Annotated in this window: 56 protein-coding genes and 1 pseudogene (2 of these 57 cut by a window edge); 31 read left to right on the plus strand and 26 right to left on the minus strand. The window is 64.1% G+C overall.

Annotation, left to right across the window (positions count from 1 at the left end):
• The 4 genes from mtaB to ACFQ2F_RS02485 form a co-directional block, all read left to right on the plus strand.
• Positions 1 to 791 carry the 3' portion of a tRNA (N(6)-L-threonylcarbamoyladenosine(37)-C(2))-methylthiotransferase MtaB gene (gene mtaB / locus ACFQ2F_RS02470; RefSeq protein WP_379085206.1) on the plus strand. The gene continues 466 nt to the left of window position 1, outside the view, so 791 of the gene's 1,257 nt are visible here — the last part of the coding sequence; its start codon lies beyond the left edge, outside the window; its stop codon occupies positions 789 to 791.
• On the plus strand, positions 788 to 2,590 hold the full coding sequence (gene ftsY / locus ACFQ2F_RS02475; protein ID WP_379085209.1) for a signal recognition particle-docking protein FtsY: 1,803 nt from the start codon (positions 788 to 790) through the stop codon (positions 2,588 to 2,590). Before mtaB ends, ftsY begins: the two co-directional genes overlap by 4 nt.
• Before the next feature lie 91 nt (positions 2,591 to 2,681).
• Positions 2,682 to 3,236 carry a septation protein A gene (locus ACFQ2F_RS02480; protein WP_379090564.1) on the plus strand — a complete coding sequence of 185 codons (555 nt, stop codon included), beginning with the start codon at positions 2,682 to 2,684 and terminating at the stop codon, positions 3,234 to 3,236.
• 275 nt (positions 3,237 to 3,511) lie between these two features.
• On the plus strand, positions 3,512 to 3,955 hold the full coding sequence (locus ACFQ2F_RS02485) for a MarR family winged helix-turn-helix transcriptional regulator (protein ID WP_379085212.1): 444 nt from the start codon (positions 3,512 to 3,514) through the stop codon (positions 3,953 to 3,955).
• An 8-nt stretch (positions 3,956 to 3,963) separates the two neighbouring features.
• Here the strand turns inward: ACFQ2F_RS02485 and ACFQ2F_RS02490 are convergent, their stop codons facing one another.
• The 5 genes from ACFQ2F_RS02490 to ccmA all read right to left on the minus strand — a co-directional run bounded on the left by ACFQ2F_RS02490 (position 3,964) and on the right by ccmA (position 7,139).
• Entirely contained in the window at positions 3,964 to 4,578 is a 615-nt protein-coding gene (locus tag ACFQ2F_RS02490; protein ID WP_379085215.1) for a DsbE family thiol:disulfide interchange protein, read from the minus strand.
• Positions 4,575 to 4,949 carry a heme exporter protein CcmD gene (gene ccmD, locus ACFQ2F_RS02495; RefSeq protein WP_379085217.1) on the minus strand — a complete coding sequence of 125 codons (375 nt, stop codon included), beginning with the start codon at positions 4,947 to 4,949 and terminating at the stop codon, positions 4,575 to 4,577. Before ccmD ends, ACFQ2F_RS02490 begins: the two co-directional genes overlap by 4 nt.
• Before the next feature lie 14 nt (positions 4,950 to 4,963).
• A complete protein-coding gene (locus ACFQ2F_RS02500; protein WP_379085220.1) occupies positions 4,964 to 5,722 on the minus strand; it encodes a heme ABC transporter permease in 759 nt (252 codons plus the stop codon).
• 116 nt (positions 5,723 to 5,838) lie between these two features.
• Complete coding sequence (ccmB, locus tag ACFQ2F_RS02505) at positions 5,839 to 6,507, minus strand: heme exporter protein CcmB (protein ID WP_379090566.1); 669 nt, start codon at positions 6,505 to 6,507, stop codon at positions 5,839 to 5,841.
• Positions 6,507 to 7,139 (minus strand): heme ABC exporter ATP-binding protein CcmA, encoded by a 633-nt coding sequence (gene ccmA, locus ACFQ2F_RS02510; RefSeq protein ID WP_379085223.1) that lies wholly within the window; start codon positions 7,137 to 7,139, stop codon positions 6,507 to 6,509. Before ccmA ends, ccmB begins: the two co-directional genes overlap by 1 nt.
• Before the next feature lie 197 nt (positions 7,140 to 7,336).
• Between ccmA and acnA the strand changes: the two genes are divergently transcribed.
• The 3 genes from acnA to ACFQ2F_RS02525 all read left to right on the plus strand — a co-directional run bounded on the left by acnA (position 7,337) and on the right by ACFQ2F_RS02525 (position 11,887).
• Complete coding sequence (gene acnA, locus ACFQ2F_RS02515) at positions 7,337 to 10,033, plus strand: aconitate hydratase AcnA (RefSeq protein WP_379085226.1); 2,697 nt, start codon at positions 7,337 to 7,339, stop codon at positions 10,031 to 10,033.
• 283 nt (positions 10,034 to 10,316) lie between these two features.
• Positions 10,317 to 11,069: a DUF1223 domain-containing protein gene (locus tag ACFQ2F_RS02520; protein ID WP_379085229.1), complete on the plus strand. Its 753-nt coding sequence runs from the start codon at positions 10,317 to 10,319 to the stop codon at positions 11,067 to 11,069.
• 467 nt (positions 11,070 to 11,536) lie between these two features.
• Positions 11,537 to 11,887 carry a DUF2794 domain-containing protein gene (locus tag ACFQ2F_RS02525; protein WP_379090568.1) on the plus strand — a complete coding sequence of 117 codons (351 nt, stop codon included), beginning with the start codon at positions 11,537 to 11,539 and terminating at the stop codon, positions 11,885 to 11,887.
• Between the two features lie 214 nt (positions 11,888 to 12,101).
• Here ACFQ2F_RS02525 and ACFQ2F_RS02530 read toward each other — a convergent pair whose 3' ends face one another.
• From ACFQ2F_RS02530 to ACFQ2F_RS02540, 3 genes are all read right to left on the minus strand, one after another.
• Positions 12,102 to 12,857 carry a Bax inhibitor-1/YccA family protein gene (locus tag ACFQ2F_RS02530; protein ID WP_379085232.1) on the minus strand — a complete coding sequence of 252 codons (756 nt, stop codon included), beginning with the start codon at positions 12,855 to 12,857 and terminating at the stop codon, positions 12,102 to 12,104.
• Positions 12,858 to 13,043: 186 nt separating this feature from the next.
• Positions 13,044 to 15,608, minus strand: coding sequence for an ABC transporter permease (locus ACFQ2F_RS02535; RefSeq protein ID WP_379085235.1), 2,565 nt, complete (start codon positions 15,606 to 15,608; stop codon positions 13,044 to 13,046).
• A complete protein-coding gene (locus ACFQ2F_RS02540) occupies positions 15,605 to 16,321 on the minus strand; it encodes an ABC transporter ATP-binding protein (RefSeq protein WP_379085238.1) in 717 nt (238 codons plus the stop codon). Before ACFQ2F_RS02540 ends, ACFQ2F_RS02535 begins: the two co-directional genes overlap by 4 nt.
• 65 nt (positions 16,322 to 16,386) lie before the next feature.
• Between ACFQ2F_RS02540 and ACFQ2F_RS02545 the strand changes: the two genes are divergently transcribed.
• From ACFQ2F_RS02545 to ACFQ2F_RS02560, 4 genes are read left to right on the plus strand one after another with little or no spacing between them, the layout of a single operon-like run.
• Positions 16,387 to 17,082, plus strand: a complete 696-nt coding sequence (locus ACFQ2F_RS02545; RefSeq protein ID WP_379085241.1) for an arylesterase — start codon at positions 16,387 to 16,389, stop codon at positions 17,080 to 17,082.
• 26 nt (positions 17,083 to 17,108) lie between these two features.
• Positions 17,109 to 17,723 (plus strand): CDP-alcohol phosphatidyltransferase family protein, encoded by a 615-nt coding sequence (locus ACFQ2F_RS02550; RefSeq protein ID WP_379085244.1) that lies wholly within the window; start codon positions 17,109 to 17,111, stop codon positions 17,721 to 17,723.
• Entirely contained in the window at positions 17,720 to 18,667 is a 948-nt protein-coding gene (locus ACFQ2F_RS02555; protein WP_379085247.1) for a phosphatidate cytidylyltransferase, read from the plus strand. The genes ACFQ2F_RS02550 and ACFQ2F_RS02555 overlap by 4 nt, the downstream gene beginning before the upstream one ends.
• 10 nt (positions 18,668 to 18,677) lie before the next feature.
• Complete coding sequence (locus ACFQ2F_RS02560; RefSeq protein WP_379085250.1) at positions 18,678 to 19,364, plus strand: lysophospholipid acyltransferase family protein; 687 nt, start codon at positions 18,678 to 18,680, stop codon at positions 19,362 to 19,364.
• A gap of 17 nt (positions 19,365 to 19,381) precedes the next feature.
• Here ACFQ2F_RS02560 and cydB read toward each other — a convergent pair whose 3' ends face one another.
• The 6 genes from cydB to ACFQ2F_RS02590 all read right to left on the minus strand — a co-directional run bounded on the left by cydB (position 19,382) and on the right by ACFQ2F_RS02590 (position 25,643).
• Entirely contained in the window at positions 19,382 to 20,392 is a 1,011-nt protein-coding gene (cydB, locus tag ACFQ2F_RS02565) for a cytochrome d ubiquinol oxidase subunit II (RefSeq protein WP_379085253.1), read from the minus strand.
• 10 nt (positions 20,393 to 20,402) lie between these two features.
• On the minus strand, positions 20,403 to 21,785 hold the full coding sequence (locus ACFQ2F_RS02570; RefSeq protein ID WP_379085256.1) for a cytochrome ubiquinol oxidase subunit I: 1,383 nt from the start codon (positions 21,783 to 21,785) through the stop codon (positions 20,403 to 20,405).
• A gap of 114 nt (positions 21,786 to 21,899) precedes the next feature.
• Positions 21,900 to 23,327 (minus strand): cryptochrome/photolyase family protein, encoded by a 1,428-nt coding sequence (locus tag ACFQ2F_RS02575; RefSeq protein WP_379085259.1) that lies wholly within the window; start codon positions 23,325 to 23,327, stop codon positions 21,900 to 21,902.
• 11 nt (positions 23,328 to 23,338) lie between these two features.
• The gene (locus ACFQ2F_RS02580; protein ID WP_379085262.1) at positions 23,339 to 23,860 is read right to left on the minus strand and encodes an O-acetyl-ADP-ribose deacetylase; all 522 of its coding nucleotides are present in this window, start codon (positions 23,858 to 23,860) and stop codon (positions 23,339 to 23,341) included.
• Positions 23,861 to 23,910: 50 nt separating this feature from the next.
• On the minus strand, positions 23,911 to 24,981 hold the full coding sequence (locus tag ACFQ2F_RS02585) for a nickel/cobalt transporter (RefSeq protein WP_379085265.1): 1,071 nt from the start codon (positions 24,979 to 24,981) through the stop codon (positions 23,911 to 23,913).
• A complete protein-coding gene (locus ACFQ2F_RS02590) occupies positions 24,969 to 25,643 on the minus strand; it encodes a DUF1007 family protein (RefSeq protein ID WP_379085268.1) in 675 nt (224 codons plus the stop codon). Before ACFQ2F_RS02590 ends, ACFQ2F_RS02585 begins: the two co-directional genes overlap by 13 nt.
• Before the next feature lie 136 nt (positions 25,644 to 25,779).
• Between ACFQ2F_RS02590 and ACFQ2F_RS02595 the strand changes: the two genes are divergently transcribed.
• From ACFQ2F_RS02595 to ACFQ2F_RS02620, 6 genes are all read left to right on the plus strand, one after another.
• Positions 25,780 to 26,196 carry a Fur family transcriptional regulator gene (locus ACFQ2F_RS02595; RefSeq protein ID WP_379085271.1) on the plus strand — a complete coding sequence of 139 codons (417 nt, stop codon included), beginning with the start codon at positions 25,780 to 25,782 and terminating at the stop codon, positions 26,194 to 26,196.
• A gap of 74 nt (positions 26,197 to 26,270) precedes the next feature.
• Positions 26,271 to 26,399, plus strand: coding sequence for a hypothetical protein (locus tag ACFQ2F_RS02600; RefSeq protein ID WP_379085274.1), 129 nt, complete (start codon positions 26,271 to 26,273; stop codon positions 26,397 to 26,399).
• A complete protein-coding gene (locus ACFQ2F_RS02605) occupies positions 26,396 to 27,190 on the plus strand; it encodes a metal ABC transporter ATP-binding protein (protein ID WP_379085277.1) in 795 nt (264 codons plus the stop codon). The genes ACFQ2F_RS02600 and ACFQ2F_RS02605 overlap by 4 nt, the downstream gene beginning before the upstream one ends.
• On the plus strand, positions 27,187 to 28,077 hold the full coding sequence (locus ACFQ2F_RS02610; protein WP_379085280.1) for a metal ABC transporter permease: 891 nt from the start codon (positions 27,187 to 27,189) through the stop codon (positions 28,075 to 28,077). Before ACFQ2F_RS02605 ends, ACFQ2F_RS02610 begins: the two co-directional genes overlap by 4 nt.
• A gap of 114 nt (positions 28,078 to 28,191) precedes the next feature.
• The gene (ispG, locus tag ACFQ2F_RS02615; RefSeq protein WP_379085283.1) at positions 28,192 to 29,481 is read left to right on the plus strand and encodes a flavodoxin-dependent (E)-4-hydroxy-3-methylbut-2-enyl-diphosphate synthase; all 1,290 of its coding nucleotides are present in this window, start codon (positions 28,192 to 28,194) and stop codon (positions 29,479 to 29,481) included.
• A gap of 400 nt (positions 29,482 to 29,881) precedes the next feature.
• On the plus strand, positions 29,882 to 32,671 hold the full coding sequence (locus ACFQ2F_RS02620) for an autotransporter outer membrane beta-barrel domain-containing protein (RefSeq protein WP_379085286.1): 2,790 nt from the start codon (positions 29,882 to 29,884) through the stop codon (positions 32,669 to 32,671).
• Positions 32,672 to 32,694: 23 nt separating this feature from the next.
• Here the strand turns inward: ACFQ2F_RS02620 and ACFQ2F_RS02625 are convergent, their stop codons facing one another.
• Positions 32,695 to 33,600, minus strand: a complete 906-nt coding sequence (locus ACFQ2F_RS02625) for a polyprenyl synthetase family protein (RefSeq protein ID WP_379085289.1) — start codon at positions 33,598 to 33,600, stop codon at positions 32,695 to 32,697.
• 111 nt (positions 33,601 to 33,711) lie between these two features.
• Here ACFQ2F_RS02625 and mtgA point away from each other — a divergent pair, with 111 nt between their 5' ends.
• From mtgA to ACFQ2F_RS02645, 4 genes are all read left to right on the plus strand, one after another.
• A complete protein-coding gene (gene mtgA, locus ACFQ2F_RS02630; protein WP_379085292.1) occupies positions 33,712 to 34,449 on the plus strand; it encodes a monofunctional biosynthetic peptidoglycan transglycosylase in 738 nt (245 codons plus the stop codon).
• A gap of 124 nt (positions 34,450 to 34,573) precedes the next feature.
• Positions 34,574 to 34,762 (plus strand): 50S ribosomal protein L32, encoded by a 189-nt coding sequence (gene rpmF, locus ACFQ2F_RS02635; protein ID WP_379085295.1) that lies wholly within the window; start codon positions 34,574 to 34,576, stop codon positions 34,760 to 34,762.
• A 93-nt stretch (positions 34,763 to 34,855) separates the two neighbouring features.
• Entirely contained in the window at positions 34,856 to 35,251 is a 396-nt protein-coding gene (locus ACFQ2F_RS02640) for a hypothetical protein (protein ID WP_379085298.1), read from the plus strand.
• A gap of 336 nt (positions 35,252 to 35,587) precedes the next feature.
• On the plus strand, positions 35,588 to 37,390 hold the full coding sequence (locus tag ACFQ2F_RS02645; RefSeq protein ID WP_379085301.1) for an EAL domain-containing protein: 1,803 nt from the start codon (positions 35,588 to 35,590) through the stop codon (positions 37,388 to 37,390).
• Positions 37,391 to 37,425: 35 nt separating this feature from the next.
• Here ACFQ2F_RS02645 and phaR read toward each other — a convergent pair whose 3' ends face one another.
• Positions 37,426 to 38,049, minus strand: a complete 624-nt coding sequence (gene phaR, locus ACFQ2F_RS02650) for a polyhydroxyalkanoate synthesis repressor PhaR (RefSeq protein ID WP_379085304.1) — start codon at positions 38,047 to 38,049, stop codon at positions 37,426 to 37,428.
• 342 nt (positions 38,050 to 38,391) lie between these two features.
• Here phaR and ACFQ2F_RS02655 point away from each other — a divergent pair, with 342 nt between their 5' ends.
• The 3 genes from ACFQ2F_RS02655 to ACFQ2F_RS02665 all read left to right on the plus strand — a co-directional run bounded on the left by ACFQ2F_RS02655 (position 38,392) and on the right by ACFQ2F_RS02665 (position 41,801).
• Positions 38,392 to 39,573: an acetyl-CoA C-acetyltransferase gene (locus tag ACFQ2F_RS02655; RefSeq protein ID WP_379085307.1), complete on the plus strand. Its 1,182-nt coding sequence runs from the start codon at positions 38,392 to 38,394 to the stop codon at positions 39,571 to 39,573.
• A gap of 127 nt (positions 39,574 to 39,700) precedes the next feature.
• Entirely contained in the window at positions 39,701 to 40,426 is a 726-nt protein-coding gene (gene phbB / locus ACFQ2F_RS02660) for an acetoacetyl-CoA reductase (RefSeq protein WP_379085310.1), read from the plus strand.
• A 121-nt stretch (positions 40,427 to 40,547) separates the two neighbouring features.
• Positions 40,548 to 41,801, plus strand: coding sequence for an adenylate/guanylate cyclase domain-containing protein (locus ACFQ2F_RS02665; RefSeq protein WP_379085313.1), 1,254 nt, complete (start codon positions 40,548 to 40,550; stop codon positions 41,799 to 41,801).
• 79 nt (positions 41,802 to 41,880) lie between these two features.
• On the opposite strand, the gene ACFQ2F_RS02670 is transcribed toward ACFQ2F_RS02665, so the two are convergent.
• Together ACFQ2F_RS02670 and ACFQ2F_RS02675 are read right to left on the minus strand one after the other, a co-directional pair.
• Positions 41,881 to 42,300 carry a cupin domain-containing protein gene (locus ACFQ2F_RS02670; RefSeq protein ID WP_379085316.1) on the minus strand — a complete coding sequence of 140 codons (420 nt, stop codon included), beginning with the start codon at positions 42,298 to 42,300 and terminating at the stop codon, positions 41,881 to 41,883.
• Positions 42,301 to 42,398: 98 nt separating this feature from the next.
• Positions 42,399 to 42,995, minus strand: coding sequence for an FMN-dependent NADH-azoreductase (locus ACFQ2F_RS02675; RefSeq protein ID WP_379085319.1), 597 nt, complete (start codon positions 42,993 to 42,995; stop codon positions 42,399 to 42,401).
• 111 nt (positions 42,996 to 43,106) lie between these two features.
• On the opposite strand from ACFQ2F_RS02675, the gene ACFQ2F_RS02680 reads away from it, so the two are divergent.
• Positions 43,107 to 43,493: a winged helix-turn-helix transcriptional regulator gene (locus ACFQ2F_RS02680; protein WP_379085322.1), complete on the plus strand. Its 387-nt coding sequence runs from the start codon at positions 43,107 to 43,109 to the stop codon at positions 43,491 to 43,493.
• A gap of 23 nt (positions 43,494 to 43,516) precedes the next feature.
• Here the strand turns inward: ACFQ2F_RS02680 and gloB are convergent, their stop codons facing one another.
• The gene (gloB, locus tag ACFQ2F_RS02685; protein WP_379085325.1) at positions 43,517 to 44,278 is read right to left on the minus strand and encodes a hydroxyacylglutathione hydrolase; all 762 of its coding nucleotides are present in this window, start codon (positions 44,276 to 44,278) and stop codon (positions 43,517 to 43,519) included.
• Positions 44,279 to 44,474: 196 nt separating this feature from the next.
• Between gloB and ACFQ2F_RS02690 the strand changes: the two genes are divergently transcribed.
• Positions 44,475 to 45,233, plus strand: coding sequence for a methyltransferase domain-containing protein (locus ACFQ2F_RS02690; RefSeq protein WP_379085328.1), 759 nt, complete (start codon positions 44,475 to 44,477; stop codon positions 45,231 to 45,233).
• Here ACFQ2F_RS02690 and metW read toward each other — a convergent pair.
• Both metW and metX read right to left on the minus strand, forming a co-directional pair.
• Complete coding sequence (gene metW, locus ACFQ2F_RS02695) at positions 45,230 to 45,889, minus strand: methionine biosynthesis protein MetW (RefSeq protein WP_379090570.1); 660 nt, start codon at positions 45,887 to 45,889, stop codon at positions 45,230 to 45,232. The two genes, ACFQ2F_RS02690 and metW, sit on opposite strands and share 4 nt — an antisense overlap.
• Positions 45,890 to 45,891: 2 nt before the next feature.
• Positions 45,892 to 47,097, minus strand: a complete 1,206-nt coding sequence (gene metX / locus ACFQ2F_RS02700; protein WP_379085331.1) for a homoserine O-acetyltransferase MetX — start codon at positions 47,095 to 47,097, stop codon at positions 45,892 to 45,894.
• Between the two features lie 185 nt (positions 47,098 to 47,282).
• Here metX and hisC point away from each other — a divergent pair, with 185 nt between their 5' ends.
• From hisC to ACFQ2F_RS02715, 3 genes are all read left to right on the plus strand, one after another.
• Positions 47,283 to 48,422, plus strand: coding sequence for a histidinol-phosphate transaminase (hisC, locus tag ACFQ2F_RS02705; RefSeq protein WP_379090572.1), 1,140 nt, complete (start codon positions 47,283 to 47,285; stop codon positions 48,420 to 48,422).
• Complete coding sequence (locus ACFQ2F_RS02710) at positions 48,419 to 49,369, plus strand: prephenate/arogenate dehydrogenase family protein (protein WP_379085334.1); 951 nt, start codon at positions 48,419 to 48,421, stop codon at positions 49,367 to 49,369. Before hisC ends, ACFQ2F_RS02710 begins: the two co-directional genes overlap by 4 nt.
• Before the next feature lie 63 nt (positions 49,370 to 49,432).
• Complete coding sequence (locus ACFQ2F_RS02715; RefSeq protein ID WP_379085337.1) at positions 49,433 to 49,972, plus strand: gamma-glutamylcyclotransferase; 540 nt, start codon at positions 49,433 to 49,435, stop codon at positions 49,970 to 49,972.
• Positions 49,973 to 50,013: 41 nt separating this feature from the next.
• Here the strand turns inward: ACFQ2F_RS02715 and ACFQ2F_RS02720 are convergent, their stop codons facing one another.
• The 5 genes from ACFQ2F_RS02720 to ftsE all read right to left on the minus strand — a co-directional run bounded on the left by ACFQ2F_RS02720 (position 50,014) and on the right by ftsE (position 53,821).
• Complete coding sequence (locus ACFQ2F_RS02720; RefSeq protein ID WP_379085340.1) at positions 50,014 to 50,427, minus strand: hypothetical protein; 414 nt, start codon at positions 50,425 to 50,427, stop codon at positions 50,014 to 50,016.
• A 185-nt stretch (positions 50,428 to 50,612) separates the two neighbouring features.
• Entirely contained in the window at positions 50,613 to 51,353 is a 741-nt protein-coding gene (locus ACFQ2F_RS02725) for a lysophospholipid acyltransferase family protein (RefSeq protein ID WP_379090574.1), read from the minus strand.
• Positions 51,353 to 52,036, minus strand: a complete 684-nt coding sequence (locus tag ACFQ2F_RS02730) for a YdcF family protein (protein WP_379085343.1) — start codon at positions 52,034 to 52,036, stop codon at positions 51,353 to 51,355. Before ACFQ2F_RS02730 ends, ACFQ2F_RS02725 begins: the two co-directional genes overlap by 1 nt.
• Before the next feature lie 94 nt (positions 52,037 to 52,130).
• On the minus strand, positions 52,131 to 53,138 hold the full coding sequence (locus ACFQ2F_RS02735; protein WP_379085346.1) for a cell division protein FtsX: 1,008 nt from the start codon (positions 53,136 to 53,138) through the stop codon (positions 52,131 to 52,133).
• A 26-nt stretch (positions 53,139 to 53,164) separates the two neighbouring features.
• Positions 53,165 to 53,821 (minus strand): cell division ATP-binding protein FtsE, encoded by a 657-nt coding sequence (ftsE, locus tag ACFQ2F_RS02740; RefSeq protein WP_379085348.1) that lies wholly within the window; start codon positions 53,819 to 53,821, stop codon positions 53,165 to 53,167.
• Between the two features lie 156 nt (positions 53,822 to 53,977).
• Here ftsE and ACFQ2F_RS02745 point away from each other — a divergent pair.
• Positions 53,978 to 54,079, plus strand: a pseudogene (locus ACFQ2F_RS02745) (zinc-ribbon domain-containing protein); the annotation flags it as partial.
• Positions 54,080 to 54,712: 633 nt separating this feature from the next.
• A protein-coding gene (locus tag ACFQ2F_RS02750; RefSeq protein WP_379090576.1) for an FxLYD domain-containing protein crosses the window boundary here: on the plus strand, positions 54,713 to 55,216 show its 5' portion. Its footprint extends 18 nt past the window's final position; only the first 504 of its 522 coding nucleotides appear in the window; its start codon is at positions 54,713 to 54,715; its stop codon lies off the right edge, out of view.

A 55,216-nucleotide genomic window follows, 5' to 3' on the forward strand; every position in this document is an offset into this window, starting at 1 on the left:
GCCGCGGCCCGTCGCGCTCGGTGCCGGCGGGCGAGGTGGTGCGCCAGATCCGCGTGCTGGCCGAGCAGGGCTATTCGGAAGTGGTGCTGACCGGCGTCGACATTACCTCATACGGCGCAGACCTGCCGGGCGGGATGCGCCTCGGTAGGCTTGTGCGTTCCATCCTGCGTCAGGTTCCTGAACTGCCGCGGCTGCGCCTCTCCTCCATCGATTCCATCGAGGTGGACGAGGATCTGATGCGGGCGATCGCCGAGGAAGAGCGGCTGATGCCCCATCTGCATCTCTCCTTGCAGGCGGGGGACGACCTCACCCTGAAGCGCATGAAGCGGCGGCACGGCCGCGCCCAGTCGGTGCAGTTCTGCGAAGAGGCGCGCCGGCTGCGGCCGGATATCGTCTTCGGGGCGGATCTGATCGCGGGTTTCCCGACCGAAACCGACGCGATGTTCGAAAATTCAATGTCCCTGGTCGACGACTGCGGGTTGACCTTCCTGCATGTCTTTCCGTTCAGCGCGCGGCCCGGAACGCCGGCTGCGCGCATGCCCGCGGTCGACAAGCAGATCGTGAGCGCCCGGGCGAAGGCTTTGCGCGAAAAGGGCGTCGTGGCCCTGCGGCGTCATCTCGATCAGGCAAGCGGCCGTCGCATCCAGGTGCTGATGGAACGTGAAACTCTGGGCCGTGCGTCCGACTTTACCCTAGTCAAGCTGGAAGGCGATCACGGGGCGGAACGACTGGTCGAGGCTGAAGTGCACGGCCATGACGGCAACGCCCTTTTGGCGAAGGTGACGGGATGAGCGAGACCAAGAAGCCGGGATTCTTCAAACGGTTGTTCGGGTTCGGCGGCGCCGAAGAGGCGGCCAAACCGCCTGAGCCCGAGAAGCCGAAAGCGGCAGAAAAGCCGGCTGCGAAAGCGCCTGCGGAGAAGAAGCCTGCTCAGAAGCCGCCTGCCGCCAAGAAGCCCGCGGCGAAAAAACCGGCAGCCAAGAAAGCTGCAGAGAAGAAGCCGGCTGCGAAGAGCGCGACCGCCACATCGACGGCCGAGAAGGCGCCCGCCGCTAAGACGCCTGCGGCGAAGAAACCTGCTGCCAAGAAGTCCGCTGCGAAGCCGGCCGAGTCCGGCGCTGCGAAAACGTCTGCCAAAACGACGAGCACCGACAAGAAAACGACCGTCGCGAAAGAACCGGCAGCCAAGAAGCCCGCTGCCAAAAAAACCGCTGCCAAGAGCGCGGGCAAGCCTGCGACCGCGGCTTCGAAATCCTCCAAGACGCCCCATGAGGCCGAAGGCACCTCGAAGACCTTCGAGCCGAGCGCCCCGATGAGCGCGGATGAAAAGCGGCGCCAGGACAAGAAGGCGGCTGACATGCAGCCGGAGACGCCGCCGCCCGATTCCGCGCCTGTGACCGCGCCGGGCAAGGAGCGTCCGGAAGAGAAGCAGCCTTCACGCCGCAAAGAAGAGGCGCCTGAGGCCGACGACGAGGCGGGGCCGGCGAGCCCACGTCCGCCGGAGCCCGATGCCGAGCCGGGTAAGGACGACGACAAAGAGAAGCCGGAGAAGACCGTGCCGCCTGCGGGCCCCGGGCCTGCCGATACGGATGAGGAAGAGGCGGGGCCCACCGCGCCGGAGCCGAAGCAGCTCAAGACCCAGGGCTCTGGAAAGAAGAAGAGCTGGTTCGCCCAGCTTCGGGAAGGGCTGTCGCGCACGTCCAATGCGCTGTCGGACAATATCGCGTCCGTTCTCACCAAGGAGCGCCTCGACGAGGACACCCTCGACGATCTTGAGGACGTGCTGATACGGGCGGATCTCGGGGTCGAGATGGCCGAGCGGGTCCGCAATATCGTCGCCAAGAATCGCTACGATCGCGGAGCGACGGCTGAAGCCGTCCGCGAGGTGCTGGGCGACGAAGTCAGCAAGGTTCTCGATCCCGTGGCGAAGCCGTTTCCTCCCATGGACGAGAAGCCTTTCGTTTGGCTCGTCGTTGGCGTGAACGGCACGGGCAAGACCACCACCATCGGCAAGCTGGCCCATCGCTTCCAGGCTCAGGGAAAGAGCGTGATGCTGGCGGCGGCCGATACGTTCCGGGCGGCGGCGATCGACCAGCTCAAGATCTGGGGCGACCGGGTGGATGCCCAGGTGATCTGCCATGACGTGGGATCCGATCCGGCGGGCGTGGCGTATGACGGGCTGAAGCGGGCCCAGGAAACGAATACCGACGTGCTGCTGATCGACACGGCCGGCCGTTTGCAGAACAAGAACGATTTGATGGACGAGCTGGCGAAGATCGTTCGGGTCGTGAAGAAGCTCGAAGAAGACGCCCCGCACGGCGTGCTTCTGGTGCTCGATGCGACCACGGGCCAGAACGCGCTGAACCAGGTGGAGCTGTTCCAGCAGGTCGCCGGCGTGACGGGGCTTGCGGTCACCAAGCTCGACGGCACGGCACGGGGCGGGATTTTGGTAGCCATCGCGGAGCGCTTCGGCCTGCCGGTGCATGCTATCGGCGTGGGCGAGGGGATCGACGATCTGGAATCCTTCGATGCGGAGGATTTCGCACGGGCCATCGCCGGTTTCGGACGGGAAAATGCAAAAGCAGCCTGATCACAAGAATTCCGACCTGAAGAAGTCCGAGCTGGAGAAATCCGCGCACCACGCGACGCCCGAGGAGGCGGAGCGCGAGGTCGAGCAGTCTATGCCGACCAAGATGGCGATCGAGCTCGGTCCGCTGCTGATCTTCTTCGCCGTCAACGCGGCGCGGGATATCTACGCGGCTACCGCGGCGTTCATGGTCGCGACCGTCGCCGCGCTCGCCTTCGCCTTCTTCCGCTATCGGAAAATCCCCATCATGCCGCTGGTGAGCGGCGTGATCGTCATGGGCTTCGGCGGGCTCACGCTTTATCTGCAGGACGACACGTTCATCAAGCTGAAGCCCACCATCGTCTACGTAACCTTCGCCGCGGTGCTGTTCGGCGGCTTGTTGATGAAAAAGCCGCTGCTGCAGTTCCTGTTCGGTCCCGCCTTTTCGCTGACCGAGGAAGGCTGGCGGAAGCTGACCTATCGCTGGATCGGCTTCTTCATCGTCATGGCGGTGGTGAACGAGATCGTCTGGCGGAACTTCTCTACCGATGCGTGGGTGAGCTTCAAGGTGTTCGGCTTCTTGCCGCTGACGCTGATCTTCGCGGTGCTGCAGATGCCGCTTCTGCAGCGCTACGGACAGGGTGGCGACGAAGAAGAACGCGCCCATTAAACATATCGCTCGGTTCCCGAGCGAGGCCTGTCGAAATCCGGGAAAATATCCCTAAATCTTTAGGGACAGCTCTGTTTGGGCCGCGCTGCCCGAGTGAAGTGCACTGATCGGAGCCTGTCCCTTCGGGAAACTCACGCGCGAGTTGGGAAGAGGGCTCAAAACGCAACCTATAGTTTGCGACTATGGATTGCGGGTTGTAGTAAGGAAGACCAGTGCCGATGCGATTCGTTAAGCTTGGGGGGCGTCGCCGAGGACTGTGGAGAAGTTGAATCGAGATGGGACAGCGAGACACCGGTAACGGTCTTGAGCACTCCGCCATGCATTTGCTGCACCGCGCGGGACAGTTTGCGAACGATATTTTCCTGCTTGAAGCCAGTGCGTGCCATCTGACTCCCCGCCAATTCACCGTGCTTGCAACGGTCGGCGAGTCCGAAGGTCTCACCCAAACCGATCTTGTGGAGAAAACGGGCATCGACCGTTCGACGCTCGCCGATATCGTCGCCAGGCTGCTGTCGCGCGGCCTGATCAAGCGGAAGCGCGCCAAGCAGGATGGCCGGGCCTACGAAATCCGGCTGACGCGGGTCGGCGTGAAGACGCTTTCCGAGGCCCAGCCGCGGGCCATGGCGGCCGATACGCGGCTTTTGTCGAAGCTCCCGCCGTCGAAGCGCGAGGAGTTTCTGGAATCCCTCAACCTCATCGTCGAAGGCGGCAAAGACTAGGAAAAGGACTAGGAGCCGCCGGCGGTGTCTTCGCCTGAAGCGCCGCCTGAACCCGAGGTCTTCATGCCCTTCTCTGCGATGAGCGGGAGGAGCTCCTCCTTCACCGACTTTTCGGTGAGCGGCCCGACATGGCGGTAGGCCATGTTCCCTTCAGCATCGATCACATAGGTCTCCGGCACGCCGTAGACGCCCCAGTCGATGGCCGTGCGCCCCGACCGGTCGGCGCCAACGCGCTCAAACGGGTTTCCCAGCTTGGCGAGGAAGGCGCGGGCGCTTTCCGGATCGTCCTTGTAATTGATGCCGAACAGGCGGACGCCGGGTTCTTTGGCGAGCTCCATAAGGACTGGGTGTTCCTGGCGGCATGGCCCGCACCAGGATGCCCAGACATTGACGATGGTCGGGCCGTCTTCGGCCAGATCTTCGTTATCGAAGCCCTCGCCTCCTTCGATGAGCGGCGGGAGGTCGAAGACCGGGACCGGCTTGCCGAGGAGCACTGAAGGCAAGCGATGCGGATCGCCGGCGCCAAGCGCGAACCAGAAGAGCGCAGCGAGCCCCAGAAACACGATCAGCGGCAGGGACCAGATAAGCGCGCGGCGGCGCGGTGATCCGTCTTGCTCGGTCATTTGCTTCCCCGGCTGGCGGTCCGCTTGGCGGCCTGGGTTTTCCTTGCAGGCGCCTTGCGGCTATTCGGCCCGCGTTTTGCTTGGGTCTGGGGTTTTGTCTGAGACTTGGGCGTCGGCTTGGATGTCGTCTTAGATTGCGGTTTCGCCCCCGTTTTGGAGGCTTTTGATGCCGATTCCGCAGATTTGGACACTGACTTGGTGGCGGAGCGCCTTGTAATCCCTCGGGCTTCGAGGTCGGCAAGCAGGCGGCGCTGGCGCCGGTCGGCGCCGACCACACCGATGGTGAGGCCGATCACGCACACCGCAGTCACCGCATAGGCGCTCCAGATGAACGTGGCGTGGGGGCCGAGATTAAGGGCGTTTTCGAGCATGGTCTGTCGGTCTTTTAGGCAGTCGCGGCCCGTTGGACGGCGATCTGCTGAAGGGCGTGGACGCGGCGGCTGAGGATTTCAGCGCGCATGGCCAGAAGATGCAGCAGGGTGAACAGGGCGAAGAAGCCTGCGCCCATGACGAAGAGCGGGGTCAGCAGGGAGGGATCGATGGTCGGCCCACCCATGCGAAAGACGCTCGCCGGCTGATGCAGGGTATTCCACCAATCGACGGAGAATTTGATGATGGGCAGGTTCACCGCGCCCACGAGCGCCAGAATGGCGGTGGCGCGGGCGGCCCGGCCCGGATCCTCGATAGCCTGACGGAGCGCGATCAGCCCCAGATAGAGCAGGAACAGGATCAGCATGGAGGTCAGCCGCGCATCCCACACCCAATAGGTGCCCCACATGGGCTTGCCCCACAGGGAGCCGGTGACGAGCACGATGAAGGTGAAGGTCGCGCCGATGGGGGCGGCAGCCTTGGCGGAGACGTCGGCCAGGGGGTGGCGCCAGATCAGCACGCCGAGGGCGGACAGGGCGATCAGCGCGTAGGCGAACATGGAAATCCAGGCCGACGGCACGTGGATGAACATGATCTTCACGGTCTGGCCCTGCTGATAGTCGGGCGGGGCCTGGAAGAAGGTGAGATAGAGGCCGTAGCCGATCAGCAGCACCGTGAGTCCGGCGAGCCACGGGGTGAGGGCGCTCACCAGGCTCAAGAACCGCGTCGGGTTCGCCAGGCCGCTCAGGCCGCCGGGCGGTTTGCGATCACTCATAAGGGCTGCTCGCGATAGCTTCGGAACGGGTCGGCATCCGTGCCTTTCGGATGCCTGTTTGAAGTCGATCTAAGGTGTTTGGGGCGTGGACGCAATCGGCGGCGCCTATTGGCCGCTCATCGAAGGGCCGCCCGCAAGGCCGCGGCGGCGGCAATGGGCGAGAGTACGATGCTGATCAGGCTGATGGCGCAGAGGATCAGAAACGCGCTCCAGGGGGATCCCGGACCGGTGGTGGCCGCGCTCACGGTGGAGACACCGAAGATCAGCACTGGCACGTAGAGCGGCAGGACGAGGAGCGCGATGAGAACGCCGCTGCGGCGAAGCCCCAAGGTCAGCGCGGCGCCGATGGCGGCCAGGAAGCTGACAGCGGGCGTGCCGGCCAAGAGGGAGAGCATCAGCACCCCATAGGCCTGGATGGGCAGGTTCAGGAGCAGGCCGAGGACCGGCGCCAGGAGGGCCAGGGGAATGCCCGTGGCGATCCAGTGGGCGAGGCTCTTGATTCCGGCGGCGACCTCCAGCGGAACTGGCCCGAGCATGAGGAGGTCGAGGCTCCCGTCCTCGTAGTCGTTGTGAAAGATGCGGTCGGCGGAGAGCAGGCCCGCGAGCAGCAGCGCGACCCAGAGCATGCCGGCGGCAATGCGCGACAGCAGATTGAGATCGGGGCCGAGGCCCAGAGGCGTGAGCACGATGACCGTGAAATAGAAGCCGAGCGCGGTGCCGATGGCGCCGCCTTCCCGCCAGGACAGGGCGAGGTCGCGGCGCAGCAGTGCAAGACAAGCGCGGATCATGCCATCTCTCGCGCGCGGAGATCGAGGCGGTGTGCGAAGCGAAGCGAAAGGGGCGTGTGGCTGGCGACGATGGCCATGCCGCCCGCCTTCAGATGCTCCTTGATGATGGCCGCCAGGATCTTGGTCGACGCCGCATCGAGAGAGACCGAGGGCTCGTCCAGCAGCCAGACGGGGCGGGGTGCTGCAAGCAGGCGGCATAAAGCGAGCTTCCGCTTCTGGCCGGCGGAGAGCATCCCGGCGGGGAGACTCGCGATCTCCGCGAGGCCGAAGCGGGCGAGATGGGCCTTGAGATCGTCGTCTGAGAGGTCCGGAGCGCCGTAATATTCGACCCAGAAGCGCAGATTCTCCGCGACGCTGAGGCTTGCCTTCACCCCGTTCGCGTGGCCGATATAGTGGACATGCTCGCCGAACGGCGTCTCGTCGTCTTCCGGCAAGAGCCGGACATCGCCCGTCTCGGCCGGCAGGAACCCCGCCATGAGGCGCAGCAGGCTCGTCTTGCCGGCACCGTTGGGGCCGGTGAGCAGCAAGGCCTCGCCGGCGGAAAGCGCGAAGCTCAGCCCCTCGAAAACGAGGCGCAGGCCGCGGCGGCAGGCAAGGTCTTGTGCTTCGAGGCGCTGGGGGTCGTCCATTGCACCCTAATTGGTCAGTGTCTGGCGCGTTCGTGGGCGAAAAGGCACGTGCTGTCTTCGCGCATTGTCACCCTTTCGCATGGGGCTTTATATAGAAGTTCTGGGAAAGCCAAGGGTGCGGCTCTCGGTGCCGCCTTTGCGGGGCCGATTGGCCCCATTCTTGATTGTCATTTTCATGCACGGTTTTGGGGACGCAATTGACCACTTCATCTCAAACGTCGCTCGATAGTTTCAAATCCCGCTCGACGTTGAAGCTGAAGGATCGCAGCTACCAATATTTCGATCTGAAGAAGGCCGAGGCCAACGGGCTGGACGGCATCGGCAGCCTGCCCTTTTCGCTCAAGGTGCTTCTGGAGAACCTGTTGCGTCACGAGGACGGGCGCTCGGTCACCGAAGACGATATCCGCGCCATGGCGGGCTGGGTCACCGACCGGCGGAGCGACCGGGAGATCGCGTTCCGCCCCGCCCGCGTCCTGATGCAGGATTTTACCGGCGTGCCGGCGGTGGTCGATCTGGCCGCCATGCGCGACGCCATGGCAGCACTGGGCCGTGACCCCGAACAGATCAATCCCCTGGCGCCGGTCGATTTGGTGATCGATCACTCGGTCATGGTGGATGTGTTCGGCTCGGCCAATGCGTTCTTGGAGAATGTGGAGCGGGAATACGAGCGGAACGGCGAACGCTATGCCTTCCTGCGCTGGGGCGCGGAGGCGTTCGACAATTTCCGAGTGGTGCCGCCGGGCACCGGCATCTGTCATCAGGTCAATCTGGAATATCTCGCCCAGACGGTCTGGACGAAGGAGAATGGCGAGCTCACCGCCTTCCCCGATTCTCTGGTCGGCACCGACAGCCACACCACCATGGTGAACGGGCTTTCCGTTCTGGGCTGGGGCGTTGGCGGTATCGAGGCGGAGGCCGCCATGCTCGGCCAGCCGATCTCCATGCTGATCCCTGAAGTGATCGGCTTCCGTCTGACAGGCAAGCTGCAGGAAGGCGTGACGGCCACGGATCTGGTGCTCACGGTCACCGAGATGCTGCGCCGCAAGGGCGTGGTCGGCAAGTTCGTGGAATTCTACGGCAAGGGGCTCGATCACCTGCCGCTCGAGGACCGGGCGACCATCGCCAACATGGCGCCGGAATACGGCGCGACCTGCGGTTTCTTCCCTGTCGACAAGGAGACGCTGGAGTATCTCGAAGCCACGGGCCGCAAGCGGTCCCGCATCAAGCTCGTCGAGGAATATGCCAAGACCCAAGGTCTCTATCGCGAGACAGATACGCCGGACCCTGTATTCACCGATACGCTGGAGCTCGACCTGGCGGACGTCGAGCCGTCGCTCGCCGGGCCGAAGCGGCCTCAGGACCGGGTGCCTCTGACACGCGCAGCCGAGGCTTTCGCACACGTGCTGGACGAGGAGTACGGCAAGGCGGCAGAGGCCGACAAGCGCGTGCCCGTCGAAGGCAAGAATTTCGATCTCGGCCACGGCGACGTGGTGATCGGGGCGATCACGTCCTGCACCAACACCTCGAACCCCTCGGTAATGATCGCCGCCGGGCTTTTGGCGCGCAACGCCGTGAAGAAGGGCCTGCAGACCAAGCCCTGGGTGAAGACCTCGCTGGCGCCGGGCTCTCAAGTGGTGAGCGATTATCTGAAGAAGGCCGACCTGCAGGACGATCTGGATAAGCTTGGCTTCAATCTGGTGGGCTATGGCTGCACGACCTGCATCGGCAATTCCGGGCCGCTGCCGGAGGAGATTTCCAAGACTATTCACGAGAACGGGCTGGCGGTCGCCTCTGTGCTTTCTGGCAACCGCAACTTCGAAGGCCGTGTGAACCAGGACGTGCGGGCGAACTATCTCGCCTCGCCGCCGCTGGTCGTGGCTTACGCGCTGGCCGGCAGCATCAATGTCGATCTGCTCAACGATCCGCTCGGCACCGACAAGGACGGCAAGCCGGTCTATCTGAAGGATCTGTGGCCGAGCTCCAAGGAGATCGCCAAGACCGTGCGCAAGGCCGTGAAGCGCGAGATGTTCAAGGATCGCTACGCCGACGTGTTCCGCGGCGACAAGGAATGGCGTGACATCGATTTCACGGGTGGCCGGACCTACGATTGGGACAGCAAGTCCACCTATGTGCAGAACCCGCCCTATTTCGTGGACATGGACCCGGAGCCGAAGCCGGTCACGGATATCGAGAATGCGCGCATCCTCGGCCTGTTCGGCGATTCCATCACCACGGACCACATCTCGCCGGCGGGCGCCATCAAGCAGGACAGTCCGGCCGGGCGCTATCTGCAGGAGCACGGCGTCCAGCCGATCGACTTCAACTCCTACGGCTCGCGGCGCGGCAATCACGAGGTGATGATGCGCGGCACCTTCGCCAATATCCGCATCAAGAACCAGATGGTGCCGGGTGTCGAAGGTGGCGTGACGGTGCATCATCCGTCCGGCGAGCAGATGGCGATCTACGATGCGGCCATGCGCTACGCCGATGAGAACGTGCCGCTGGTGGTGTTTGCCGGCAAGGAATACGGCACGGGCTCATCCCGCGACTGGGCGGCCAAGGGCACCCTGCTGCTCGGCGTGCGCGCGGTCATCACCGAGAGCTTCGAGCGCATCCACCGGTCGAACCTGATCGGCATGGGGGTGCTGCCTTTGATGTTCGAGCACGGCACGGACTGGAAGTCTCTGGGGCTCACGGGCGAGGAGATGGTCTCCATCGACGGGCTCGCCGATATCAGCCCGAAGCAGACCATCAACGCCAAGATCACCTATCCGAGCGGCGAGGAGCGGACCATTCCGCTGCTGGTGCGCATCGATACGGCGGACGAGCTCGACTACTACCGCAACGGCGGCATCCTGCACTTCGTGCTGCGGCAGCTCGCCAAGGCGGCCTAGGGCTTCCCATATCGCGGCGGCATCCTGATGTGCGTCGCACCTCACCTCTCCCCGGCGGGGAGAGGTCGAGCACGCAGTGCTCGGGTGAGGGGGATAAAGAACCGAGAGGGGTTGTCCCCTCACCCCAACCCTCTCCCTACAGGGGAGAGGGAGTCGCTCAGCGGCGGTGGCAAACGCTGCGCCACTAAGAGGAGCGCTTTCGTCCTGTCACTCACCCAAATGTGAATTCCGGCGCGCGGGTTGTGAGCCCACGCGCTGCATCGTTTGGGGCAGATTGCGGCTCATGAGAGCCTATCTGTCCAATCTGCTCGTGCCCCTGCTGCTGGGCCTGGCCCTGTTGTTGTCAGGGTTCTATATCGCGGCCGTTTCAGCGGCGCCGGTGAAGACCCCCGCAGTGCTGGAGCTGTTCACCAGCCAGGGCTGCTCGTCCTGCCCGCCGGCGGACCGTCTGCTCGGTCAGCTGGCCAAGCGGGACGACGTGATCGCGCTCTCCTATTCCGTCGACTACTGGGATTATCTCGGCTGGAAGGACACGCTGGGCTCGCCTGAGAACAGCGAGCGGCAGCGACGCTATGCGAGCGTGCGGGGCGACGGGCGGGTCTATACCCCGCAGATCGTCGTGAACGGTGTCGTCCATGCGGTGGGGAGCAATCCTCAGGCCGTGAGCGAGGCGATCCAATCGGCTGAGACTGAGATCGCCGACCGTAAGGTGCCGATCTCTCTAACCCGCGACGGTGACACCCTGGTCGCGTCGCTCGGCGACGGTGGCGCTGGGCGGTCTGCGACGCTTTGGGCCGGCACGGCGAAATCATCCCAGTCGGTCAAGATCGCACGGGGCGAAAATCGCGGGCGGACGGTCACCTATCATAACAATGTCCGCCAACTCGTGCCCATGGGGACATGGTCGGGCGCGGCGGGCCGTATGACAATTCCGCTCTCCAAGCTCAAGGGGAGCGACGGCGACCGCATCTTCGTGCTGCTGCAGCGTGGCGCGGGCGGGCCGATCCTCGGCGCGGCGGAGCTCTCGACGCTCTAAGCGCTATTCCTTTCAGAGAGTCCCCAACACCTCATGGCGAGGGCGTCGCATCTGCGGCGCGTCTCCAACCATGAGGCTTGTCGCCTCTCCATCATTTCCCGGAACAGTGCTCCAGAATCGAAAAACGGGCCGGCGTGAAAGCCGACCCGTTCTCCGTACTCATTCGCTGGGAGGAGCGAACTTTAGAAATGAAGTGGCCCGGTCCTAGTTGAAGACCCCGGGGGGGCTGGGGGGCTGAGATACCGAAGCCTCACTTGGACCGGGCCGAGAGGCAACAGTAGTCATCCTAGCGATTTTTGGGGCATGCCAACGGCTGAACTGGGGCAATACTGTGATTTATATTACAAATTGTTACACTTGTTTCTGTGGCCCGATCCGCTTGTGTTCGCCCGCGTTGAGCGCCATCATGACAGCTCTGTTGCAAAGGGTGAGACGGTTTGAGCGATCCCACATTCACCGTCGTGCCGTTGACCGGCGCGGGTAGGCCTCAGCCGGTTTCGAACGGCACCTCCAAGCCCAGCGAAGTTGCTTTCAACCGCTGGGAGCTTTCTCAAATCCTCAATGTCTATGGCCGGAAGGTGGCGAGCGGCGAATGGCGCGACTACGCCATCGACTTCGCCCGGGACAAGGCCGTGTTCTCGATCTTCCGGCGCACCAGCGAGGTGCCGCTCTACCGGATCGAGAAGGATCCTAAGCTGGCCCGTCGTCAGGGCGCCTATAGCGTGGTGGCCGCGACCGGTCAGATCCTGAAGCGCGGCCACGACCTGTCGCGGGTCCTGCGCGTGCTCGACAAGGGTCTGCGGCTCGTCGAGGGGTAGCTCTCAAAAAACTCGACACGTCATCCTGAGGCGCTCGGCGCGGAACGCGGCGAGCCTCGAAGGATGGGCAGGTTTATCGGGGCCACGTCTCCTTCGAGGCATGGCCGTCGGCCATGCACCTCAGGATGACGTGCTGTTGCGCCTTGTCAGCAAGCAACAAAAAAGCCCCGGAGGAGGTCCCCCGGGGCTTTGTCTTTGAGACGTCCAGTCTGGACTAGCGGCGGTCGCCGAAGAGCGACAGCAGCATCATGAACAGGTTGATGAAGTCCAGATACAGCCGCAGGGCGCCCATGATGGATTTGCGTCCGGCCACGGCGGTCGAGTCACCCTCGTAGTACATCTCCTTGATCTGCTGAGTGTCGTAGGCGGTGAGGCCTGCGAAGATCAGCACGCCGATCACGGAGATGGCGAATTGCATGGCGGACGACTGCATGAACAGGTTCACCAGCGACGCGAGGATGATGCCGATAAGGCCCATAAAGAGGAAGGAGCCCCAGCCGGAAATATCCCGCTTGGTGGTGTAGCCCCAGAGGCTCAAGCCACCGAAAGCGGCGGCCGTGATGAAGAACACCTGGGTAATGCTCTGGCCCGTATAGACCAGGAAGATCGACGCAAGCGATGCGCCCATGAGCGCGGCAAAGCCCCAGAAGGCGGCCTGCGCGGCGCCGAGGCTCATGCGCTGTATGCCCATGGAAAGCACGAACACCATGGCAAGCGGGGCAAGAATGACCACCCACTTGAAGGCGCTGTTGAACATGATGTTGCCGAACTCGGTGAGCTGGAGGCCGGCACCGGTCTGCACCACGGAGAACGAGTAGATCGCGTAGGCGACAACGCCGGTGAGCGCGACGCCGCTCGCCATGTAGTTGTAGACGCTGAGCATATAGCTGCGCAGACCCTGGTCGATCGTACCTGGTTCGGCACGGCCGGCGGTGCGCGGCTGGGCGTAGCGTCCTTCGTATTCAGCCATCGATGACTTTCCTTTCAGCCTGAGTGCCCGGGGATCGGGCGGTTCAGTGAGAAACTCTTGTGTTGCGGCAAATATGGGCGTGTTCCCATATCTGCGCAAGATGCAGTTGCGGCAAAGGTATCCGCTCTCTTTAACGAGAAAATGGCTGCTTCAGCCGCAACTGCAGGATGAATGGCGGAAAGCGGCTCATTCCGCCCGCAAATAGGGGGCCGCCTTGGCCGAAAGCACCCGCCAAATGGCGACCAGCCCGAGCCCCAGGACCAGTCCCAACGAGAGGAGGACGGTCTCCCCCGCGGCAAGTGCGGAGAAGCGGAACGGGATGTTGAACACGAAGACGCAGAGCACGAAGGCGGTGAGCGTCGCGATGGCGACGGCCGCGACCGCCACGCTGAGCGCGAGAAAGGCGAACTCAACCAGCTCGGCGGTGACGATGCGGCGGCGGGTTGCGCCGAGGGTCTTGTAGAGCACGGCGAGATATTGCCGTCGCTGCTGGCCGGAGGCGATGGCACCGGCAAGCACCACGGCGCCTATAAGAAGCGTGATGCCCGCGGTGACCTGGATGGCGGTCATAACCTGACCGATCAGCTTCTGAGCCGCATCGACCACGTCGCCCACCTTGATGGCGGTCACGAGGGGGAAGGCCTCCGAAAGGGTCTGGATCAGCTTGCCTTCCTGCTCCGGCGTGGTGCCGTCGGGGAATTCCAGGGTTGCCAGGGCCCGGTGGGGCACGCCTTTCAGGGTGCTGGGCGGGAACACCATGATGAAGTTGATGGCCAGGGACTCCCAGTCGATCTCCCGGAAGTTGGAGACGGAGGCCTCGATATTGCGGCCCAGGATGTTCACGGTGACCAGATCGCCCAGATGGAGGCCTAAGCCTTCCGCTGCCTTGTCGTCGAAGGAAACCAGCGGCGGGCCGTCATAGTCCTTCGGCCACCATTCGCCGGCGACGACTTTGGAGCCTGTCGGGACTTCGCCCGTGTAGGTGAGGCCGCGGTCGCCGTTGATCACCCATTGATACTCGGGCGAGGCCTCGATCTCTTCCACGGAGATCCCGTTCAGCCGGACGATCCGGCCGCGCAGCATAGGGGCGTCGTTCAGCTGCACGTCGGGCAGGACGGATTTGGCCGTTTCACGGAAGCGGCCGATATCGCCCGCGTCTATGTCGAGAAAATAATAGGAGGGCGCGTCGGCGGCGAGATCCCCCTGGAGCTCGGCGACGAGTGCCCGGTCGATGAGAGCGACGGCGACCAGAAGGCCGAGACCCAGCCCCAGCGAAAGCGCGACGTTGCGGGCCAGGGACCCGGGGCCGCCGATGCTGGCGAATGCGAGCGCGATGGTGGGCGGCATCTTTGGGCGAAGCTTGGCGGCTAGCACCTGCAAGCCCCAGCCGATGGCGTAAAGCAGGGCGAAGGCCGCCACGATACCTAGGCAGATCAAGCCGGTGACGATGGGCTCGCTGGAGGTTGCGACGGCGAGCGCGAACAGTGCGAAGCCGGCGAGCCCCGAGCCCACCGCGAACGGCCAGGCGGTGGTGAAGCGGTCTTCTTCCGCCAGGTGGGAGCGCATGAGCACGGCGGGCGGCACGGCGCTGGCGCGGCCCAGAGGCCAGAGCACGAACAGCGCCATGGTGAGGAGGCCGGCCCCCGCCGCCATCAGGAGCGGGATGGGATGGATTGACGTCACCAGGGTAATGGGCAAGCGGTCGGCGTAGAGCGCCGACAGGATTGCAGGGGTCGCCGCGCCGATCATCAGACCGGCAAGGATGCCGACGACGGTCAGCAGCAGCGCCTGGATCAGATAGATGCGGAGCACGAGCTTGGACGTGGCGCCCAGGCTCTTGAAGATGGCGATGACTTCGCGCTTGCGGTTCATATAGGCGTGGATTGCGTTGCCCACGCCGATGCCGCCGAGAAGCAACGCGGTGAGCCCGACGAGGCCGATGAACTGTGTGAAGCGGTCGGCGTTGCGGCGCAGGCGCGGAGCGGGATCGGTCCAGTCGTTGACCGCGAAGCCGCTCTCCGGAAAGCGCTCCTGGATCTTACCCTTGGTGGCCGCCAGCACCTCGCGGTCGGCGCCGAGCTCGCCTGGCAGGCGCAGACGGTAGGTCCAGCGGATCAGGCTGCCGGGCTGGATGAGCCCCGTCTCCTTCAACGTGTCGAGAGAGATGAGGACGCGCGGACCGTAGGCAAGGCGGTCGGCCAGGCGGTCCGGCTGGTCGCCCAGGGTGCCGGCGATGGTGACGTTGCCTTCGCCGATCACCAGCTTGTCGCCGACCTTCAGACCGAGGCGGTCAAGCAGGGTGCTCTCGACGATGGCGTTGCCGGTCGTGCGCCAAAGCGCCTTGGCGTCCTTCGGCTCCAGGATCTCGACATCGCCGAAGAGCGGAAAGGCGTCGTCGACCGCTTTGATCTCGACCAGGGCGCTCTTGTCCTTGTCGGCATGGGCCATGGCCCGGAGGCTGGCCGACTCGCTGACCTCGCCCAGCTCATTGAGGGCTTTGGCCTCTTCTTCCGTCGCCTGGCGGTGGACCAGCTCGAAGGAAAGGTCGCCGCCCACAAGCGTGCGGCCGCTATTGACCAGCGCACCGTCGAAGGCGGCGGCGAGCGAGCCGATGGCGGCGATGGAGGCGACGCCCAGGGCAATGCAGATGACAAAGACAGCAAGACCGCCGGCGCCGGAGCGGAGCTCGCGCAGGGCGATCTTGAAAGGAAGCCAGATGGAGGGATCGGCGGCTTTGACGGGTTCGCTCACGAGGCGGTGGCCTGCTCTTCGTCTTCTGCCGCGATCTGGCCGTCGGCCAGCGTCACCATGCGGCCGCAGCGCTCGGCGAGCGACCGGTCATGGGTGATGAGCAGCAAGGTCGCGCCGGTGCGCTCCTTCAGAGCGAAGAGGAGATCCATCACCTGCTGGCCGGTCTTGAGATCCAGATTGCCGGTCGGTTCGTCGGCCAGGATGAGGGACGGTCCGGGGCTCAGAGCCCGGGCAATGGCAACGCGCTGCTTCTCGCCGCCGGAAAGCTGGGCGGGAAAATGGCTCTCGCGACGGGACAGCCCTACTTCCTTCAGGGCTTCCCTCGCCACGGAAAAGGCGTCGTCCCGGTCGAGAAACTCAAGCGGGAGGGCGACATTCTCCAGGGCCGTCATGGTGGGGACGAGGTGGAAAGCCTGGAAGACAATGCCGATATGGGTGGCGCGCAGCCGCGCCAGTCCGTCTTCGTTGAGCGGCGACAGGTCGGTGCCTGCGATGCTCACCTTGCCCTTGGTCACGCGTTCCAGCCCCGCCATGACCATGAGCAGGGTGGACTTGCCGGCGCCGCTCGGACCAACGATGGCGACGGTCTCGCCGTCCGCGACGCTGAAATCGATGCCGCGCAGGATGTCGACAGGGCCGGCGCGGGAGGGCAGCGTCACGTGGACGTCCTCGAGAGCGATGGCCGGTGTGGGAGATTTGTAAGTATTTTCCATGAGCGGGCTATGAGGTGAGGATTCGCATGGGTGTCGTCAATAGAGAAGCCCAAAGAGGTGAAAACATGAAAGCTGCTTCGGCCCGTCTGGTCCTATTTGCCGCAATGCTGCTGATGGCCGCCTTGGCGCTGCCCGGCTTGGCTGTTCGGGCCGATACGACGCCTCCGGTTATCGTCGCTTTCGGTGACAGCCTGACGGCGGGGTATCAGCTGCCTCAGTCCGAAGCCTTCCCCTCCCAGCTTCAGGAAGCGCTGGAAGCGCGGGGGCAGAAGGCGGAGGTAGTGAATGCGGGCGTCTCCGGCGATACGGCGGCGGGCGGTCTGGCGCGCTTCGATTGGGCCGTGCCGGAGGGGGCCGATGCGATCATCCTGGAGCTTGGCGCCAACGATGCGCTGCGCGGTTTGAGCCCAGCTGAGACCAAGGCCTCGCTGGAGAAGATCATCAAGCAGGCCAAGGCGCGGGGGCTGCCCGTGCTGCTTGCCGGCATGGAGGCGCCGCGCAACATGGGCAAGGACTACGTGGAGGAATTCCACGCTATCTATCCGGACCTGGCGGAAGAGTACGATTTGATTTTCTACCCGTTCTTTCTCGACGGCGTCGCCATGGAGGATCAGCTGACCCTTGGCGATGGGATGCACCCGAACGGAGAGGGCGTGGCAAAGATCGTCGATGGGATCATGCCCAAGGTTGAGGAGCTCCTGGCCGAGGTGAAGGCGCGGCGCGAGGCTTCCGCGTCCGGCTCGCCCTCGCCGAAGCTCTAGGGGCGTCGCCACTCCAGGGGGAAGATTTGGCCAGCATCTACGATCTGAAGCCCAAGTTTCAGGCGCTGCTCCGGCCGCTCTGCGATTGGCTGGTGGCGAGAGGCGCGACGGCCAACGGGGTGACCCTGGCGGCGCTTGCGCTGAGCTTTGCTCATGGCGTTTGGCTCGCGGCCGCGCCCGGTGCTGTGCTGCCTCTGGTGCTCCTGCCGGTCACGCTTTTCCTGCGCATGGCGCTGAACGCCATCGACGGGATGATGGCGCGGGAGCACGGCCAGAAAAGCAAGCTGGGCGCGCTCCTCAACGAGATCTCCGACGTGGCGGCCGATGCCGCGCTCTATCTTCCTTTTGCGCTGATTCCCGGTGTCTACGGTCTGCTCGTAGTGCTGGTCGTGGTGGTCGGTATCATAAGCGAGATGACCGGCGCGCTGGGTCCCATGGTGGGGGCGGCGCGTCACTACGAGGGGCCGTTTGGCAAGAGCGATCGGGCCTTCGCCTTCGGTCTGCTGGCGGTGCTCATTGCCATCGGTCTGACCCCGGGTCTTTGGTCTACGGCCTATCTCGCGGTGCTGCTGGGGCTCGGCGTTTCCACGGTCCTGAACAGCATGCGGGCGATCCTCGCCGATGACGGAGGCTCGGCATGACCGGCCCGCTCGGGATTCCCTGGCCGGTGCTCTACGGGCTCGCCGGCATCTATGGGCTGCTGATCGTCGCAAGCATCATCGTGTTCGCGATGCGGCGGGGTGAGGTGGCCGGGCGTTATCAGGAACTGGCCGACCGGACCAAGTCCTGGTGGTGGATGATCGGCGCCTTCACCCTTTGCGTGGTGCTGAACCAGACGGTGGCGATTATCTTCCTCGGCCTGATCAGCTATCTGGCGCTCAAGGAGTATCTCTCGCTGATCCCGACGCGGCGCATCGACCGCTCAGTGCTGCTCTACGCCTATCTCGCGATCCCCATTCAGTATTACTGGGCGGCCATCGACTGGTACGGGATGTTCATCGTCTTCGTGCCGGTCTGGATGTTTCTCTTCTTCCCCATCGTCATGGCGCTGCGCGGCGAGACGGAAGGCTTTTTGCGCGCCGTCGGCACATTGAGCTGGGGGCTGATGATGACCGTCTTCACCCTCAGCCACATGGCGATGCTGCTGGTGGCCGGGGACACTGAGAACCCGGTCGCCGGCGGGCTCGGGCTCTTGCTCTTCCTGGTGGTGCTCACCCAGCTTAACGACGTGGCCCAGTATGTGTGGGGCCGCATGCTCGGCCGCCACAAGGTCACGCCGACGTTGAGCCCCAACAAGACATGGGAGGGGCTGCTCGGCGGGGTCGCCACGACCATGGTGATCGCAAGCTTTCTCGGGCCGTTCCTGACGCCCATGGACGTCACCTGGTCCGTTGCGGCGGGTGCGGTGATCGGCGTGGCCGGCTTCTTCGGCGATATCACCATCTCGGCCATGAAGCGGGATCTTGGCGTGAAGGATACGGGCGGGCTGATCCCCGGCCATGGCGGCATTCTCGACCGGGTCGACAGCCTGACCATCGCGGCGCCCGCCTTCTTCCACTTCTTCCGTTATTTCTTCTTCGCCTGAGAGGTCGCGAATGGCCCAGGAAGATTCGGGTGCTGAAAATCTCGAGAATGCGAACGTCTTCGTCCGTGGATTGCGCTGGCTGTTCTATGGGGTGCTGGTCCGGGCCCTGGTGCTGCTGGCGTTGGGCGTGACCGTGCGCAACCGTCAGCGGCTGCCAGAGAGCGGCCCGGCCATCATCGCGGCGAACCACAACTCCCATCTCGACACCATGGTGCTGATGTCGTTGTTTCCGTTGCGGCTACTGCCGAAGCTCCGTCCCGTGGCGGCGGCGGATTATTTCTGCAAGACGAAGCGGCGCGCCTGGTTCTCCCAGAACATTCTCGGGATTATCCCGGTGCCGCGGCGGACGTCAGGGGGCGCCAACCCATTGGCAGGTTGTGAGCGCGCGCTTGCACGGGGCGAGATCCTGATCCTGTTTCCGGAGGGCTCGCGGGGCGAGCCTGAGGCGCTCACGGCGTTCAAGCGGGGGATCGGACATCTCGCGAAGCTTACGCCGGACGTTCCGGTGATCCCGGTCTTCATGCATGGGCTGGGGAAGGCGCTGCCCAAGGGCTCCGCCGTGCTGGTGCCGTTCAACTGCACCGTGAGCATCGGCGAGCCCCTCTATGGCCGGGGCTCGGACGATGGCTTCGTGGAGACGCTCGAGGCGGAGATGAAATCCCTTGCCGCAGGCGAGAAGCTCCCGGTCTGGAGCTGACGCCCGAGCCTGGCGCCCTAGTGGTAGCCGTGATCCTTCACGTGCCACATCGAATAGTACGAGTAGGCCGTGTAACCGAGGATAATGGGGATCAGCGGGATCGCCCCATACAGCATGAAGAGCTGCGACTTGGGCGCGGCGGCGGCATCCCAGATCGTGACATCCGGCGGGATGACGTAGGGGAAGAGGCTGACCGCAAGGCCCGTGTAGCAGAGCAGGAAGACCACGATGGACAGCAGGAACGGAACATAGGTCCACCGCTTATCCAGCGCGTACCAGACACCGGCCACCGAGAGAGCCGTCAGGATCGGAACGGGGCTCAACATCACCATGTTGCCGGGTGAGAACCAGCGCTCTGCGATGTCCTCGTGCATCAGGGGCGTCCAGATGCTGAAGATCAGGATAAAGGCGCCCACCGCGATGATGGCCTTCTTGCCGATGCCGTAGGCCCAGTCGCGCAGTTCGTCGTCGCCCTTCATGATCAGCCAGCCGCAGGCGAGCAGAACATAGCCGGCGATAAGCGCGATTCCGGTGACCACGACGAACGGGGTCAGCCAGTCGAAGGGACCGCCCGCATAGGCGTTGTCCTTGACCTCGAAACCCTGGATGAAGCAGCCGATGGCAGCGCCCTGAACGAAGGTTGCGAGCGTGGAGCCGCCGGCGAAGGCCCAGTCCCACATCCAGCGGGAGGTGTCGGCCTTATAGCGGAATTCGAAGGCGACGCCGCGCAGGATCAGACCGCACAGCATGAGGATCAGCGGCAGATAGAGCGCCGGCAGCAGTAGCGAATAGGCCAATGGGAAGGCGGCAAGCAAACCGCCGCCGCCCAGCACGAGCCAGGTCTCGTTGCCGTCCCAGTAGGGCGCGACTGAATTCATCATGGCGTCGCGAGCGCGATGGTTCGGCGCGAAGGGGAAGAGAACACCAAGGCCGAGATCGAACCCGTCGAGCAGGACGTAGATGAACACGCCGACGGCGAGAATAGCGGCCCAGACGAGAGGCAGGATGACAGGGAGAAATTCGGTCATATCAGCTCGCTTATGGGTTTCCCGAGGCGGCGAGCGGCCGGCGGGATAGGTCGACATCCTCCTCATCCGGCTCCGGCGGCGTCTCGTCGGGGCCCCGGCGTACCAGCTTGGCCATGTAGTACATGCCGGCGCCGAAGATGAAACAATAGACGACGATGAACAGGATGAGCGTGGTCAGGATGCTGCCGCCCGGCACCGGTGAGACCGCGTCGACGGTGCGCAGGATGTTGTAGACGACCCAGGGCTGCCGGCCGACCTCGGTAACGAACCAGCCGGCGAGAACCGCGACGAAGCCAATGGGCCAGCAAATGACCATGGCGCGCAGGTACCAGCGGGTGGTGAACAGCGTTCCGCGCCACCACAGGAAGGCGCCGATAAAGCCGAGCGCGATCATAATCAGGCCGCAGCCGACCATGAGGCGGAAGGCAAAGAATGGGATGGTCGGGTCGGGCCGGTCTTCGGGCGCCCAGGATTTGAGGCCCTTGACCTCGCCGTCCCACTCATGGGTGAGGATCAGGCTGCCGAGCCCCGGCACGGCGACCTCGTAGTGGTTCTCTTCCGCCTCGGCATCCGGGATGGCGAAGAGGATCAGCGGAATGCCGCGGCCGGTCTCCCAGTGGGCTTCCAACGCCGCCACCTTGGCGGGCTGATGCTCCAGGGTGTTCAGGCCGTGCAGGTCGCCGATGACGAGCTGCATGGGTGCCATCCAGACGATCAGGCTGAGCGCCATGCCCAGCATGATCTTGCCGTGGGCGACGCTGCGGTTGCGCAGCAGATACCAGGCGCCGATGCCGCCGACGGCGAAAGCCGTGGTGAGATAGGCGGCTGTCACCATGTGGGCGAAGCGGTAGGGGAAGGACGGATTGAAGATGAGCTCCATCCAATCCCCGGCGTGCAGCACGCCGTCGATCACCTCGTAGCCCGCAGGGGTCTGCATCCAGCTATTGGCGGAGAGAATCCAGAAGGCGGAAAGAAGCGTTCCGAAGGCGACAGCAGCCGTGGCGATGAAATGCACGCCCTTGGGGACATGGTTCCAGCCGAACAGCATGATGCCGAGGAAGCCCGCTTCCAGGAAGAAGGCGGTGAGCACCTCGTAGGCGAGGAGCGGACCGAGGATGTTGCCGCCCGCATGGGACAGAACGCTCCAGTTGGTCCCGAACTCGTAGGACATCACGATGCCGGAGACGACACCCATGCCGAAAGAGACGGCAAAGATCTTCGACCAGTGCTTCGCGGTATCGAGATAGATCGCCTTGCCGGTCTTCAGCCACAGACCTTCAAGGACGAGCAGCCACATCGAGAGACCGATGGTGAAAGCTGGGAAGAGAATGTGGAAGGAAACAGTGAAGGCGAATTGGATCCGCGCCAACATGACTGGATCGAGATCGAACATTTCGTCAGCCCACCCGCTTCAACGTGCGTAAAAGTCGCCGTTTCATACGACTCAAGAATATTGTTGCACTCTACGCGTTATTGCTGCCTTCGAAAAGCGCAGGACTGACGCATGTCAGCCATTCTTCACTTTTTCATACGCGTCCAAAGACCGCTGACGGCCTTTGCTGTGCTCGATAATCGGCTTCGGATAGGTGCTGCCCAAATCAATACCAGCCTCGCTCAAAGATGAGGCGGAGGCCTCGAACGGGGCGTGGATGTCCTTGTTTTTCAGCTTCTTGAGCTCTGGCACCCAGCGGCGGATGTAGTCCCCGTCCGGATCGAATTTCTCCGACTGCAGGATCGGATTGAAGATGCGGAAATAGGGTGCGGCATCAGCGCCCGAGCCGGCCACCCATTGCCAGTTGGAGGCATTGTTGGCGAGGTCCGCGTCCACAAGCGTGTCCCAGAACCAGTCCGCGCCATCCTGCCAGGGGATCAGCAGATGCTTGGTCAGGAACGACGCGACGACCATGCGCGCACGGTTGGGCATCCAGCCGGTCTCCCAGAGCTGACGCATGGCGGCATCCACGATTGGATAGCCGGTCTCTCCGTTTTGCCAGGCTTTCAGATCCGCCTTGGATTGACGCCAGGGGAAGTCCTTGAACTGGTCTTTCAGAGGCTCGGTCGCCGTATGGGGGAAGTGGAAGAGGAGCTGGGCGCAGAACTCCCGCCAGCCGAGCTCGCTCAGGAAGCTCTCGGCTCCCTTGCCGGACGCGCCTTCGTCGGCGTGGCGAACGGCGCTGTAAACCTGCAGCGGGCTCAGCTCGCCGAAATGAAGGTGGGGCGAGAGGCGGGAGCTCGGATCGCAGTCGAGGCGGCCCCGGTCCTTCTCGTAGTCGAGCAGCTTATTGTCGATGAAACCGGCAAGCGCTTTCTTGGCGGCCTCTTCGCCGGGCGTCCAGGTCTCCCGCAAGCCGCCGGCCCAGTCGGGCTTGGTGGGGCGAAGCTTCCAATCGCCGAGATCGTCGGACCTTGCCTTGGCGAAGTCGTTCAGGCTCGGCGCACGGAGAACATCGCGGAAATGCTTCCGCTTGGCGGCTTTCCAGTACGGCGTGAAGACCTGATAGGGATCGCCGTCATTTGTAGAGACGGCGTCGGGCGAGTTGAGCAGGCGGCCTTCGTGGCGGGTGAACTCGACGCCTCGATCCTTGCAAAGCTTTTCGACAGCCTCTTCGAGAGCCCGCTCATAGGGTTCGTAGGCCGCCGCCGTGTGAATGGCGCAGGCGTCGGTTTCGTCGAGCAGCTTATTCAAGATCTCGGCCGTCTTGCCACGGCGCAGGATCAGACTTCCGTCGAGACTCTTGTCCAGGGATTCGAGACTGCCGTGAAGCCACCAGCGCGACGCCCCGCCGAGACTGAAATGGCCGGGCGCGTCGTCGTCCAGGATGAAGACGGGAAGCAGCGGACCGTCTGTCTTGGCGGCGGCGGAGAGCGCCGGATTGTCGGACAGGCGCAGGTCTCGCCTGAACCACATGATGACCGGCCGCTTCTCATCCGCCATGACGCGCTACCTCACTGTCGCTTTCTCCAGGCGGTGAGGGCCTCCTCGTGCCGCTTGGCGGATACGTCGTCGAAACAACAGAAGATCACCGTCTCGACCTTCGGGTGCTCGGCGAGGGCCTCGCCCGCAGCCTGCACTGCGATGGCCGCAGCGCGGTCGGGCGGGAAGCCGTAGATGCCGGTGGAGATGGCCGGGAAGGCGATGGAGGTGAGCCCGTGCTCATCGGCAAGCGCAATGGAATTGCGGTAGCAGGCGGCAAGAGCTTCGTCCTCGCCGCTGTCGCCGCCATGCCAGACGGGACCGACGGCGTGGATGACGTGGCGCGCCTTCAGGTCGAAACCCGGGGTGATGCGGGCCTCGCCGGTCGGGCAGCTGCCGATCTCGGCGCAGGCTTCCGCCAGCTCCGGTCCCGCTGCACGATGAATGGCGCCGCAGACCCCGCCGCCCGGCGCAAGCTGTGCGTTGGCAGCGTTCACGATGGCGTCCACATCGAGGCGGGTGATGTCGCCCTGGACGATCTCCATGTTCTTCATGACTCGATTGCACGCCGGATCGTTCCGGCGATCAAGCCGCTATCGGGAGCCTAAAAGGGCCGGGCGGGGCCGAGGGAAGCCATGAAGAGGATGGCGCCGAATAGGATGATGACGACGGACCCGCCCAGGCCGCAGACTGTCCAGACCGCCTCGCCCCAGCGGCCGCCTTCGCCGCCGAGCTTCAGGGCCAGCTCGCGGGAGAAGAGGGCGAGGATGGCGATGGCGGCGACGGTCAGCGCGGTGCCGAAGGCCATGGCGAAGGTCGCGGCGATGCCGGCCCAAAGCAGGCCCTGAGCCAGGGCGAAGACGAGCACCACGATGGCGCCGGTGCAGGGGCGGATACCGACGGAGAAGACGACGGCGGCGAGCTGCTTGAGGTTCAGGGGCTGAGCGAGCTTTTCCAGATCCGGCATATGGTGGCAGGCGTCGCAATGCTCATGGTCGTGATGGTGGTGATCATGGGAATGGCCGTGATCATGAGCGTCATCGGCAGGAGCGCTTGCGAACAGGGTTCTCAGCTGACGCACCAGGAGCCAGATTCCGACCAGGGCGATCAGGCCGTAGCTTGCCGTCTCCAGCCGCGCGGACCAGGCTTTCAACTCGAAGCCCGTCGCATTGAGCGCGACGGCGAGAAGGAGCACCAGGACGATGGCCGTGACCGCCTGTACGGCGGCGGCCAGGAACGAGACGAGGATGCCGCGCCGGGCCGTCTCCTCATTGGCGACCACGTAAGAGGTGATGATCGTCTTGCCGTGTCCGGGCCCGGCGGCGTGGAGCACGCCATAGCCGAAGCTCAAACCGGCCAGCACAAGAGCGGCATAGAATGGATTGCCGTCCCGCAAATCCTTGATCGCCGTGGCGAGCTCGCGTTGCAGCTTCTGCTGCTGCTCGGTGATCCAGCCGATGAAGCCGCCGAAACGGGATTGATACTCCGGGACAGCCGCATTCGGCTTTGGCGCGGCGCGCTCGCCGAAGGCGGAGGGCGGAGAGGCGCTGCGCTCTTGGGACGAGCCGAAGGCCGAAGGCGGGGATTGCTGAGCGAGGGCGCCGTTTGCGCCAAGGCTCAGGACGGCCAGCAGCGCGATCGCGCATGCCCGCCACCAAGCAATCAGCTTTTGCATGAAAGAACGGCGGTCTGGGCGAATTGCGAGCCGTAGGTGCTGTCGGGGCCGAGCTGGCTGAAGAAGGCTTCGGTCAGGGCGTCGGACTCGGGATCGGTCAGGGGCGCCTTGAGATTGGCCTGGCAGCCCGCCGGCGCGCCCGCCATTTTGAGCGGGTCCTTTTCGGCAAACGAGAAGGCCACGAAGAAGGTCGGGTCGTAGACCTCGACCTTCACCTCATCGGAATCAGCCGCCACCGGCTGCTTCAGGGGCAGCGTGAAATTCAGAACGACGATGCCGTCCTTATACTCGACCGAATAGTCGATGGGATCGCTCAAGGTCACGCTGTCGCCCTTGGCGGAGACGAAGGTGAAGTAGTCGAACTCGTTCAGAGAGTTCACGTTGACCTCAGCCAGGGGCTTCAGCTCTTCGGCCGTGTATTCTCCGTCGCCATCCGTATCGAGGCCCTGGACGGCCATGGCGCTGTAGAACTCGTCGAAGGTCCAGCGGTGGCGGATCGCCTGAAGCTTGCCGTCATCGCCGATGACCAGCTCCGACTGAACGCTCGTCCAGACATGGGGGTGAGCCTCTGCGCCCGCCGGCAGCAGGAGCGCGCAGGGCGCCATTGCGGCGCAAGCGATGCGTGCGCGATATGCAAGCAGGTTGGCGATGTGGGACGTCATGGCGAAATCGTCTTCCCCGAAAGAGTCGCCCTAAGATCACCGACGATTGTGGAGAAACTGCGTTGCCCGCGCAGCTCAAACCATCGATTGACGACGCTCGAATTGATACATTATATCATTTTTCAGGAGGCGCGCCATGGCTACGAAACATCAGCACGATCACGCGGAAGACGAGCTCTCGGCCAATGAGGCCCGGGTGCTGAAGACCTTGCGCGAGTCCAAGGAGCCCATGAGCGCCTATGCGATCCTCGATCAGGTGCGGCCTTCTGGGATCTCCCATCCGCCGACGGTCTATCGGGCGCTTGCCGGGCTGGAATCCCTGGGCATGGTGCACCGGCTGAAATCCTTGAGCGCCTTCGTGGCCTGCGGCCGTGGGCGCTGCGGCGGACATTTTGCGTTCGCCTTCTGCCGGAATTGCCAGCGGGTGGAGGAGATCTCCTTGGACGACGCCCATTACGACGATCTTCTGAAGCTGGTGCCGAAAGACATTCATGTAGAGCAGGCGACGCTGGAATTCGCCGGGCTTTGCAGTGCCTGCCAGGCCGCTGCGTAACCTTTCGCGGCCCGTGACGATTTCAGCTTGAGGTAAGGACCCCCATGGCGAGGAGAGAGAGCGGCAGCGCACAGATGCGTTCGGTTCCGGCCAGCCCCGGCATCGGGTTTTCGATGCTGCGGAGCTCGCTGCTGCAGCGGCTGACGATCGCGGTCTCCGCGCTGCTCGTGGTTTGGGGCGCCGTGCTGTGGGTGGTGACATGAGCGCTACCAAAACCTCGAATACTAAGACGCCTGAGACGCTGGTCGCCTTCGACGATGTGAGCGCAGGCTATGACGGAATACCGGTGCTGCGCGGGCTCGACGGCGCGGTGAAGCGCGGCGATCTCCTGGCTCTCCTGGGAGCGAACGGCGCGGGCAAATCCACGCTCTTCAAATGCATCACCGGCGAGGTGAGGCCGTTCTCTGGCACCGTCCGGCTGCACGATCTGCCGCGCGCCAAGATCGCTTATCTCCCTCAGCGCAGCGATATCGACCCGGGCTTTCCCATCTCCACCTTCGACGCCGTGGCCATGGGGCTGTGGCGGAAGATCGGCGCGTTCCAGGGTCTGAAGCGCGACGCGGAAGCGGAGGTCTGGGCCGCACTCGAGACGGTCGGGGTCGCCGGCCAGGCGGAGCGGCGGCTGGGTGTTCTATCCGGCGGTCAGTTCCAGCGGGCGATGTTCGCCCAGCTCATGCTTCAGGATGCCGATCTGATCCTGCTCGACGAGCCGTTCCAGGCGGTGGATCTGGAGACGGCGGATACGCTCATCTCGCTCATCGCCAAGTGGCACGACGAGGGGCGGACGGTCATCGCGGCGCTGCACGATGCGGCGCTGGTGCGAGACCGGTTTCCCAAGACATTGATCCTGGCGCGGGAGACCATCGCCTGGGGACCGACGTCCGAAGTGTTGACCTCGGCCAATCTTGCGAAGTCGGGCGAGGTGACCGCCGCATGGCAGGACGCGGAGCTCGGTCTCTCCGGTGAGCGCGCGCGGGAGCGGGTGAGCGTATGAGCCTCGGCGATCTCAACCCCTATCTGCTCGCGGAGCCCTTCATCACGGATGAGGCGATGCGGCGGGCGTTGGCTGCGTGTCTGGCGCTCTCCATCTCCGCGCCACCCATCGGCGTGTTTCTGCTCTTGCGGCGCATGAGCCTGGTGGGCGATGCGCTCTCCCATGCGATCCTGCCCGGTGTGGCCATCGGTTTTCTGATCGCGGGTGGCTCCTTCGTGGCCATGAGCCTCGGCGGCTTCATCACCGGGCTGGTGGTGGCGTTCCTGTCGGGCGCTCTGGCGCGGGCAAAGCTTCTGACGGAGGATGCGAGCCTCGCCTCGTTCTATCTTCTGTCGCTCGCGCTGGGCGTCTTGATCGTCTCGCTGAAAGGCGCCGACGACGAGCTGCTGCATCTGCTGTTCGGGTCGGTGCTCGATCTCGACATTCCCGCCATGCTCCTCATGGCGGTGATCGCCACGGTCTCGGTCCTGGCGCTGGCGATCGTCTACCGGCCCTTGGTGGTGGAATGCTTCGACCGCGCCCTGCTGCATCAGGTGAGCGGCTGGGGCGCGCCTGCCCATTTCGTCTTTCTCGGCCTGCTGGTGATCAATCTTGTCGGCGCGTTCCAGGTGCTGGGCACGCTGTTGGCGGTGGGCATCATGCTGCTGCCTGCCATTACATCGCGGTTCTGGGCTGCCGGCGTCTCCGGCATGATCGGGGTGGCCGTCATGATCGCGACGGTCTCCTGCATCATCGGGCTGCTGATTTCCTATTACGGAGAGCTCGAGGCCGGCCCCGCCATCATCCTGACGGCGGGCGTCTTCTACGGGCTGTCGATCCTGTTCGGCACAGAGGACGGGATTTTGCTGCAGACCGTGCGCCGCCGGCGCGCCGCCAGCCTGACCTAGCTGACTTGCGGATCGGCGGGAGGGGTTCGTCCCAACCGCACCGGCGACCAAGCTTGCATGAGGCGACAGCTTGCGGACTGGTCTGCGGACCCCAAATCTGGTTTATCTGCCGCCATGTCTGAAGAAACCGCCAGAAGCCCCGAAGAGCGAGCCGCGTCCAGCCGCGACGGGCGCCGCTTCTCCGCGCCCGTCAATATCGGCGGCGTGATGCTCGGCGGCGATGCGCCCGTTGTGGTCCAGTCCATGACCAACACGGATACGGCGGATGTCGATGCGACGGTCGAGCAGGTGGCGGCACTGGCGCGGGCCGGTTCGGAGCTGGTGCGGATCACGGTGGACCGGGCTGAGTCCGCAGCCGCCGTGCCGAAGATCCGCGAGAAGCTTCTGGCGCTGGGCGCCGACGTGCCGCTGGTGGGCGACTTTCACTACAACGGTCACATCCTTCTGTCCGACTATCCGGACTGCGCCGCGGCGCTCGCCAAGTACCGGATCAATCCGGGCAATGTCGGCTTCAAGGACAAGAAGGACAAACACTTCGCCCAGATCATCGAGATCGCGAACACCCACGACAAGCCGGTGCGCATCGGCGTCAATTGGGGCAGCCTCGATCAAGATCTGCTGACCCGCTTGATGGACGAGAATGCGCGCTCGGAGACGCCGAAAGATGCCCGCGCGGTGATGCACGAGTCCCTCGTCCAGTCGGCGCTGCTCTCGGCGGCGCGCGCCGAGGAGCTCGGCATGGGGCCGGCGAAGATCGTGCTGTCGGCCAAGGTGAGCGCGGTGCAGGATCTCATCGCCGTCTATCGCATGCTTGGCGCTCGCTCGCCCTACGCGCTGCATCTGGGGCTCACCGAGGCGGGCATGGGGTCGAAGGGCATCGTGGCATCATCCGCGGCGCTCGCCGTGCTGCTGCAGGAAGGGATCGGCGACACGATCCGCATCTCGCTGACGCCGGAGCCGGGCGGCGACCGCTCGCTGGAAGTGAAGGTCGCTCAGGAGCTGTTGCAGAGCATGGGGCTTCGGGCCTTCGTGCCGCTGGTGGCGGCGTGCCCGGGCTGTGGGCGCACGACCTCGACGCGCTTCCAGGAGCTCGCTCAGGATATTCAGGGCTTCATCCAGACCTCGATGCCCGAATGGCGGACGCGCTATCCCGGGGTGGAAGATCTGAAGGTCGCGGTGATGGGCTGCATCGTGAATGGGCCGGGGGAATCGAAACATGCCGATATCGGCATTTCGCTGCCAGGCACGGGCGAGATGCCGGCGGCGCCGGTCTTCATCGACGGTGCCAAGGCGACCACCTTGCGCGGACCGACGCTGGCGGACGATTTCAAGGCGCTTGTGCTCGATTACATCGAGCAGCGTTACGGCCAGGGCCGGAGCTCCGGTCAGACAGCGGCCGAATAAACCTTCCCCGACAATCGCTTAGTTTTGCGTGTGCTGGAGGGCCCGCTTGCCCAGGCCGGACGGCCTTCGGGAGCGCCTGATATCATGCGCTACCAGAGGCGCGTGTCGCCAATGCCACAGGCCTGTGGCTAATTTCTCCAATGTCGCTCTTGTCACTGGACCGCTTGAGCCCACGCCGCCTAAGACAACCGTTGCGGCGAATGAATGATGTGATTTTCGAAGGGTGAGCATGCGTCGTTGCCGCAACAGGGACAGATCGCAGGACGCGCGATCGACATGCGCAGGGCTGGCAAGTCCTGAGGCCGCTGGCGCACCCAAATCAGCCTCTGCCAAATCGAATTCTCCGAAACCACGGAAGGTTCGACGCTCGGCGCTGCTTGGAACGGTCGCAGCCGGCGTCATGATGTTCGGCTATGGCCGGCCGGTGCGCGCGCAAGTGGTGCCTCCGGCGCCCCCCTGCAACATGGTCTCCGGCGGAACGGTGACCTGCACGGGCAATGTCTCCTCGGGCATCGATATCGATCAGTACGGGCCCGCGCCCGACACCTTCGACACGCTGATCGTCCGTGACGTGACCGCCGATATCACGCCGGCGTCCGGCGTGGACGGGATCTATTTCGGCAGCGAAGGCAGCGTCACGATCAATTCGGACACGACCGACGGTCCGGGCGGTCCGTTTGCCATCATCGCCACGGGATACAATACCCATGGCGTTCATGGCTTCTCCTATACCGGCACGACCATCATCACCCATCGGGGGGACGTGATCACCCGCGGCGATTACGCGGCCGGCATCTACGCGGAGAGCCTGAGCGGCACGACCGTCACCCATCGGGGCGACATCACCACCGAAGGTTATTCGTCTCCGGGCCTCGATGGGTTTTCCTATTCCGGCTCCGTTTCGATAACCCAAAGAGGCGAGATCACCACCCGGGGCGATTACGGCTACGGCATCTATGCGCTTGCCCCGGATGGCGGGGTCTCCATCAATCAGACCGGCACGATCCGGACCCGCGGCTATTCCGCCGACGGCATCTATGTGCAGGGCTACCGGTCTGCGGCCGTGAACCAGACCGGCGATATCTATACGCAAGGGGATTACGCGGCGGGCATCAACGCGGTGAGCTATTTCGGCGGGACGCGTATCACCCAGACCGGCAACATCACCACGACTGGTTATAGCGCCCCTGGTATCGCGGCTCTGGGCATCCGCGGTCCGGTCACTGTCGACCATACGGGCGACATCACCACGACCGGAGAGGAGTCATTCGGCATCCTCGCACAGTCCTACAGCGCGTCGCTCACGATCCGGAACGAGGGCCGGATCACCACGCGAGGTCCCTTCGCCGACGGCATTTCCGTCAATCACATCGGGCCGGGCACGGTCTCCATCACCCAGACCGGCGATATCGAGGTCTTGGGGAACGGTTCGGACGCGATCGACGTGAACCAGATCCCCGGCGTCGGGGCGAGCGTCGTCACGATCCGGGCGGGCAGCACGATCACAGGCGGTCCGGCGGGCGACGGTATCGACTTCGATGGCGGCGCGACCAACCGAGTGATCAACTACGGCACCATCACGACACGTGGCGAGAACGCCATCGAGGCTGACGGCTCCAGTGCTGAGACCGTCGACAACTACGGGACGGTGACCGGCAATATCGATCTCGGCCCCGGTTCCGACCGGTTCAACAACCGGGCGGGCGGTCTCTTCAATACCGGCGCCCGCGTCTTTCTCGGCACTGGCGAGCTGTTGCGGAATGCCGGCACGATGTCACCGGGCGGCACGGGACGGGTCCGCACCACGGCGCTGACAGGCAATGTGCTGCAGACGGGGAGCGGCATCTTTGCGGTCGATCTCAATCTCGGCAATGCCGCGGCGGACCGGCTGAACGTCTCCGGCACGGCAGAGCTCGAGGGCAACGTGAAGGTCTCGGTGCAGAACCCGGCGCGGCTGTCCCAGCGCTTCACGATCCTATCGGCAGCCGGGGGCACGACCGATAACGGTCTCGGCCTTCTCGCAAGCCCGGCGCTGCAGGCAGAGCTCCTCTATCCGAACCCGAACGATGTCGTGCTCGATGTCGCGGTGAATTTCGTGCCCGACGGCCTCAACCGCAATCAGCGCGCCATCGGCACCAACCTGAACACGGTTTTGGATGCGGGCGGTGGTACGCTGGACCCGGTCTTCCTCGGCCTCCTCAATGTCTACAGCCTCAAAGCCTATACGGATGCGCTGGATCAGCTCTCGCCGGAGATCTACGCCGATATCCAACTTTCGGCGGTCTACTCGGCCTCCGACTTCTCCGACAATCTTCTGAGCTGCCGGGTCAACGGCACCGACACCGCCTCCATCAACCGCGAGGGCCAGTGTCTATGGCTGGGCGCCAAGGGGCGCGACTTCGACGCGGACGCGACGTTCGAGGATATCGGCTTCGACGAAACGGCCGGTCAGTTCGCGGCGGGCGGCCAGGTTGCTCTGAACGGCGACTGGCGGCTTGGCGGCGGGCTCGGCTTCCAGAGCAGCTCGCTCTCCACGAGCAGCGGCGCCACCAGCGACGGCGAGCAGCTCCAGGGCGGTCTGGCGCTGAAATACAATCCCGGGCCGCTGCTGCTGGCGGGCGCGGTCAGCGGCGCCCATGGCTGGTACGAGACTCAGCGCACCATGAATTTCGGCGGCTTCTCGGAGAGCGCGGAGGCGAGCCACGATCTCGACGTGGTGCAGGGGCGACTGCATGGAAGCTACGTGCTCGGCAGCCCCACCCTCTATTACAAGCCGATGATCGATGCGGCTGTGACCAATGTCGATCTGGGTAACATCAAAGAACATGGCGCGGGCGGCGCCAGCCTCGCGGTGGACGGCGATCACACGGTGTTCAGCCTGTCGCCGGCGGTCGAGTTCGGCACCGAATGGTGGTGGTCGAACGGCACGCTGGTGCGCCCCTACGTGCGGGCTGGCGTCACCTGGTACAGCGAGGACGAGGTGACCGTGGCGGCCTCGTTTTCCGGCGCGCCGTCGAGCGTATCGCCCTTCACCATCGTCGCCGATACGGACAACGTGCAGGCGGATATCGCCGCTGGCGTGGAGCTGATCACCGCCGGGAACAGCAGCGTTCGCGTCTTCTATGACGGGCAGTTCGGCGACCGGGTCGCCGTCCAGGCCGCGGGCTTCAAGGCCGGCGTGAAATTCTGATCGGAGCTCTCGCGTCCGATACCTCAAGCCTTGCGCCGGGCAACGAAGCGGGCCGCTTCCATCAGGAGCACCGCGTCCTCCCCAAAGGGCCGGAGCGCTTCTTCGGCATCGGCGACGATTTCCTCGAGGCGCGTCTTCGCAGCATCGACACCCAACAGCGCGACCAGGGTTGCCTTGCCGCGCTCGGCATCCTTGGCGACCGCCTTGCCGGCGGCTTCGGCATCGCCTTCGTGATCGAGCAGGTCGTCGGCGAGCTGGAAGGCCTGGCCGAGATCTTTGCCGTAGCGGATGAGCGCGGTCTTCTGGGTCTCGTCGGCGCCGCCGAGAATGGCGCCGGCTTCGCAGGCAAAGCGGAACAGCGCGCCGGTCTTCATGGCCTGGAGCCGGAGCACCTCGTCCAGGCCGAGGGATTTACCTTCCGCCGCGAGATCGAGGGCCTGGCCGCCGACCATGCCGTTGGTGCCGGCGGCCTTGGCGAGCGCCAGAACGAGGGCGTTGCGGATCGCGGGATCGGGATTCGTCTGCGGATCAGCCAGGGTCTCGAACGCCAAGGTCAGAAGCGCATCGCCGACCAGGATCGCGGTCGCTTCTTCATAGGCGACGTGAACCGTGGGACGGCCGCGGCGCATCTCATCGTCGTCCATGGCGGGCAGGTCGTCATGGACCAGGGAATAGGTATGGAGGCATTCCAGGGCGGTCGCGGTTGGCATGGCGGCTTCTTCCGACACGCCGAACAGCGCTGCGGATCTTATGACGAGATATGGACGGATACGCTTTCCGCCGCCCAGCAGCGCATGGCGCATAGCCTCGCCGACCTGCGCCGGCCCTTCGCCGCCGAGATGCCGGTCGAGCAGATTGGCAAGGTGGCGGTTCGTGAGGTCCGCCACCCGGTCGAGCTCGGTCTGAAAGGTCTCGTTCGGAGAGGTCATTTGTCCCAAAGGTCCGGCGCGGTCGCCCGCTCATATCGCGCGGACACTAATCCTACGTTGCTCGATCCGGCAACCGGACGCTAAAAGCGGAACGCATGGGTGGTGAATTTCATGGGTGACCAGGGCGACGAGCAGTCCGGCGGGGAAGAAGAGGGGCCGTCCACAGCGATGGTTTGGATCAAGCGTATTCTGGGTGCGCTGGTGCTGCTCGCGGTCGCCTATGGGGTGGCCGTGCTGTTGGCCATCGTGGTCTTCCGCTTTGTCGATCCGCCTTTCACGCCGCTGATGGCCATCGAAAAGCTGAAGGGCGAGACCCTGAAGCGGGACTGGGTGCCGCTCGAGAAGATCTCCAAGAACTTGCCGGTCGCGGTCATCGCGGCCGAGGACGGGCAGTTCTGCCGCCATCACGGAGTCGATTGGAACGCGGTGCGGATCGCCCTCAAAGAGGCGAGCCGGGGCGGCGAGCCGCGCGGGGCCAGCACGATCCCCATGCAGACGGTGAAGAACCTGTTCCTGTGGCCGAGCCGGAGCTATCTGCGGAAGCTTCTCGAGGTCCCACTCGCCTATATCAGCGTGGCGGTCTGGGGGAAGCCGCGGGACATGGAGATCTATCTCAACGTGGTGGAGTGGGGTCCCGGGGTGTTCGGCGCGGAAGCCGCGGCGCGATATCACTTCGGCAAGCCGGCTTCCCAGCTCACCCAGTGGGAGGCGGCGTTGCTCGCCGCGGCCCTGCCCAACCCAATCGTGCGGCGGCCCGGCCGGCCCGGACCGGTGACCCGCGCCGTGGCGGGCGCGATCCAGGGCCGGATGCCGCTGATTGCCAAGCGCAGTGATTGCGTCTTCGAGTAAGCTGGTTTATTGGGGCGGCAAAAGGCGGCTCTCGCCTCTGGCCAGCCCGCGACATACCTATTATAAGGGCGGTCGAGAAAGACCCGGGGCGCAACCCTGGAAGATGCATTAGGATAATTGAACTATGGCTGTTCCGAAGAGAAAGGTCACGCCCATGCGGCGCGGCAATCGCCGGTCGCATGACGCTCTTAAGTCCCCGTCCTATGTGGAGGACAAGGAGAGCGGTGAGCTGCGTCGGCCCCATCATATCGATCTGAAGTCCGGCAAGTATCGCGGACGTCAGATTCTGGAGGAGGCCGGCGACGAGGTCTAAGGACCGTCCGGCAAACCCCTAAACGAGGTCGAGGCTTTGGTGGTTGTAGAACCCCATTCAGGCGGCGGCAGACGGCGAGAGAGTGGCGGCAACTTGCTGACATTCATTCCGCTACTGCTGCTGTCCGTGATTCTGTATGCCGGCCTCGCTCTTGTGGGCGTCGACTTCAACGCGACCCTGTTCGATGTGCCGCTGCCGTCAGGCGGGCGCTGGGCCTTCACGGCCATGGATGCCGTGATGGTCTTCACGCTGTTTCTGCTGTTCATCGAAATCCTGAAATCGACCAAGACCGGCGGCAATTCGGTGTTCGATCACGCCATGTCGCTGCTGGTCTTCATCGTGTGCCTGATCCTGTTCCTGGTCTGGGATCTGGCCGCCACGTCGCTGTTCTTCCTGATCACCATGGTGACCCTGATCGATGTGGTCGCCGGCTTCTCGGTGACGATCCGGGCGGCGCGACGCGACTATGCCTTCGGCGGGGATATGTAGGCCCGCCGCTTGGCCCGCCCAGCACCGGTTAGAGACCCAGCCTCCACATTATCGTTTTAACGTCTTCCTTTTGGCCCGCGAGCTCCCCATGTGCTGACGGCGCGAGCGCCCGTTTGCCGCAATACAAACAATTGTGCGTATTCGGGTAGTCGCTGGTAAACTACGGCAAGACAAAGACCCCTGGATACAGGGGGAAATCGTGTGTTGTGCCGGCGATAAGCCTGTTTGTGTGAAGCTCGATTCTGCCGTTGTTAAGGGGTCCACCCTTATGTTTCCCGGCAATAGAGGCCTACGCATGAGATAGGCCCGGGGCGCAAACAGGGGAGTTGGCTGCAAGTGGCGACGTCTTGGAGAGACCCTTCCGGCCAAGGGCGCGGAGACACCGCACGGAAGAGCGACGAAGCCGAGATCGGCTTTTCGGAGTCCGACGAGGCCCGCAATTCCGAAGCTCACCACACGATCACACTGGAGGACGTGCTGCACACCATGGGCGAGACGGCCTATCGGTGGGACATGCAGCGCGACCTGATCTCCTGGGCGGAGAATGCCGCCACAGTCCTCGACGTACCAGATCTCAAGAAGCTGAACAGCGGCCGGGCTTTCGGGCTCCATGTGGATGCCGAGCATGCCGGCCCGCGCTTCGAGGCGCTCACCGGCGGGCCGAAGCGCACGGCCAATAGCGAGATCCGCTATCGTACTCAATACCGTTTTCTTCCCGACGGCCGACGCGGCAGCAAGGCCCGCTGGCTTGAGGAGATCGGCCGGTGCCGGATCGGTCCTGACGGCAAGCCCGCGCGTGTCGAGGGCACCATCCGGGTTATCGACGATTGGAGCGAGAAGGAGCAGCGGCTCGAGTTTCTCGGCAGCCATGACGAGCTGACGGGTCAACTCAACCGGACGGGTCTGACGGAGCGGCTGGCTGAGATGCTGTCGAGCGCCGGTCCGAAGCATGACGGCGCCCTGCTGCTGGTGGCGGTCAACGACCTCACCCTCATCAACGAGACCTACGGCTTCGATATCGGCGATCAGATCATCGCCATGGTCGGACGCCGGCTGTCGCGGGCGCTGCGCGGCAAGGATTGCGTGGGGCGCTTCGCCTCCAACAAGTTCGGCATCCTGCTGCACAATTGCCCGGGCAAGGGTGTCTCGGTGATCGCCAGGCGGCTGATGTCCCTGGTGGGCGATCGTCCATTCGAGACGGGTGCAGGCGGGATCACGGCCGGGGTTTCCGTCGGCGCGGTGAAGCTGCCCGAGCATGCGACCAACGCGCAGCTTGCGACGGGCCGGGCCCTGCAGGCGCTGGAGGCGGCGCGGACCAACCATAACGACCGCTTCATGCTGTATCAGCGCTCGGAGCGGCGAGAATCTGAGCGTCGGCGGGCCGCTTCCACGGCCGACGAGATCGTGCGGGCCCTGAACGACCGGCGCATGGTGCTGGCCATTCAGCCGATCGTGAAAGCGAAATCCCGCGAAATCGTGGCCTATGAAACCCTGCTGCGCATGCACAAGCCGGATGGTTCGATCCAGCCGGCCGGAGAGTTCATGCCGGTGGCCGAGAAGTTCGGCCTCTCCAAGCTGGTCGATGCGCGCGTACTGGAGCTGGTCGGCGAATTGCTCCGCATGAAGCCGACCGTGAAATTCTGCGTCAATGTCAGCCCGACGGTCTCCGGCGACCGGGACTGGCTGACCGGCCTTCAGGCGCTGGCCAATGTGGACCGCAGGCTCCCCGAACGGCTGATCGTGGAAATCAACGAGACGGCTGCGATCTCGAAGCTCGAAGAGATGACCAATTTCATCGCGGAGGTGCGGCGTCTCGGGACCCAGGTCGCGCTCGACGGGTTCGGCACGGGCTATAGCTCATTCCGCCATCTGGAGGGGCTGGGCATCGATCTGGTGAAGATCGACTCGTCCTTCATCGAGAACGTCACCGCCCGGGTGCAGGACGGGTATTTCGTCCGGACTCTGGTGGATCTGGCCGCCAATCTCGGCATCGCCACGGTCGGCGAAGGGGTTGGCGACGAGGCGACGGCAGAGGCGCTGGAGCGCGCGGGCATCGCCTTCATGCAGGGCTATTTCTTCGGCGGGCCGGAAATCGCGCCGAATGTGAGCAACAGCATCGGCCGGATCGATCTCGCCTGAGCTGCCCGCCGAACGCGATTCGATAGGGATTTAGGCTAGCCGGACCGGCGCGAAAGCTGCTCCAGGCGCTCCTGCATGGCAGAAAGCTCGGCTTTCAGGCTTTCGATCTCACCGCTCTTGTCGCGTTCCTGTGTCGCGGTCTCGCCGGTGTCGTAGGCCTGCGGGTCGATGCCGTTTTCGGCCTTCGACGGCTTGGCGCCGCCTTCGGTTCCAGAGAAGGGGGTGAAGAGGCCCATGGCGTGCTCGAAGGTCTCGAAATTCTTCCGAACCTGATCTTGCATTGCATCAAATGCGGCGGTGCCGAAATGCCCGCGATACTGATCCTGCTGCTTGGTGAGCGTGTTCAGGCTCATTTCCAGGTAGCTCGGAACGACCCTTTGGAGGCTGTCACCGTAGAACCGGATGAGCTGTCGCAAGAAGGGAATCGGCAGCAGATTTTCGCCGCGGCTTTCCTGCTCGACTATAATCTGCGTCAGCACCGCATGGGTGAGATCTTCGCCGGTCTTCGCGTCGAAAACCACGAAATCTCTTTCCGATCTTACCATTGTGGCAAGATCCTCGAGCGTCACATAGCTGCTCGTATCGGTGTTATAGAGCCGGCGATTCGCATACTTCTTGATGATGACCGGTTTGGCATCTTGTTCGCTATCGCGTGCCACGTCTTCTTGCTCCTAAAACCCTCTCGGCAACGTGCTGAGGGTTACTCTTTCCGCAACTGCGAAACAACTATCACGTTCTTTGTGCAGGGCACCAGAGGCTTTCCCTCAACGTTAAGGTGACGCTTGCTGCGCGGGCGCAGAAGGCTCATCTTGATGGGGAGTTTGGGAGAGGAAATCTGGGCCGTTCTCTTTGCACCTTCCTCGTCTGGCAGGAGCGATTCACGGTCATGCGGCGTTGTCACAAAACGCTGTCACGATGTGACGTCACTATGCCAGCAGGGGGGTGTCGACCCCGGCGCTTGCTGCTGTATAAGGGGCGGCCTGTAAAAAGCGGAGAGTGGAATGAAAGAGGAAGAGATCGTCATCGCCAGTGCCACGCGCACGCCTATCGGTTCTTTCAATGGCGGGTTGTCGACCGTGCCGGCCCATGAGCTCGGCGAGATCGTCATTCGCGCGGCTCTGGAGCGAGCCGGTGTGAAGCCCGAGGAGGTCGGCGAGGTGATCCTCGGTCAGGTGCTGACGGCCGGCGAAGGGCAGAACCCCGCCCGCCAGGCTGCGATCGGCGCCGGCGTTCCTGAAACCGCCACGGCCTTCACAATCAACCAGGTCTGCGGCTCGGGTCTGCGGGCTGTCGCGCTCGGCGCTCAGCAGATCGCGCTCAACAGCGCCGATATCGTGGTTGCCGGCGGTCAGGAGAATATGAGCCTGTCGCCCCACTGCGCGCATCTGCGCAGCGGCCACAAGATGGGCGACGTGAAGTTCATCGACACGATGATCAAGGACGGCCTGTGGGATGCCTTCAACGGCTACCACATGGGCAACACCGCTGAGAACGTCGCCGAGAAGTGGCAGATCACCCGCGATCAGCAGGACGAATTCGCGGTGAAGTCCCAGAACAAGGCCGAGGCCGCCCAGAAAGAGGGCAAGTTCAAGGACGAGATCACGCCGGTCACCGTCAAAGGCCGCAAGGGCGACACGGTGGTCGAGGACGACGAGTATATCCGTCACGGCGCGAAGCTCGAGGATGTCGCGAAGCTGCGCGCCGCCTTCGACAAGGAAGGCACGGTGACGGCAGGCAACGCGTCGGGGATCAATGACGGTGCGGCCGCCGTGGTCCTGATGAGCGCCGAAGAGGCGAAGAAGCGCGGTGTCGAGCCGCTGGCGAAGATCGTCTCCTGGGCGACCGCGGGCGTCGATCCGGCGGTGATGGGCTCCGGCCCGATCCCGGCGTCCAAGAAGGCACTGGAGAAGGCCGGCTGGTCCATCGGCGATCTTGATCTGGTCGAAGCCAACGAGGCGTTCGCGGCGCAGGCTTGCGCGGTGAACAAGGAACTCGGCTGGGACATGGACAAGGTCAACGTCAATGGCGGCGCCATCGCGATCGGCCATCCGATCGGTGCATCGGGCGCTCGTGTGCTCGTCACGCTGCTGCACGAGATGAAGAAGCGCGACGCCAAGAAAGGCCTCGCGACTCTTTGCATCGGCGGCGGCATGGGCATTGCCATGTGCGTTGAGCGGGACTAATCGTCCGGTTTGAGCTTACACTGGCGCGTCCGAGAACGCTTTTTCTAGCAACCTCTCGGGCGCGTTCGGTTTTCTAGGATGGGTTTAAGAAGACGAGCGGCCAATGCGCCGCGCAAGGGAGGAACGAATGGCACGTGTCGCTCTGGTGACCGGAGGTACGCGCGGTATCGGTGGAGCTGTCTGCAAGGCGCTCAAGGAGGCTGGCTACGACGTGGCGGCCACCTATGCCGGCAATGATGACGCCGCAAACAAATTCAAGGAAGAGACGGGCATCCCCGTCTTCAAATGGGATGTCGGCGATTACGCTGCCTGCGAGCAGGGTGTAGCCGAGGTGGAAGATCAGGTCGGTCCGATCGACATCCTGGTCAACAATGCGGGCATCACCAAGGATGCTCCGCTGCACAAGATGTCCTACGAGCAGTGGTCGGACGTGCTCCGCACCAACCTGGATTCCATGTTCAACATGACGCGCCAGGTGATCAACGGCATGCGCGAGCGGGGCTTCGGCCGCATCATCAACATCTCGTCGATCAACGGCCAGAAGGGCCAGGCGGGTATCGCCAACTACTGCGCCGCCAAGGCGGGCGATCTGGGGTTCACCAAGACCGTGGCGCTGGAGAATGCCAAGAAGGGCATCACCTGCAACGCCATCGCGCCGGGCTATGTGAACACCGATCTTCTGGCCAACGTGCCGGAAGAGGTCATGCAGAAGGCGATCTTGGCGAATATCCCGACGGGTCGTCTGGGTGAGGTCGATGAGATCGCCCGCTGCGTGACGTTCCTGGCGGCGGACGACGCGGGCTGGATCACCGGCTCGACTCTGTCGATCAACGGCGGCCAGTACATGATCTAAAGACGCTGGCGGCCGTCACAAGGTCTGCGCGGCTTCGACGCGCGGTCGCCATAATGCGTTCCGATATAGTTGGGGCGCGTCCGTCCGGGCGCGTCCCTTTCTTTTGCGCGAAGACCTTTTCATGCCCGATACCAAACCCGTTCGAGTGCTTTACATCGAAGACGACGAAGGCCTCGCCCATCTTGTGAAGAAGGGGCTGGAGCGGCGCGGGCTGCTGGTCGACATCGCCAATCGCGGCCAGCTCGGCCTGGAGCGGGTGACCGCGGGCGGAATCGATGTGGTCGCGCTCGACCACTACATGGCCGATCAGGACGGGCTGACCACGCTGGAAGCGATCCAGAAGCTCGCCGATCCACCGCCGGTGGTTTATGTGACCGGCACGGACGACAGCCGGATCGCGGTCGCGGCGCTGAAGCTCGGCGCGGCGGACTACGTCATCAAGGAGGTGCAGGAGGACTTCATCGCCCAGCTCTCCGCGGCGCTCAACTCGGCGCGGCGCATGCAGTCCATGCGCCAGGCGCGGGAGGCGGCGGAGCTGGAGGTCCGGCGCAAGAACCAGGAACTGGAGGCGCTGTCCAAGAAGCTCTCCAAATATCTCGCGTCCCAGGTCTACGATTCCATCTTTACCGGCGAGCAGAGCGTGGAGCTCGCCTCCAGCCGCAAGAAGCTGACGGTGTTCTTCTCCGATCTCGTCGATTTCACGGGAACGACGGAGCATCTGGAATCGGAGGAGCTAACCAACCTCCTCAACCACTACCTCACCGAGATGGCGAAGATCGCCAACGCCTATGGCGCCACCATCGATAAATATATCGGCGATGCGGTTCTCGCCTTCTTCGGCGATCCGGAGTCGCGGGGCTATCAGGAGGATGCGTCGGCCTGCGTGCACATGGCGGTGGCCATGCAGCGGCGCATGGAGGAGCTGCGTGACGAGTGGCGCGCCTTCGGCATCGAGCGTCCCTTCGCGCTCCGCATCGGCATCAACACCGGCTTCTGCACGGTGGGGAATTTCGGCAGCGAAGACCGGATGGACTACACGATTATCGGCAATGTGGTGAACGGTGCGTCCCGGCTGCAGGTGAGCGCCGGCAGCGGCGGCATCCTGATCGGCCACGAGACCTATGCGCTTGTGAAGGACGAGGTGATCGCGGAGGAGCGGCCGGCGATCACGGCCAAGGGCTTCGCCGAGCCGGTGCGCTGCTATCAGGTGCGCGGCCTTTATGAGGATCAGGTTCAGGAAGGCAGCGCGATTCGTGAGGAGTCCGACGGCTTCCGCCTACTCATCGATATGGAGCGGGCGGAGCGGAGCGATGCGATCGCCAAGCTCGAGGCGGCGCTCACTCGGCTGAAGGCCAGTAGCTGGGATTTGAACTAGGTCTTGGATCGTGTCTCCTTCGAGGCATGGCTTTCAGCCATGCACCTCAGGATGACGCGGTGTTGAGGTGGTGAGTGACCTAAGGCTCCCAGCCCTCGGGCGCCAGCTCGAACCCTTCGAACTCGAAGCCCGGTGCGACGGTGCAGCCGACCAGCACCCAGTCGCCGTCGGGCTTGGCGGCCTGCCATGCATCGGCGGGCACCACGGCCTGGGGCACGTCGCCGGCCGCCCAATCGGACCCTAAGCGGATTTCCCGGCGGTCTTCGCCTTCCGCAATGGTGAGGGTGAGCGCGCCACCCCCGTACCAATGCCACGTCTCGCAGGCATCGACCCGGTGCCAGCGGGATTCCTCGCCGTTCCGCAAGAGATAGAGGATGGCCGTCGAATGGGCCCGGCCATTCTCGCCTGGGGTGTCCCGGAAGGTTTCGCGGAAATGGCCGCCTTCGGGATGGGGCTCCAGCTTCAGGCGCGCGATGATCTCTTCGGCGGTGTCTTTCACGCTCGGGCTCCGGATAGTCGAATCGGCGGCTTCAGGATGGGGGCGAATGAACGTTGCGTCCAGTCGCCCTGCGAACGGGTACCGGACGCTCCCTGTCCTCACGCCGCCTGGACCTCGGCGGCCTTGTCGAGGGCGCCCGCGACGGCCCGCTCGCGCTGTTCGGGGCCGACCGCGATGCCTTCGGCCACGATGATCTCCGGGTTGTCGATGCCGATGAAGGCGAAGACGGAGCGCAGATAGCTCTCCACGTGCTCGAAGTCGGAAGCGGGAGACCCCGGGCCATAGAACCCGCCGCGGGAGACGGCGACGATCACCCGCTTGCCGCCGACAAGCCCTTCGGCACCGTTCTCGGTGTAGCGGAAGGTCTTGCCCGCAACGAGGACGCGGTCGAACCACGCCTTGAGCTGGGTGGGGATGGTGAAATTGTACATGGGCGCGCCAATGACCACGACGTCCGCGGCCAGGAACTCGTCGAGCATGGCTTGGCCGGCTTCCAAATCCGGCGGCGGGGCGGACGTCTGATCCTGGCCGATATGAGCGGCGGTCAGGTGGCTGGGCGGGTTTGCGGCCAGGTCGCGATAGACGATCTCGGCGTCGGGCGTCTGCGTTTTTAGCCGCTCTACGATGGCGGCGGAGACGGCGCGGCTGACCGAGTTATCGCCCAGGATGCTCGCGTCCAGGTGAAGCAGTTTCATAGCCTTTGACCTTTGGTATAAATTGGTAACTGAGGCTATCTTGGTGCCTATGAAAAACCGCGCAAGAAGGCACTTTTCTGGAACCTAGGCACAGGATTGGGAGCCGGTAACATGACTGTAACCGAAGACGTCACGCCCCTGCACGAGACGAGCGATTGCCGGGCAGTCAGCGCCGTGCTCGGGCGCGTGGGCGATAAGTGGAGCGTGCTGATCATCAGCCGTCTGGGGGATGGGACCTGCCGGTTCAACGAGCTGAAGCGCATGATCGGCGGCATCTCCCAGCGGATGCTCACCCTCACCTTGCGGGGCCTGGAGCGGGACGGGCTGGTGACGCGCACGGTCTTCCCGACCGTGCCGCCACGAGTGGAGTACGAGCTGACGGCGCTAGGGCAGTCCTTGCGCGAGCCGGTCGATGCGCTCGCGGCATGGGCCCTGGAGCATCAGCCGGAGATCGCCGCCGCCAACCGCCTATACGACCAGCGAAGCCAGAGCAGCTGAGCGCGCAGGCGCGTGCGCCATCTTCAAAACGCGTCCTTGCGGCGCCTGATCTCGCCGAAGACTTCCTCAAGCGGTCTGCCCTGCATGCCGAGACGCTCCTGGATCTCAGGGCTGTCGGGCCGCAGGAAGGGGTTGGTCTCCAGCTCCTGTCCAAGCGTCGTCGGCAGGGTCGCCTTGCCTTGGCGGCGCAGCTCGTCCACCTGCTTGGCCCGGGCCTGGAGGGTCGCGTTCTCCGGCTCGATGGTCAGGGAGAAGCTGGCATTCTTCTGGGTATATTCGTGGCCGCAGTAGATCTTGGTCTCCGGTGGCAGCTTCATGAGCTTCTGAAGGGAGGCCCACATGGTCTTGGCGTCGCCTTCCATCAGCTTGCCGCAGCCGAGAGAGAAGATCGTGTCGCCGACAAAGGCGGCCGGCTCATCCAGGAAGAAATAGGAGATGTGGCCGGCCGTGTGGCCGGGCGTCTCGATCACTTGCGCCTTCATGTTGCCGACCTCGACCGTGTCGCCTTCCTTCACGGTGACGTCGAGACCCGGAATGGTCTCCTGCTCCGCTTCGGGTCCAACGACGATGCAGCCGCTCGCCTTCTTCAGGGCGACGATGCCGGCGGTATGGTCGTGATGGTGGTGGGTGACGAGAATATGGGTGAGGATCCAGCCCTTCTCGCTCAGGGCCTGGCGAACGTCATCCGCGTCAGGCGCATCGATCGCCGCCGTGGCCTCGGTCGCTGGATCGTGCAAAAGCACTCCGAAATTGTCTCCCCGTGTGGGGAATTGGTAGATCTCCATGCCGCTCCCTTTGCATGTTGACGTTTCCGTTCCGGCCCGAACGCGCGGGCGCCCATCCCTCTCTAGGGCTTTGCTCACCTTTTCCGGTAAGACTCACGCTGTCCGGTGCCGGGAAAAATTCTAGCAGTTCGGGAATGGTTACGAAAACGGCTGGACGGCCGCAGCCGGTTGAGAGGAAGGACACGAGCAGGACGCCATGCATCTCGACGTCGTCGATCTGAAGGAATTCTACACCTCGCCGCTCGGTCATGTGGTGCGCCGGCTGCTGGGTCCGCGGCTGCGCGCGCGCTGGTCGAATCTGGAGGGACTCGATCTCTACGGGCTTGGCTACGCCACGCCCTATCTCGGCGCCTTCAAGGACGAGGCGAACACGCTGGGTGCGCTGATGCCGGCGGAGCAGGGGGTGATCTCCTGGCCCAACCCGGGGCCGCGGCGCAGCGTGCTGGTGGAGGAGACGGAGCTTCCGCTGCTGGACGGGGCCGCCGACCGGCTGCTTCTCGTGCATCTCCTGGAAGGTACCGAGGATCTCCGCAACGTGCTTCGCGAAGTCTGGCGGGTGCTGGCACCGCACGGGCGCCTTCTGGTCATCGTGCCCAACCGCCGCGGGCTCTGGGCGCGGGTCGAGACGACGCCGTTTGGATCGGGCCGCCCCTTCAGCAAGTCACAGCTTTCGCGTCTGCTGCGCGATGCGTCCTTCGTGCCGGAGCACTGGCAGCACGCGCTCTACATGCCGCCCTTCAACTACCGTTTCCTGCTGAAATGGTCGTTGTTCTGGGAGCGGCTGGGCCTGGTGCTTTGGCCCGCCTTCTCCGGCGTGATCATGGTGGAGGCCTCGAAGCAGGTCTATGGCGCCGTTCCGTCCAAGGCGAAGCGCAGGCGGGCCGGGCGGTTCGCGCCCGTGCCGGCGGGCGCAGTCGCGCCGTTCCAGCGGGATGGGGCGTCCGAAGAGCGCTAGCGGGTCAGCAGGAAGACGGCCTGCTCGCCGAACAGGTTCTGGGCGAAAAAGGGCATGGTGAAGCCCAGCCGGTAGCCATAGGCGTTCAGCACCTCGGCGCGCTCGACCTTGGCGCCGAGCTCACCGCACAGCGCGGCGAAATCCTTGATGCTGCAAAGATGGATGTTCGGCGTTTCGTACCAGGTGTCGGGCAGGTAGGAGGTGCGCGGCATGGTGCCCTTGAACAGGAGCTGAGTCCGCATCCGCCAATGGCCGAAATTTGGGAACGACACGATCACGTGGCGGCCGATGCGCAGGAGCTGCTCCAGGACCTCCTTCGGCCGGCGCGTGGCCTGGATGGTCTGGCTCAGGATGACATAGTCGAATGCGTCGTCCGGGTAGTAGACGAGGTCTCGATCCGCATCGCCCTGGATAACGGAGAGCCCTTGCGCCACGCAGGCATTCACGCCCTGCTGGGAGAGCTCGATGCCGCGGCCGTCCACATCGTGCTTGTCGGAGAGGATGCGCAGCAGCCCGCCATCGCCGCAGCCGATATCGAGCACCCGGGAGCCGCGAGTGACCATTTCCGCGATCAGCAGGAGGTCGATACGGGAGGTGTCGGGTTTGCGCGCGGTCTCGTCCTTGCGGACGGTGGAGGCGTTGGGGTGCACGTTCATCGTCATGCGTCTCCCTCGCCAGAGCCCTTAACGCCGCGCTTGGTGGCGGCGGCGTCCAGAAACCCGCTGACAGTATCGAACAGCTCCGGCTCGTGAAGCAGGAAGGCGTCGTGGCCCTTGTCGGATTCGATCTCGACGAAGCTGACATTGGCGGCCACCGCGTTCAGGGCGTGCACGATCACCCGGCTCTCCTCGGTGGGGAAGAGCCAGTCGCTGGTGAACGAGATCAGGCAGAAGCGCGTGTCGGTATCGCGGAACGCGTTGGCCAGCACACCGCCATGGTCCGCCGCCAGATCGAAATAGTCCATGGCGCGGGTGACGTAGAGATAGCTGTTCGCATCGAAGCGGTCGACGAAGCTGGCGCCTTGGTAGCGCAGATAGCTTTCCACCTGGAAGTCTGCGTCGAAGCCGAAGGTGACCTTGTCGCGGTCCTGCAGGTTGCGGCCGAACTTCCGGTAGAGCGCCTGATCGGACAGATAGGTGATGTGGGCGGCCATGCGGGCCACGGCGAGCCCTTTGCGGGGCAGCTTGCCTTCGTCGATATAGCGGCCCTGGCACCAATCCGGATCGGCCATGACGGCCTGGCGGCCCACCTCGTGGAAGGCGATGTTCTGGGACGAGTGGCGCGCGGCGGAGGCGATGGGGATCGCCGAGAACACCCGGTCCTTATATTTCGCCGCCCATTCCAGCACCTGCATGCCGCCCATGGAGCCGCCGATGGCGCAGAGAAGCTGGTCGATACCGAGATGGTCGAGCAGGCGCGCTTGGGCCCGGACCATGTCACCGATGGTGATGACCGGGAAGTCGGGGCCGTAGGCCTTGCCCGTCTCCGGATTTTCGGAGCTGGGGCCGGTGGAGCCCATGCAGCCGCCCAGCACGTTCGTGCAGATGATGAAATACTTGTCGGTATCGATGGGCTTGCCCGGACCGATCATGGTCGTCCACCAACCCGGCTTGCCCGTGATGGGGTGCTCGTTGGCGGCGTGCTGATCGGCGGTCAGCGCATGGCAGACGAGGACGGCATTGGTCTTGTCCGCATTCAGCGTGCCGTAAGTTTTATAGGCGATGGAGAACGGCAGCGTGCCGCCGCAATCCAGCGGCAATGGCTGGTCGGCCGGAAAATGGACGATCTCGCTCGAGGGATTGGAAATCTCTGCCAATCTGAGCGATTTCTCCGAAAAGGCCTCCGCTTTGGGGGTCTCGCTCATTTCGCCTACTCGCACCTCTCTTCGAGGGCCTTGGAACACTCCTAGGCACCGCTAGCTATGCCCTTACAGCGATAAGTCAATCATTCTTTCCTTTGCTTTTACTGAAGGATTGGTCCTATCACAGGGCGCTGGCCGCTAGCGGCCATACCGATTTTTCTGTTTATCAGCCTCAGGAGTTTTCGGACATCATGGCGAAGCGCAAGCTAGCCCCGCGTCCGGGGATTCTCGATATCGAGCCTTACGTTCCGGGCAAGAGCAAGGTCGACGGCGGCGGCCCGGTCACCAAGCTGTCTTCGAACGAGAACCCTTTCGGCGCCTCGCCCAAGGCGGTTGCCGCGTTCAAGGCGGCGGCGGATCAGCTCTCCCTCTATCCGGAGGGCTCGGCCGCAGCGCTGCGGCAGACCATCGGCGATTTCTACGGGCTCGACCCGGCGCAGATCGTCTGCGGCGCGGGTTCGGACGAGATATTGAGCCTTTTGGCGCAGGCCTATTTGGGGCCCGGCGACGAGGCGGTCTACAGCCGCCACGGGTTCCTCGTCTATCCGATCGTGATCATGGCGAGCGGGGCGACGCCCGTGGTCGCCCAGGAGACGGACCTGACAGCGGATGTCGACAATCTGCTGGCGTGCGTCACCGAGCGCACGCGGGTGGTCTATATCGCCAATCCGAACAACCCGACGGGCACGTATCTTTCGTTCGAGGAGCTGAAGCGCCTGCGCGACGGGCTGCCCGAAGATGTGCTGCTGGTGATCGACGCGGCCTATGCGGAATACGTGCTGAAGGAAGATTATCAGCCGGGGATCGCGCTTGTGGACGCTGCGGCGAACACGGTCATGACGCGCACCTTCTCCAAGATCTACGGGCTCGCCTCGGCGCGGGTCGGCTGGGCCTATTGCCCGCCGGATATCGCTGGCGTGCTGAACCGTATCCGGGGGCCATTCAACCTGACCGGACCTTCGGTCGCTGCCGGCGTGGCGGCCCTGGAAGACCACGAATTCGCGCTCGACTCGGCGGAGCATAACCGCGCCTGGCGCAAGGTTCTAACGGACGAGCTGGAGAAGCTCGGCCTCGGCGTGACGCCGAGCGCGGCCAATTTCGTGCTGGTGCATTTCCGGGAAAAGGAAGGCTGCGACGCGGCCGCCGCGGATGCGTTCCTGCAGGCGAGCGGCATCATCGTGCGCCGTATGGAGGCTTACGGTCTGCCGGGCGCCCTGCGGATCAGCGTTGGTACCGAGCCGCAGAACCGGGCCCTGCTGGCGGTGCTCAAGAGCTTCGTGGAAGGCGTGCCCGCCGCGCAAATCAAGAACGGTGCGGGCGCGGCATGAGCCAAAAGATCTTCGAAAACGTCGCGATCCTCGGCCTCGGCCTGATCGGGTCCTCGCTGGCGCATGGCTTGCGCGACAAGGGGCTGGCTTCGCGGGTCGTCGGCTATGACGCCTCGGAGGACGTACGCGCCCGGGCCGAGAAGCTTGCCTTCTGCGACGAGATCGCCGCGACGCCTGAAGACTCGGTCAAGGATGCCGATCTCGTGGTCCTTTCCATGCCCGTGGGTGCCACCGGCGAGGCTGCGAAGTCGATCGCCGGCGCGCTGAAGCCGGGGGTGATTGTCACCGATGTGGGCGGTGTGAAATCGGCGGTCATCACCAAGGTCGAGGCGGCGCTACCAGAGGAAATCGCCTTCGTGCCGGGCCATCCGATCGCGGGCACGGAGCATTCGGGTCCGGAAGCCGGTTTCGGCTCGCTGTTCGAAGGGCGCTGGGCCATCCTGACCCCGTCGGACCGGACGACGGATGCGGCGCTCCAAAAGATCAGCGACCTTTGGCACGCGCTCGGCTCCGACGTTGAGACCATGACGCCGGAGCATCATGATCTGGTGCTTGCGACGACCAGCCATCTTCCCCATCTGATTGCGTTCAATATCGTCGGCACGGCGGCGGACATGGAGGAAGTGACCCGGTCTGAGGTGATCAAGTTCTCTGCGGGCGGCTTCCGCGACTTCACCCGGATCGCGGCGTCGGATCCGGTGATGTGGCGGGATATCTTCCTCAACAACAAGGAAGCCGTGCTGGAGATGCTGGGCCGGTTTTCGGAGGATCTGGCTGCGGTGCAGCGGATGATCCGCTGGGAAGACGGGGATGCGCTCCAGGACCTCTTCACCCGCACCCGGGCGATCCGGCGCGGCATCATCGAGGCGGGCCAGGAGACGGAGGCCCCGGATTTCGGCCGGCGCGCCGCCCAGAGCGAAAAGGGCGGGGCGAAGAGCGAGAGCTGAAGAGCGGCGAGGACAAGCCGGCGCAAGGTTGGGACGGACGTTTTCGGACTTTTGAGCGGGTAGATGGGAAGCGACGACGAGCTCTGGGTTTTCGGCTACGGCTCCTTGATGTGGCGGCCTGGCTTCTACTTCGAGGAATCGCCGCCGGGTTTGCTCAAGGGCGCCCACCGCTCCATGTGCATCTATTCCGTCACCCATCGCGGCACGCCGGAGCGGCCCGGGCTGGTGCTCGGGCTCGATCAGGGCGGGGCCTGTCGCGGGGTGGTGTTTCGGGTCCGCAGCGGCCACGAGGAAGAGACGCTCGAGTATCTGCGCGAGCGGGAGCAGGTGACGAAGGTCTATCGGGAGGTGGTGCGCCCGGTTCAGCTTCTCGACGGATCGGACCGCAAGGTCCAGGCTATCTGCTTTCTCGTCGACCGCGGAAACCGCCAGTACGCCGGTAGGCTCTCCATGGAGGAACAGTTCCGCATCGTTTCCGATAGCGTCGGCGATTCAGGCAAGAATATCGAATATGTGCTGAACACGGTCCGCCATCTGGAAGATGCGGGCGTGCACGATCGCTTGCTCGCCGGGCTTGCAGCCCGGCTTACCGGCCGGCTCTAAAGCGAACCGGCCGCCAAAGCTGGAATTTCAGGAAAAGCTGATTACGCAGCGACCGCGACGGGCTCGGACTGCTCCTGGGTGGCGCGGAGGTCGTCGCAGACCTCTTCGCGCTCCGCATCGGTCTCGGCCAGGAGGTGGATATGCACCTCATTGGCGCCGAGCTGAGCGCCGCGGTGACGAAGGTCGGCCAGATTGAGGGACGAGGTGTCGCCCGTGGTCGCACCGATCGCCAGAGGCGTACGGCTGCCGTCTTCGTCACGGCGGACGAGGATGTAGTTCGCCTGCGGCAGGGCCGGGCATCCGATCAGGCTGTAGACGCTATGAAGATAGCGCTGGCCCGAGGCACCCCGCCAATAATGGAAAGCCTGACGAAAGGCCTCATCGGCGCAAATGAGCGCAGGCTCATCGGCGGGGCCAACCGTTTCGCTTTGGATTTCTGCGGCAGTCACGAACATGTCAGTTCATCCAGTATCGTTCGATTCGTCCTGGAAATGGGCTCAGCCGTGACGATTTCAAGACAGAGGAGCCGTTTCCGTTCCGATTTCGCGAACAAATATAGAACATCCCTCTGTCGAACGTCAAGCTGGAGGAAAAACGCCTTGATTCGCGGGAAAGTTCCCGCCCTGAGACGTCCCGAGCTTTAGCCGCGATCGCGCTGTTCGCGGGCCTCGGCGACCAGGCGATTCGAGGCGGATTCGACGGTCTCTTCCAAACGGGAGAGGAATTCGGCTCTGGGCAGCCCGGCGGGAATGGGGGGCAGGAACTCGAAGACGATGGTGCCCGGGGTCAGGAGCAGGGTGCGGCGGGGCCAGAACATCCCGGAATTCAGGGCCACGGGCACGCACGGCACCTTCAGCGCCTGATAGAGCAGGAAGACGCCGGTCTTGTAGTCGGGTTCGGCGCCGACGGGGCGGCGGGTGCCTTCTGGAAAGATGATGATCTCCCGGCCTGCGGCGGTGCGCTTCTGGGCTGCCTTCAGCATCTCGCGTAGCGCTTTCGCGCCCTGGTCCCGGGCCACCGGGATCATGCCGAATTTATGGGAAAACCAGCCGTGGAAGGGGATCCTGAAGAGCTCCTTCTTCATCAGATAGGCCGGATCGCGCAGCTGGGTCACCAGGGCAAAGGTCTCGAAGGCCGATTGATGCTTTGAGGCGACGATACAGGCGCCGTCCATAAGGTTTTCGCGGCCGCGGACCTCCAGATTGATGCCGGCGATGACGCGCAGCAGGAAGATCTCCAGCCGTGCGTTGAGGTTGAGTGCCGTCATGGACCAAGCGCGGGGCATCAGAAGCAGTGGGGACAGCAGCACCACCATCGCCGTCGTCGTGAAGTAGAAGAGAAAATGAAACAGCAGCGACCGGGCGTATTGGATGGCCTTCATCACGGTTCGTCGATTTCCTCGGGCCGGGAGCGCCATTCGCCATAGACAATCTTGCTCACCACGCGGGTGGCGGCAAGGCGCACCATAGCGGGCAGATATTTCAGATATTCGGACATCAGCAGCTTGGTGGTGCCGGGGTAAAGCCACCAATCGTCGAGATGCACCTTCTTGTCGATCACCGGGTAGGGGTAGAGGTCGACGGCGGGCATGGTGCGGCCGAGCTCGGCCAGGGCTCGGGGCATGTGATAGTTCGAGGTGACGATGATCACAGAACTGTAGCCGTGTTTGGCGGCCCAGGCGGAGGTCTCGGTGGCGTTGTCGATGGTGTTTTGGGCCTCGTGGTCGAGATCCACGCAGCAGGACAGATACTGGCTGTTTCTGGTGCCCAGCGCCTCGAGCTCCTTCTTGGTGGTCTTCTGATAGACGCCGCTGATCAGAAGCCGCTGGGCCTTGCCGTTGGCGAGCAGGCTCATGGCCTCGTCGATCCGGGCCGTATCCCCAGTCAGCACGGAGATTCCGTCCGCCTTGGGCGGATCATTGATGTCGCGCTCGATGCTGGAGACGAACAGCACGAAACCGACCAGCAGCACCGCGACGACGAGCAGGAGCACGTTGAACCCCGCCCGCAGCAGGGCGTAGAGCAGTCCCGTTCCTTCGTTGGATATGGTTTCGGCTTCCGACACGGTCTAATCCATGCTGCCCCCGGGGGGCGCACAATAGGCTGAATTTCGTTTGCGGAAAATCGCGTTCGACGTGGGCTCAGTTCGATGAGCGCGATCAGTCCTCCAGGGCGCCGGCGACCTGATCGTATTTTCGCAGCACCCGAATGACGCCCAGGCGGGATGTGACCATGCATAGTCCCGCCACGACGATCACGACGAGCAGGAACAGCAGATAGCCCCCGATATCGAGATCGCCCGCGCCGAAGAGCCGGCGTGTTTCGGCCGCAGCCACCAGGCCGCCGCCCACCAGATGCATGAAGAGGGGGAGAAGCAGGAAGACCAGGGCGGCGCCGATCGCGCCGACCAGGCTGGCCCGCAAGCCAAGCCCGAGAAAATGCCTTTCGAACTCGCCGGCGATGAAGCCGTCGGAAGCGCCGATGAGATGGAGCACCTCGATGACCTCGCGGTTGGAGGCCATGGCGCTCCGGGTGGCGGAGATGATGACGGCGACGGTGGCGGCCGCCACGAGTCCCAGCAAAATCAGCCCGCCGAGGGCGGCTGTGCGGGTGAGGCCGCGGATCTCGGACTGCCAGCGGCGGTGGTCGTCCAGGGTCACGCCGTCGAAATTGTTGTCGATGGCCTCGCCGATCAGCTCGAGATCGGGCGGGTCGGACCGATCGATCTCGACTGCGATCAGCCGCGGGATGGGCAGCTCCTTGATGGCGTCGCTCTTGCCCAACCAGGGCTCCAGAAGATCGGCGGAATCCTGCAGGGAGAGCGGCTTCACCTGGGTGATCCCCTTCTGCTTGGCGAGAAACAGGGACACCAGGGTCATCTTCTTCTCGATATCGGGCGTGTCGATGGGATCGAGCTCGATGGTCACCTCGCTGACCACGTCGTTCACCCAGGCGGAGGCCGACTGATTGATCATGTAGACCGTGCCCACCATGAGGCAGGCGAGGAAGGTCATGATGGCGATGACGACGGTAAGCGCCGTCCAGGCGATGGTGGCTTCGGGCAGAAGCTGGGCATTCTCCGAGCGATAGCGGGCGGGGAGGAGCCCCTGCCAGAGGCTATCCCAGGGATAGCTGCGAAAATCGTCCCAGAGCTGCGAGGTGTTCAATGAAGCTCCGCTCACTGGATTGCCACTCAATGGATCTCCACACGTCCGTGCTGAAGGACGAGGCGCGGCGCAGCGAGCTTGTCCATCAGGGCGTAGTCGTGGGTTGCGATGATCACCGAGGTGCCGAACCTGTTAAGCTCGATGAAGAGGCGAAGCAACCGGTCGCCCATCTCGGGGTCCACATTGCCGGTGGGCTCGTCGGCCAGGAGAAGCTCCGGCTTGCCGATCACGGCCCGGGCGATGGCTGCGCGCTGCTTTTCGCCGCCGGAGAGCACTTCCGGATAGGCATTGATTCGGTGGCCGAGATCGACCCAGCGCAGCAGATCCGTGACATCTTCCCGGTATTCGTTGGGGCGCAGGCCCATGACCCGCAAGGGCAGGGCGACGTTCTCCCAGGTGGTCAGGTGATCGAGCAGGCGGAAATCCTGGAAAACGATGCCGATGCGGCGCCTGAGCCCTGCACGGCCGGCAGAATCCAATTCTTCCACATCTTGTCCAGCCACGTAGATATGCCCGTCGGACGGCCGCAGGGCCATGAAGATCAGCTTGAGCAGACTGGTCTTGCCGGCGCCGGAAGGGCCCGTCAGAAAGTGGAAAGATCCACGGTGGATATGAAATGTGATATGCCGCAGAACGTCGGGGCCGGAGCCATAACGGAGCGCGACATCGTCAAAGCGTATCAAACGATTCCCTCAATGCGCCGTTTACCCCTGATTCAGCATGATTGCCCACATGCGGGCCTTTATGCTGAACTCGCCATCCGGTATCAATCGAATTGGGCAAAGGCGTGAGGCCGCCCGCCAACCGCAAGCGTCGCCTGGAAGCCCGGTGAATTCACAATGGCATCAGTAATTATCTGTCCCGCATGCAGCGCCCGTTTTCAAACCGCCGCTGCCTTTCCACCCGAGGGCCGCAAGGTTCGCTGCAGCAAATGCGGTCATGTCTGGCAAGCGCATCCCGTAAGCGCTGAAGACGAGGCTGCGCCGGAAGGGCCGCCAGCGCAAGGGCAAGCTCCTTCGCAAGCCCCGTCCAACGGGCCGAATCAGGCCGGCGGACAGCAGCGGCCGGAGAACGGCCCTCCTGCCGGTGCGCCCGGTGGACCGCCGCCTCAAGGCCAGCGGCCGCCGCAGCGCCCGCCTATGCCGCCGGGACAGGGGCAGCCAGGACAAGGACAACCAGGTCAGGCCGGGCCTCAGGGTGGACCGCCGCGTCCGCCACAGCCGCCGCAAGGGCCGCGGCCTCAAGCGCCGGGTCCGCAAGGCGGTCCCGCAGGACAGCCGCCGCAAGGCCCAGGCCCTCAAGGGGCACCGCAAGGATCTCCGCAAGGGCCTGGCGGTCAGCCTCGCCAGGCGCCGGCCGCCGGGCCTGCGCCCGAGACACGGTCCGCACCGCCGCCTCCGCCCCCGCCGCCCGGCGGGCCGCAACCGGATGCGGAATTCGGCTCCTATGAGTCGGCTCAGTACGACTCCGGTGAGGATGCAAGTTTCGGCGAGACCGAGGAGCAGCCTCCTCAGGAAGACGCGGATTTCGGTTTCGACGAACACTATGGCGAGGAGCCACCCGCTCAGCCGGCAATGACAACGCCTGTGGTCACGGAGCCGCGCAAGGAAGGCGGGCTGAAAGCCAAGCTCGGCCGCAGCGGCGAGGGCCGCCCCGGTCAGGGCGCCTTGCTGGTCGCCGGCTGGTCCATCTTGGGGCTGGTCGTGGTCGGCGTGCTGGCGATCTTCCTGTTGATGCCGGCCGCCGTGATGGCCGCCCTGCCGGGCTCGGGCCATCTCTATCAGGCCATGGGCATCGCGCCGGTGGAGCAGGCAGGTCTCGGCTTCGATGGCGTGACCTACAAGTGGACGCGCTATCAGGGCCAGCGGATGCTGCAGGTGGAAGGTCAGATCGTGAACTTCACCGATGCGGAAGCCTCCGTGCCGAATGTGCTGATCGCGCTGCTCGATGGAGACGGGGAGAAGATCTCCGAATGGATGGCGCCGGGGAGCGAGACCAATGTCGCGGCTCAGGGCCGGTCGGAGTTCGCCACCCAGATTCCGTCGCCCCCTGACACCGTGCGCAGCTTCCGGGTGCGG

Source organism: Methyloligella solikamskensis, assembly GCF_042676065.1.
Lineage (GTDB): Bacteria > Pseudomonadota > Alphaproteobacteria > Rhizobiales > Methyloligellaceae > Methyloligella > Methyloligella solikamskensis.

Coding starts and splice junctions, on each gene's coding strand:
- ftsY (WP_379085209.1), top strand. CDS start 788: ATGAGCGAGACCAAGAAGCCGGGATTCTTCAAACGGTTGTTCGGGTTC.
- ACFQ2F_RS02480 (WP_379090564.1), top strand. CDS start 2,682: ATGCCGACCAAGATGGCGATCGAGCTCGGTCCGCTGCTGATCTTCTTC.
- ACFQ2F_RS02485 (WP_379085212.1), top strand. CDS start 3,512: ATGGGACAGCGAGACACCGGTAACGGTCTTGAGCACTCCGCCATGCAT.
- ACFQ2F_RS02490 (WP_379085215.1), bottom strand. CDS start 4,578: ATGACCGAGCAAGACGGATCACCGCGCCGCCGCGCGCTTATCTGGTCC.
- ccmD (WP_379085217.1), bottom strand. CDS start 4,949: ATGCTCGAAAACGCCCTTAATCTCGGCCCCCACGCCACGTTCATCTGG.
- ACFQ2F_RS02500 (WP_379085220.1), bottom strand. CDS start 5,722: ATGAGTGATCGCAAACCGCCCGGCGGCCTGAGCGGCCTGGCGAACCCG.
- ccmA (WP_379085223.1), bottom strand. CDS start 7,139: ATGGACGACCCCCAGCGCCTCGAAGCACAAGACCTTGCCTGCCGCCGC.
- ACFQ2F_RS02520 (WP_379085229.1), top strand. CDS start 10,317: ATGAGAGCCTATCTGTCCAATCTGCTCGTGCCCCTGCTGCTGGGCCTG.
- ACFQ2F_RS02530 (WP_379085232.1), bottom strand. CDS start 12,857: ATGGCTGAATACGAAGGACGCTACGCCCAGCCGCGCACCGCCGGCCGT.
- ACFQ2F_RS02540 (WP_379085238.1), bottom strand. CDS start 16,321: ATGGAAAATACTTACAAATCTCCCACACCGGCCATCGCTCTCGAGGAC.
- ACFQ2F_RS02545 (WP_379085241.1), top strand. CDS start 16,387: ATGAAAGCTGCTTCGGCCCGTCTGGTCCTATTTGCCGCAATGCTGCTG.
- ACFQ2F_RS02555 (WP_379085247.1), top strand. CDS start 17,720: ATGACCGGCCCGCTCGGGATTCCCTGGCCGGTGCTCTACGGGCTCGCC.
- ACFQ2F_RS02560 (WP_379085250.1), top strand. CDS start 18,678: ATGGCCCAGGAAGATTCGGGTGCTGAAAATCTCGAGAATGCGAACGTC.
- cydB (WP_379085253.1), bottom strand. CDS start 20,392: ATGACCGAATTTCTCCCTGTCATCCTGCCTCTCGTCTGGGCCGCTATT.
- ACFQ2F_RS02570 (WP_379085256.1), bottom strand. CDS start 21,785: ATGTTCGATCTCGATCCAGTCATGTTGGCGCGGATCCAATTCGCCTTC.
- ACFQ2F_RS02575 (WP_379085259.1), bottom strand. CDS start 23,327: ATGGCGGATGAGAAGCGGCCGGTCATCATGTGGTTCAGGCGAGACCTG.
- ACFQ2F_RS02580 (WP_379085262.1), bottom strand. CDS start 23,860: ATGAAGAACATGGAGATCGTCCAGGGCGACATCACCCGCCTCGATGTG.
- ACFQ2F_RS02585 (WP_379085265.1), bottom strand. CDS start 24,981: ATGCAAAAGCTGATTGCTTGGTGGCGGGCATGCGCGATCGCGCTGCTG.
- ACFQ2F_RS02590 (WP_379085268.1), bottom strand. CDS start 25,643: ATGACGTCCCACATCGCCAACCTGCTTGCATATCGCGCACGCATCGCT.
- ACFQ2F_RS02595 (WP_379085271.1), top strand. CDS start 25,780: ATGGCTACGAAACATCAGCACGATCACGCGGAAGACGAGCTCTCGGCC.
- ACFQ2F_RS02600 (WP_379085274.1), top strand. CDS start 26,271: ATGCGTTCGGTTCCGGCCAGCCCCGGCATCGGGTTTTCGATGCTGCGG.
- ACFQ2F_RS02605 (WP_379085277.1), top strand. CDS start 26,396: ATGAGCGCTACCAAAACCTCGAATACTAAGACGCCTGAGACGCTGGTC.
- ACFQ2F_RS02610 (WP_379085280.1), top strand. CDS start 27,187: ATGAGCCTCGGCGATCTCAACCCCTATCTGCTCGCGGAGCCCTTCATC.
- ispG (WP_379085283.1), top strand. CDS start 28,192: ATGTCTGAAGAAACCGCCAGAAGCCCCGAAGAGCGAGCCGCGTCCAGC.
- ACFQ2F_RS02620 (WP_379085286.1), top strand. CDS start 29,882: ATGATGTTCGGCTATGGCCGGCCGGTGCGCGCGCAAGTGGTGCCTCCG.
- ACFQ2F_RS02625 (WP_379085289.1), bottom strand. CDS start 33,600: ATGACCTCTCCGAACGAGACCTTTCAGACCGAGCTCGACCGGGTGGCG.
- mtgA (WP_379085292.1), top strand. CDS start 33,712: ATGGGTGACCAGGGCGACGAGCAGTCCGGCGGGGAAGAAGAGGGGCCG.
- rpmF (WP_379085295.1), top strand. CDS start 34,574: ATGGCTGTTCCGAAGAGAAAGGTCACGCCCATGCGGCGCGGCAATCGC.
- ACFQ2F_RS02655 (WP_379085307.1), top strand. CDS start 38,392: ATGAAAGAGGAAGAGATCGTCATCGCCAGTGCCACGCGCACGCCTATC.
- phbB (WP_379085310.1), top strand. CDS start 39,701: ATGGCACGTGTCGCTCTGGTGACCGGAGGTACGCGCGGTATCGGTGGA.
- ACFQ2F_RS02665 (WP_379085313.1), top strand. CDS start 40,548: ATGCCCGATACCAAACCCGTTCGAGTGCTTTACATCGAAGACGACGAA.
- ACFQ2F_RS02675 (WP_379085319.1), bottom strand. CDS start 42,995: ATGAAACTGCTTCACCTGGACGCGAGCATCCTGGGCGATAACTCGGTC.
- ACFQ2F_RS02680 (WP_379085322.1), top strand. CDS start 43,107: ATGACTGTAACCGAAGACGTCACGCCCCTGCACGAGACGAGCGATTGC.
- gloB (WP_379085325.1), bottom strand. CDS start 44,278: ATGGAGATCTACCAATTCCCCACACGGGGAGACAATTTCGGAGTGCTT.
- ACFQ2F_RS02690 (WP_379085328.1), top strand. CDS start 44,475: ATGCATCTCGACGTCGTCGATCTGAAGGAATTCTACACCTCGCCGCTC.
- metW (WP_379090570.1), bottom strand. CDS start 45,889: ATGAACGTGCACCCCAACGCCTCCACCGTCCGCAAGGACGAGACCGCG.
- metX (WP_379085331.1), bottom strand. CDS start 47,097: ATGAGCGAGACCCCCAAAGCGGAGGCCTTTTCGGAGAAATCGCTCAGA.
- ACFQ2F_RS02710 (WP_379085334.1), top strand. CDS start 48,419: ATGAGCCAAAAGATCTTCGAAAACGTCGCGATCCTCGGCCTCGGCCTG.
- ACFQ2F_RS02715 (WP_379085337.1), top strand. CDS start 49,433: ATGGGAAGCGACGACGAGCTCTGGGTTTTCGGCTACGGCTCCTTGATG.
- ACFQ2F_RS02720 (WP_379085340.1), bottom strand. CDS start 50,427: ATGTTCGTGACTGCCGCAGAAATCCAAAGCGAAACGGTTGGCCCCGCC.
- ACFQ2F_RS02725 (WP_379090574.1), bottom strand. CDS start 51,353: ATGAAGGCCATCCAATACGCCCGGTCGCTGCTGTTTCATTTTCTCTTC.